The organism is Ruegeria sp. AL11 (assembly GCF_056540865.1).
On the sequence record NZ_JBQFXO010000015.1, the window covers coordinates 1 to 52,443 of the forward strand.

Here is a 52,443-nt window from a genome sequence, read left to right on the forward strand (position 1 = left end):
TCCGCTCGGGTGGATTCGCGGTGAAGGCCGTGCCGCTGAGCTGTTCGCCATAGAGGCCATAGTTGCAGCGCTGCGGGCTGTTCATGCCCTGAGGCAACGCGCCAGGCAGCGCCTCGGTCTCAAAGTCATTGCCGAAGCCAGGCATATAGCCGGGATGCGTTCCTACAGGTGTGACAGCCTGCGTCAGACTATGCGGTTCAGCCTTGTTGGACATCGTGAACTCCTCGGTTTTCTGCTTGTGAATTATTAGTTGTTTTTGTAACTAACAAGCATGTCCCAAGAAAAAGATGATTTTGATCTGCAGAATTTTTTGCCGTTCCTGTTGAATCAGGCAGCTGAAGCAGCCTCATTGGAGTTTCAGCGCCTCTACAAAGAACGCTATGGCATGCTGCGCAGCGAATGGCGGGTGCTGTTCCATCTGGGTGTCTTCGGCACTCTGACCGCGAAAGAGATTGGCAAGCGCGCGAAACTGCACAAAACCAAGATCAGCCGCGCGGTTCATAGGCTGGAACAAAGCCGCTACCTCAAGCGCACAAGGGATGAGGACGACCGAAGGGTTGAATGGCTGACACTGACACCTGCCGGTCAGACCGTCTATCGTGAACTGAGCGGTATAGCTGAGCGCTATGACGCGAAACTGGCGGGCGCATTCTCGGAAGAAGAGGCCGCCATGCTGAGGAAAATGCTGCGGCGACTAGCAGGGATGGCATAAGGTCTAGTAATTTCCATGACGCGGCCCACATTCAGGGCAGTACTTTGGCGGACAATTCCATGACCTCTTCTGATCCCATCTTTGATCTAATCGACTGGCTTGTTTCGAAAGGGCTTGAAGGGGCTGGTCAGGAAGAATTGCTAGACGGCTTTTGCAACCGCCTGATTGATCTGGGCCTTCCGCTGATGCGATTCCACGCGGCGCAGTCGACGCTGCATCCGCTTTATGGCGGCACTGGCTATAGCTGGTATCGGGATTCCGGCGGGGAATCCGAGCGGTTCGCAAACACCGACACCCCAAGCGAAGTCTGGCAACGCAGCCCTCTCTATGCGCTTTTGCATGAGGACATGGATGACCTTCGCGTTCGACTGGTTGATCAGAACGAACCCAGCCGTTTCCCCTTGTTGAATGACCTGCGAGAGATCGGAGCGACGGATTACTACGCAACGGGCGTGTCGTTTGAACGCTCCGAACAGGTGCGTCCGGCGGGTGAGAAAAAGATCGGTGACGGAGTGCTGATGTCCTGGACCAGCGACGCTCCCACCGGTTTTGATGACAGCGATCTGGGGAAAATCCATGTAGCTCTGCCGCATCTTGGGCTTGCGTTGAAATCCGCCAAGAACCAGACCATGGCCAAGGATCTGATGCGCGTCTACCTTGGACGCGATGCGGGGCGGCGTGTCCTATCTGGCGAAATCCGTCGCGGTTCGTTGCAACAGATTGATGCGGTAATCTGGAATTTCGACCTCGAAGGCTTCACCACCCTGTCCGAGGATATGCCGGGTCACGAGATCATCGACATGCTGAACGACTATCTGGCCGTTGCCGTGGGCGTGGTACACGACAATGGTGGCAACATCCTAAAATTCATGGGTGACGGGCTGATGGCCATGTTCGACGTGGGAGAGAGCGATGCCGATGCCCGCGCGGCTCTCGCCGCCGTCGCCATGCTGCAAAGCCGGATGGAAGAGCTGAACGCGCAAAGACAGGCGAATGGGCAGAGGGTGGCGAATTTCACTCTGGCGCTACATTCGGGTGAGATCCTCTATGGCAATATCGGATCAGAAACTCGGCTGGATTTCACGGTGATTGGTCCTGCGGTCAATCAGGCGGCCCGGATTGCCGGGATGCATCGGTCGTTGGGCCAGAGGATTCTCGTCTCCGACGACGTCGCCCGCGCCGCACAACCTTGCAGCCAGGAACTGATTTCGGTCGGGCGCTACATGTTGCGCGGTGTGAACGAACCGAAAGAGCTGTTTACGATCTACAGCCCCACGCAGGTCTCGGAAGAGACAGAGGTTAAGAACGCAACGTAACGGTGGCGTGGCTCGTGCCGTGGTGAAACCTTCTGGTCAAATGGGAAAAAAGGGGCGGGCCGTCTAGGCCCGAAAGGGGCGCATGTTCGGGAAGGTTCTAAAATACTCGGTTGGGACGTTGGCATTGGCTTTTGTCGCAGCAGGTGGTTACCTGTGGATGGCGCCACCGGATCTGTTGAAAGTGGGCACCAACTATTCCGCCAAGATCGTCTGTTCGAACGTGTTCCTGGCCAGGCGCGATGCAGAGACTGTGTTGCAAAGCGATGTTCAGGCGCCGGGACATCCCTTGCTGAAGCAGGTTTCGGTCAGCGTCGACGAACAGGGCCAAACGGTTGAGGCGCGAATGTTTGGCTTCTTTGCTCCGGCCAAATCCCAGTATCGCCCCGGTTTGGGATGCACGAATGTGCACGACGTAACGTTGGCGGATCACACCCTGCCCGAACCCGCGCCCGTACCCAACGGTCTTTGGCCGTATGGAAATGAGGTGGTTCTGTCCGAGAACCCCGCGCTGGCTGATGTATTGTCGGACCCGTCCTTGCTGGGCGAAGGCTACCGCGCCGTCGTTGTGGTCAAGGACGGGCGCATCATTGCCGAGGCCTATGCTGATGGCTTTGATTCCGAAACCCCCTTGCTGGGATGGTCCATGACCAAAACGATCACCGCAGGTTTGATTGGTACGCTGATCCAGTCGGGCGACATGGCGCTGGGCGATGATCTGACGGATGTCTTCCCCGATTTTGCCGGGGACTCGCGCCGCAACATCACGGTCGAGGACATGCTGGCCATGTCCAGCGGCTTGCAGTGGGATGAGGAATATGGCGACGTCTCGGACGTAACGCGGATGCTGTATCTCAAGGATGACATGGTCGATTTCGCCGCCGGACGCCCCGCCGCCTATCCCACCGCGACCGAGTTCAGCTATTCCTCGGGCACGTCCACAGTTCTGTCGCGGGTGTGGCAGGGCCAGCTTGAAGAGGGCGACCTTGGCTACCCGCGCACAGCACTATTCGACCCTCTGGGCATGCACTCAGCTGTGATGGAGACCGATGGGGCAGATACATTCGTGGGTTCAAGCTACATGTACGCCACCGCGCGCGACTGGGCGCGCTTTGGGCAGTTTCTGCTGCAGGGCGGTGTTTGGAAAGGGCAACAGATCTTGCCCGAAGGTTACACCGATTGGATGTTTGAACCCGTCGCAATCTCGGACGGAGCTTATGCCAAAGGGCATATGTGGCTGGACGGCCCACGTGGTGAGCCGCAATTCGAGGACACCGTCTGGCTGCAGGGCCATGACGGCCAATCCGTTGGCATTTTTCCTTCACAAGATATGGTCGTGGTGCGTTTGGGGCTGACGCCGTCACGGTTAGGATACTCGCCACTGCCTTTGGCCAAGGCTCTGATTGCGGCTGTGGGTGACGGCTGAGCTGCTGCAGCGTACAGACGGCGGTCGCAGGTTTTCCTCTTGCTCAGACCTGTTGCGTCGATCTCTGAAAAGCGATTCCAGAGCGGATTGGCAAAATCGGGTTCTATCCTGAAGAAGAACCACCTGCTCGCAGGCAAATCGGTCCATACGCACTCCTTCTAGCCTTCGATGCTGACCAATCCCGAAAACTCTTTTCTCGCGACACTGAGAATAATCTCCGAAAGGAAAGCGAACGTCTTATGGTGACCGCTAGATTTTCGCCAAACCAGACCGATGGACCTGTTCAACCGTCCCGGGCGATAGGGCACCAGAACCACATCTCCGCCGATCTCTGGGATTTCAGATGCAGCGTAAAGCGAGGGAAGAAAGGACACGCCGATATTCATAGCTGTCATCTGCCGAATTGCGTCTAGACTTGTGCCCTCGTAGTCGTAAAGGAGGTTGGCCCCTACAGTACTTGCGAGGTCTGCAACTTGGTTGTGAAGCGTGAAACGACGAGAGAGCGCCAGAATGCTCTCACCCTTCAGATCTTGGTCATTGGCCATTTCCTTGTGGGCAAGTCGGTGATTTCGGGCCACCGCAAGTTTCAGAGGTTCCCGAAGCAGGCGCAGGATCGTGACGTCTGACGAGTTCACGGGCAATTGCGTCAGAATGAAATCATGTACCCCGCTTAGAAGCTCCTGCATCAGTTCGGATGGCGCTCCGTCTCGCACTGTCAGTTTTAGGTTCGGGTGGTTTTCATGCAGGTGGTGAAAAACACGCGGCAAAAGGTACGGACCGAGGGTTGGTGATGATCCCAGTCGGAACGTGCCCGCAAGCTCGGATTTCATCCGGCCGGACGTCTCTTGTAGCGAAGCGACCTCTGACAAGATGCTTCGGGTTTTTTCCAGTACTTCGCGCCCCTCTGGTGTCAGCACTGCTCCGGCTCTGCCGCGCTCGACCAGTTTCAGTTCAAGCGCGGCTTCGAGATTGGCAATCTGCAGGCTGAGAGATGGCTGGCTGATGCCTATCCGCTCAGCGGCTTTTCTGTAGTGACCAGTTTCGGCCAGCGCTCGGAAGTAAGCCAGTTGTTTTAGTGTCAGCTGCAAGCTCATTGATAGGTTTTTCCAATCAAAGTTTCTTGCACAATAGGCTATTTTATTGAGCTGAAACAACCATCATTAGAGCGTGACCTGTTTTAGAGCGCTTGTTTTTGGTGCGTTTGCTCGGAGGATTTCATGAATATTCAAAACGAATTTGCCAAAACGGACGATGTCCGTGCGTTTCTAGCCTCAGTCCACTTGCCAACTTCGCGATCGCAGGGTGTCCTTTCACGGGACGAAATTGACTGGTGCAAGATGCGTGGCATCGAATTGGCATATGATCCTGTGCAAATCGGATGGGTACCTCTGCTCTGTGAGGATGACATATCTGAAGCCTCCAACCGGCCTCAATCTCAGCAAATTCGGTTGCGTCCCTGGCAGGCGCAGGATGCAGCTGACTATGCTGCCATGCTCTCGTCAGAACGATTGTGGCAATATTTGCCCGATCGATACCCGGGTGCAATCAGCGAGGATGACGCGCGACAGTTGATCGAATTGACGGGTGAAGACCATCACGAAGTCTTGGCCGCCACGGTAGACGACATTGTCATCGGGCAAGCCAGAATGCTGAGGGTGGGACAAGACAGCGCCGAAATTAGCTATTGGATCGGCGAGCAGCATTGGGGCAAAGGGTATGCCAGCTCCATCGTAGCGCAATTCTGCACACAGTGCTTGCGTCTAAACCCTGAGATTAGTCGGCTTTTTGCGGTTGTGCACGAGAGCAATATTGCGTCCCAATCGATCCTCAAGAAGTGCCGCTTTGCCGAGATCTCTCGTGACACTGTCTGGATAACATTCGAGCGCTACCGCCGCGCGTCTTAGGCTGTAGTGCCCGATTGGGGTTGCCAGGTCTGGCGAGTAAGCGGTTCAAATAGCGCTTAGAAGTCGATCTCGACGCCGGGCAAGTTCAACTCGCGCATCATGTCGCGCAGCTCCTGACGCGCGGCGATGTTCGAGATGTTCAGCTGTTTGACGCCGATATCTTTGAGGTCCAGCAAAGTCAGGCCACGGGGAAAGAGCTCGCGGAAGATGACCCGCTCGGAAAAGCCCGAAGCGACGCGGAACCCGATGCGTTGCGACAGCATCTCAATCGCGCGTTGCATCTTTTCCTTGTTGACCATGCGCTGAGTACCCACGCGGTTGCGTACGACGACCCAGTCAATCGGTTTCAAGCCAGCCTGCGCTCGCAATTGCCGCGCATTCCACACCATTTCGGAATAGACCGAAGGGCCAAGAATCTTTTCACCCTTGGAATCAATCCGGGCCAACAGGTCGAAATCAATGAAACTATCGTTCAACGGTGTGATCAGCGTATCGGCCAGCGAATGCGCCACTTGGCTGAGGCGGGTGTGTGAGCCAGGGCAGTCGATCAGGATAAAATCGCTGTCGTTCTCAAGCTGCGAAACAGCCGCCGACAGACGATGGTCATAGATGTTCTCGCCTGGTTTCAGGGTGCTGGCATCGATCTCAGGCAGGTCGTGGTGGCGCGGGCTGGGCAGGCTTGCCTCAGCGTTTTTCAGAAAGTTCGCCCGGTTCTCGAAATAGCGTCCCAAGCTTCGCTGCCGCAGGTCCAGATCCAGCGTGCTGACCTTGCGGCCCAGACGCGCCAGAGCGGTGGCCACATGCATGGAAACGGTCGATTTGCCTGCGCCGCCCTTTTCGTTCCCCACTACAATGATATGTGCCATGCCGTCGTTCCCAAGCCCTGCCGTGTTTGTCCACACGTTGTTAGGAGCCACTATATGTTGTGTCAGCGGGGATGAAAAGAACCTCGGAGCGTTGTTTCGACCAATAACAGGCTCTAATTTGGAAAACCCAATCGCTTTGGCAGTTTAGAACGCCATGCTTGCCAAAACCGGGTCCGTGATTCACTGTTCAATCGGGGATCGGACAGGAGGATACCGGTTGGAGCAACTGTTCCTGAGCGTTCTGAACGTGGTTTTACCGGTCCTGATTTGCGTGGGCATCGGGTATGGGCTGGCTCTTACCAAGTCTCCGTTTGACAATAAGGTGGTCGGAGGGATCGTCTCGCGGGTCGGCTATCCGACCCTGATCCTATCGCATCTGGCAGGCACCAAGCTGAATGTGGGCACGTTTCTGGATATGATGAGCGCCGCCGCGCTGGCGGTGGCCAGCTTTGGCGTACTGGGTTTTGTGGCGCTGCGGTTTCTGCGCCTGCCCGTAAGGGCGTTTCTGACGCCTCTGATGCATGGGAATGTGGGCAATATTGGCCTACCGATCACTCTGCTGGCGCTGGGTGATGCGGGGATGGCCTATACAATGGCCTTTGTCGTCGTTGTCCTGATCAGCATCTTTACCGTTGGCATGTGGATCCCGGCGGGAGTGTTCTCGGTCAGAAAGCTGGTCACATCACCGATCATCTATGCCGTGGCCCTGTCGCTGATCCTGATGGCCACAGGGACCAGCCTGCCGCAACCGATTGCCAAGTCCTTCGATATCCTCGGCGGGTTGTCGATCCCTCTGATGTTGCTAACACTGGGCCACTCGCTGGCGACGCTAAGGATTGCCAGTCTGGGGCGTGCCGTCTTGCTGACCGGACTGCATCTGGTCATGGCTGTGGGCATCGCCATGGGTCTGGTCTGGCTCTTCGGCTTCACAGGTGCCGAGCGTGGCGCCCTGATCCTGTGCTGCCTGATGCCATCCTCGGTAGCGACATACCTGTTCATCGACCAGCACGTACCGGAATACGGCCCGGATGTCGCCGGGTTCATCCTTGTGTCTACCCTGACCACCATACTCGTTCTACCGCTGGCACTGACCTACTGGATTTGACGTAAGCCCTATGCGTAGCTGCAAAAATCGCTAGTCTACTGATAAATTGCGGTAAAGAGCTACAAGCTCAGGGTGACACGATGAACGGAAAGACGCCGACAGACGTAACCCCACAAGCCCGCGCCCGCGTGGTGCTGGCGATGACGGCAATCTGCATGATGGTTGTGGGGTTTAACACCACCGCCGTTGCGACGATCCTGCCCAACCTGAAAGCCGAATTCGACCTGACACCGTCTGGCCTGCAATGGGTAATGGCGATCTATACCGTCGCCAGCGCCTCTCTTGTTACCATCGTTAGTCGTCTGGGCGATATCACTGGCAAGATGGGGGTTTTCTTCTTTGGTATGGTCGTCTTTGCCTTCGGATCTGGCTCGGTCCTGTTTGCGCAAGACGCAACGATGCTGTTAATCGGGCGCGGTGCGCAAGGCGCGGGGGCAGCGGCGTTGTTCGGAACCTCTCTTTCCCTGCTGACAGCGGCGACACCTGAGGAACAGAGAGCCGGTGTCACCGGTTTCTGGGGCGCTATCGTCGGGCTGGCTATCGGCGTTGGTCCCATCGTAGGCGGTGCCTTTGGGCATTACATTAGCTGGCGCGCGGTGTTTGCCGCAGATCTAGTTCTACTGGTCGTGGCCTTCACAATTGGGTTGCATGTCAGCAAACGGAAGTACGTGCCTGACACACGCCTTGCCGGGGCACGTTTCGACTATCCCGGAGCAGTTGCCATTCTGTTGTTTCTCGGGCCGCTGTCCTTTGCGCTTAGCAATGGGGAAAGCGGCGGGTGGAGCACGCCACTGACGCTAATACCGCTGGCTGTGGCGGCTCTGGCGACCGTCCTGCTGGTCATTGTCTCGCGTCGCAGTGATGACCCGTTGATCGAGCTGCGGTATTTCCGCCATCCGCGTTATTTCATGGCCGCCGCGGGAATGTTCTTTACCGGTTTCACGCTTTTCTGTTTCTTTGTCTATTTCAACACGTTTGTGCAATCGCCGGATGCCTTTGGCTATACCTCCATTGGCGCGGGATTGGCGATCATGCCGCTAAGCCTCAGCATGTTCGTCATATCTGTCACCGCGCCCAGGTTTCTGGCACCCTACAGTTTCCAGTGGCCGGTTGCGATCGGACTGGGGGCAATGGGATGTGGGTTCCTGTTGCTGACGACAGTTTCGAATACCACGCAATATTCCGAGATCTGGTGGAAGCTGCTGATCGTCGGGATCGGGTTGGGCATCTGTTTCTCGCTTCTGCCGCGCCTTGGCCTGCGCCTGCTGCCCGAAGAGCATGTTGGGCAGGGCTCAGGCGTGATTAACGCCTGTCTCTATTTCGGAGCCACCTTGGGGGCAGTGGTCGGTGGGTTGGCAGAGTCCATTACCACACGCCGGGGCCTGTCCGAAGTGATTGACGCACTGCCCTCCGGATCAACGCAGCGTGCTGATCTGGCACATGCGCTGACCCACGGCAAACCTGGCGAGGTCCAGCAGTTACTCACCAGCCTAGAACCGACGGCAGGAACAGCTCTGGCTGAGGCTCTAAGGGACTTGCAGGACAACGCCTTTGACAGCGCGATGGTGGTCGCCGCGATTGCCGCTCTGATCGGGATGGTTTTGGCGCTGCTGCTTCTGCGCGGACCAGTGCCGCCGCTGCACAGTGCAGTGGAACTGACGAAGTAAGACAGTTATCGATCCGATTTCATTTTGGAAACAAGTCAGCGTGGCGTGCATCATGCATTTAGTCGGAAACAAAAAAGGCCGCCCCCAAGGGACGGCCTTTCGAAACCGAACGCGATAAGGCTTAGAAGCCCAGACCTTCGTATTTCTTTTTGAACTTCGACACGCGGCCGCCGGCGTCCATCAGGCGCGACGAGCCACCGGTCCATGCGGGGTGCACGGAGGGGTCGATTTCCAGAGCCAGCTGATCGCCTTCGCTGCCCCAGGTGGATTTCATCTGAACAACGGTGCCATCGGTCATTTTGACGTCGATGACGTGATAATCGGGATGGATGTCTTTTTTCATCTTTCCGTTCCTTACGCTTCGGCGCCAGCTTTGGGCTTGTAGTTGGTGACCTCTGCGATACGTGCGGATTTACCACGACGGGTGCGCAGGTAGTACAGTTTGGCGCGACGGACGCGGCCACGGCGAACAACAGTGATGCTGTCGATATTGGTCGAATGCAGCGGGAATACACGCTCCACGCCTTCGCCGAACGAAATTTTGCGAACGGTGAACGAACCGGCAATGCCGTTGCCACCTTTACGCGCGATGCAGACACCTTCGTAGTTCTGCACACGGGTACGCGACCCTTCGGTCACTTTAAAGCCGACACGAACGGTGTCACCGGCTTTGAAATCGGGGATGTCTTTCCCCAGGGCGGCAATCTGTTCCGCCTCAAGCTGTGCGATCAGGTCCATCGCATTCACTCCTATCTGCTCGTGGTTGGTCCACGAAGTTTGGGCACGGCCTGAGAGCTCTTGGTCTTCACCGGGTCCTGCGTACAGCCCGCCAGAGGTCAGATCGAATGTTCCTTTGGTCCGGTCTGCCCTGACACGCGTTGGCCGAAGAAAGCTAAGCGGTGCGCCATGAAACAAACCAAAACACCGGAGTCGCATCGCGCGGCACCGGATTGCGCTGCTTTAGGGGGTTTGCGGACAGGGATCAAGCCCAAATCGCAGGCACTGGCGGTGGGATTTTGCCAATTCCTGAATGCGCCGTTGCTTTGTGCGTTGGATCAGGCATTCTGAGGTCAATTACAAGAGCAGTTATTTCAGGCTGAAACAATGACCCGATTTGCAATCATGCTGGCCCTGGCAGCCGCTGTTTTGGTGTCCTGCGGACGCAGAGGACCTCCGCCGCAGGTCGTAGAGGCCACACCGGGCGTGGACCGGACCGCGCCCGCCGTGATCTACCCCGATTTTGGCGATGCCGACCCCCATGACTGGGACGGGCGACATCCCGGCCTGTATCCGGTTCACGGGTTGGATGTCTCGCGTTGGCAGGGGCCGATTGACTGGCGTCAGGCCAAGGCCTCGGGCGTCAGCTTTGTGTTCATGAAGGCGACCGAGGGGGGTGATTTTACCGACCCGATGTTCGACGAACATCGCCGCGGCGCGCAGGCGGCGGGTGTGCCGTGGGGAGCGTATCACTATTACTATTTCTGCCGACCGGCCCGCGAACAGGCGCAGTGGTTCATTCAGAACGTCCCGAAAGGTGCAGACCTGCCGCATGTGCTGGACATGGAATGGACGCCGCATTCGAAAACCTGCACCCTGCGCCCTGATGGCAAAATCGTCCGGGCCGAGGCGCAAAAGTTTCTCGATATCCTCGAACGGCACTATGGTCGCCGACCCATCGTCTACACGACTGTGGATTTCTACCAGGATACCGACATCGGACGGCTGTCAAAGACCGAGTTCTGGTTGCGCTCGGTCGCGGGACATCCTCGCCAGGTCTATCCCGGCGCGGTCTGGAGGTTCTGGCAATACACTGGCACCGGGCTGGTGCCGGGGGTTCAGGGTAAGGTCGACATAAACGTCTTCAGCGGCCCGCCCGAGATTTGGGCGCAGTGGAAAGGATAGACGCCTTAGGATTGAGGTGCCGCGTAGCTTTCCACGGTGCCGCCCGCGACAAGGTGATCTAGCCTGCGCACGCGTTCCTCACCGTAGGCATTGCGCAGCCAGAACGCTTCTCCTTGGGTCAGCACGCGGCGGTCAAAGCCACGCTCGCTAAGGCATCGGTCTACCTGATCCATCTCGCCTTGCGCCCTGAGTTCGTATCGGCTGCCATATGCAAGCACAGAACCGACCAAAGGTGACGACATCAGGATGAAGGCGGGATAGGCTCCGATCACTGCGGCATTCCCGCCGATGTCAGCTTCGTTCGAGCAAGACAATACCGCGTTTCGAGCGGATGCCATATTGTGTCCGGCCTGAGTTGGCACGGAGTCTTCCAAAGCACTGGTTGCACATGCCGAGACAAGTACGCAGCCCAAAAGTATTAGCTTTTTCATGAATTCCCGTTCTTTCAAATGTGCGAATTTTTTGAGTCCATCGCAAAACTCAGGGATGAGTATCCCGCGATTTCCTCAACTGCAATTAGCATCAGCTTTAACTGTGGACCTGCGGTTTGCGGGCCACAGTCGCCTGTGTCATTTGAAAGATTTCTGCTTGGTACGAAGGTAGTCGTCCCACACATCAGGCCGCCTTTCCCGCGTTATGTCCTCGGCCATTTGTTGGCGCCATTCGGCGATGCGGCCGTGGTGGCCGGACATCAGGACCTCAGGGATCGGGCGGCCGTGCCATTCTGCGGGGCGGGTGTATTGTGGGTGTTCCAGAAGGCCTGAGGAAAAGCTCTCTTCCTCGGTCGAGTCCTGATTGCCGAGCACGCCGGGGATCAGCCGCACGGTGGCGTCGATCAGAGCCTGCGCTGCGATCTCACCGCCAGTCATGACGAAATCGCCGAGGCTGACCTCTTGCACGCCGTAATGCTCCAACACGCGTTCGTCCACGCCTTCAAAACGGCCGCAGAGCAAGGTCATCCCGTCGCAGCGCGCCAGATTCTGCATCATCCGCTGGTCCATGCGCTTGCCGCGCGGGCTGAGGTAGATCAGCGGCCAGTTGCCCCGGATACCGGCCATGGTCTGTTCGATGGCAGGCCCCAATACGTCGGCCCGCAACACCATGCCCGCGCCGCCGCCTGCGGGTGTGTCATCCACATTGCGGTGTTTGCCGATCCCGAACTGCCGCAGATCAACAGTTTCCAGCTGCCAAAGCCCTTCCTGAAGAGCCTTACCTGTCAGGCTTTCGCCCAGAACGCCGGGAAAAGCGCTGGGAAACAAGGTGATGATCTTGGCTTTCCATACGCCGTGCAGATCCGGCGTTGGAGTCATCAACTCGCGCGGTTGCAGAGTGGGTCGGATGGCCTTGCGACCGTGGGATTTGCTTGGTGTATCTGTCATGACTGGGCAACCAGATCGTCCTTGGCGCGTTTGATGAGGGCCTTCTTTTGCGCCATCAAAGCCGCATCGTCCAGCGCGGAACGGTTCAACTCCAGCAATTCTAGCAGAACATCATCAGTCGGGCGGGCCTTGTGCGGCTCCGGCGCGACCAGTTTTAACATCTTTTCGCGTGGTAGATTCAGAAATGCCGCAAACGGAGCGCCTGGACCAAAGCGCCGCTTGCGCAGGTCCTCCATCCACTCGGTCTGGACCTTGACCAGCGGCAGCCGGTCCTGAAGCATATCGGCTGTCTCTTTCGGGGAGGGGAGGTCGTTCAGCGCGTCTCGGAAGCCGTCATAGTCCTGCACCAGCCGTGTCCGCCGCAGATCATGTGCCCAGAGGCTGCGCATCCAATCCTCACGCTGTCGCAAGGACAGATAGATCGTGAGGTCGACCGGCCCCAGCCGTTCTGTCACCCGCTCAACCAGCGTCGTCGCCAATTCCGGGGTCGCCCCGTAGCCTTCGGCGCCGTTGCGACTGGGGCGCAGTCCAGCAAAGTTTTCCTCGCTGAGGATCAGGCCGCGACTGGTGCCGAAGTCGATAGGATCCAGAAGTGCGTGTACACCTGTTTCGAACTCGGCCAGGGTACTGTTCATGCGATAGACCGAATGCCGCGTGGCGATGTCTGCAAGTCCGGTTTTACGGGTTTTGTAGGGCAGGATCAGTGAAAAATGCGGCCAGATCAGTTGACGGTTCTTGTAGAGAAACGACTGCGCAACGGTGGTGCCTGTCTTATGCAACCCCAGATGCAGCAGAACGCGCCGCATCAGATTAGGCCTTCTGGCGGATCAGCGACGATGCGACCAGCCTCCAGATCAACTGTAGGAACCGCGTCCAGAGTAAAGGGCAGCAGGACAGTCGATTTCAGACCCGGCCCGTGCAATTCCAACAAATCCGCCGCGCCGTGGTTCTGGACCGATTTGACCCGGCCCAGCAGGGTGCCGCCGGTGTCGTAGACCTCAAGCCCGATCAGGTCGGTGTGATAGAACTCGTCATCCGGCAGCGAAGGCAGTTGATCCCGCCGAGCATACAGGCGCAGGCCGTTCAGGGCGTCCGCCTCTTCCTTGGTTTCGACCCCGCCCAGACGCGCCGCAAATCCGTTTTTGATCGCGCGGGTGAGTACTACGGGAAATCGCTCTTTGCCGTCTTCGTCGGTCAGTGGCGAATAAGCTTCGATGTCTTCTGGCACGGCGCAAAAGCTTTTCAGCCGCACCTCGCCGCGCACACCGTATGAGCCCGCAATGCTGCCAACGCAGATCAGATCACTCATTTGAGCCTTCCGTTATACATAGTCCGTTCCGCCATTGCCCGATCACTTCGCAGGCTTCACGCTGGTTATTGCGTTCAAAGAACACGCCGACAATAAATGCGATCAGCAACAGGATGGGAAGCCGTATCAATCCGAACATAGGCCTATCGCACCTCGATTGGCAGAGTCTCGTCTCGGTCTTCCCAACCCGCCCGTTCCAGCTCGGGCGTGTCGGATTCTTCTTCCGGCCAGCCAACGCAGAAATAGCCGATCAGCCGCCAGTTGTCTGGGACGTTCAGATCGGTGTTCATTTGGTCGGGGTCCAGGATCGAAACCCAGCCCAGCCCCAGCCCCTGCGCGCGCAGGGCCAGCCAGAACAGGGTGATAGCCGAGACAACCGAATAGCGTCGCATCTCGGGCATGGTGCCTGCGCCCAGACCCTGACCTTTGCTGGTGGTGTCATCGCAGAACACGGCCAATTGCACCGGCGCTTCCTGCATGCCCGAAAGCTTGAGGCCGCTATACAGCTGTGCCTTCTCACCGGAATACCCGGCCAGAGCGTCCGCATTGGCGGTTTGGAAATTCTTGAGCGCCGCGTCGCGCGCGGCTTCGCTTTCGACGCGGATCACGCGCCAGGGTTCGCTGAGCCCCACCGAAGGGGCCAGCAGAAATGCGTCGAGGCAGCGCGTCAGCACTGCCTCGTCCACAGGGTCGGTGCGGAACCGACGCACATCGCGCCGGAGCCGCATCAACAGATCGAACTGCGTGCGAAAATCGTCGGTGAAAGCCTGATCCTGCACGCGTCGGCCTGCTTATTCTTCTGCTGCAGCTTCTTCAGCCGGTGCAGCAGCAGCTTCGGCCGCTTCAGCAGCCTTTGCAGCTTTCTCTTCTGCGCGCTCTTGGGCTTTCTTGCCCGGAGTACCCTTGTTGGGGTTGCTACGCTCGGCTTTGTCACGAGTGCCAGCAGCTTCCAACATGCGTGCGATACGGTCGGTAGGCTGAGCGCCCTGATCCAGCCAGTACTGGATGCGCTCCATGTTCATTTTCACGCGCTCTTCGCTGTCTTTCGGCAGCAGCGGGTTGTAGGTACCGAGTTTCTCGATGAAACGGCCGTCACGGGGCATGCGGCTATCAGCAGCAACGATGCGGTAGAAAGGACGTTTTTTCGAGCCGCCGCGGGCGAGACGAATTTTCATTGCCATTGTGGTATCTCCTTAAGATGGCGTTCGCCGGGGTCTTGTCCGGCTATTCTTGGTATTCTTGGAAAAGGGGTTATTCCTGATGTTTCCGGTGGTGTCGGATGACTTCCTGAATGATGAAATTCAGAAAAGCCTTGGCGAAGTCGGGGTCCAGATCGGCCTCTTTCGCCAGGTCTTCTAGCCGTTCGATCTGAGCGGCTTCGCGCGTGGGATCGGACGGGGGAAGGTCGTGTTCGGCCTTGAGTTTGCCAACGGCCTGCGTGTGCTTGAACCGCTCGCCCAGCGTATAGACAAGGATCGCGTCCAGCCGATCGATGCTTTCGCGATGCTCTTTCAGCAGCGTCGCAGCCTGTGTCACGGGGTTGGTCATTGGCCGATCCTTTCGGAGGTCAAAGCAGTGTTAGAAACGGTGATAAGCGGGTGACGCCACATCTGGGCTTTCTTGCCCAGCAACTCGGCTTCGCGTTCATACGTGGCTCCAAGACGCTCGGCCAAAGCACGCGAGCGGTCATTTGCATGGGCAATGTACGACATCACGCCGTTCAGGCCTTGATGCTGGGCTGCGTAGCGGCGCGCGGCTTGTGCGGCCTCGAAGCCCAGACCTTTGCCTTCGGCCTGCTCCATCAGGGTCCAGCCCAATTCCGGCTCATCCCAGCCCGGAGCAAAGATCATACCCGCCCAACCAACGAACGCGCCGCTCGTTTTTCCGGTCAGATGCCACAGGCCGAAGCCATTGAGCGCCCAATGACCCAGCCGTTTGGCCAGCGAGTCCCAGCTGCCCAATTCATCCTTCGGACCTCCGACCATATAGCTACGTTCTGTTTTGAAGAACGCGGTCATCGCGGGCAGGTCGTCCTGATGCGGTGCGCGCAGGATTAGACGTTCGGTTTCGACAGTGGGGATAGTGAAAGAGGTCATGCGTAGGCCTCCATTCCACCGTTCACCAGATCCGCCGGGGCAGGGTGCCGCCAGATTTCCGAGGTCCCATACTTGGGATGCTCGTAGATGTATTCGAACTGTGCGCCCAGACGTTTGGCAACGGCGATGCTGGCATGGTTTTCAGGGTCGATCAGCGAGATCGCAGTGTCCCAACCCAGAACATCGTATGCGTAGCTGCGCGCTGCAAACCCAGCCTCAGTCGCGTATCCTTTGCCAGTGGCGTGGTTCAGGAGCGTCCAGCCAACCTCGGGTTCAGGCCAGCCTTCGGGGCACCATAGACCGACACGACCAAGATATTTGCCGGTGTCTTTTTCATCGACGCTCCAGTATCCGTAGCCGCGCAGCGACCAGTGGCCCAGCAGAGACGCGATTACACGCCACACCTCATCCTTGCGCATCTGACCGCCGACAAACTTCGCAGCTTCGCTGGCGAAGAACGCGGTGTCTGCGTCAAGATCAGCCTCGGACGGCGCGCGCAGGATCAGGCGCTCGGTCTCAAGCTGGGGGATATGAAGCGTGAGGGCAGTCATTACTTCTTCTTGCCAAACCCGCTGAGGCCTTGGGGCAGACCCATGCCACCGCCCAGTCCAGGCAGGCCACCGGGCATCTTGCCGCCCATGGCCTTGGCCGCCTGTTCCAGTGCCTTGGGGTCCATACCTGCGGCCATTTCTTCGGGCGAGGGGCCGCCTTTGCCAAACATGCCCTTCATGGCCTGTTTCAACATCTTGCCTTTGCCCATCTTGCCCATCTTCTTCATCATGTCCGACATCTGCCGGTGCATCTTGAGCAGCTTGTTGAGGTCGCTGACTTCCATTCCCGAACCCGCTGCAATCCGTTTCTTGCGGCTGGCCTGCAACAGCTGCGGGTTGGCGCGCTCGCGTTTGGTCATCGACTGGATCATGGCGATCTGCTGACGCAGGATTTTGTCGTCGAGACCCGCCTGATCCATCTGCTTGGCCATTTTGCCCATGCCCGGCATCATTCCCATCATGCCTTGCATGCCGCCCATCTGGATCATCTGTTCCAGCTGCATTTTTAGGTCGTTCATGTTGAACTGACCTTTGACCATGCGCTTCATCATGCGCTCGGTCTGTTCCATCTCCATCGTTTCCTGGGCCTTTTCGACCAGAGCAACGATGTCGCCCATGCCCAGAATACGACCAGCGATCCGGTCCGGCTCGAAGGTTTCGAGCGCGTCCATCTTCTCGCCCAGACCAACAAAACGGATCGGCTTGCCGGTGACAGCGCGCATCGACAGCGCCGCACCGCCGCGCCCGTCACCGTCCATCCGGGTCAGGACCACGCCGGAAATGCCGACCTTGGCGTCGAACTCCTCGGCGACTTCAACTGCGACCTGGCCGGTCAGGCCGTCGACGACCAGCAGGGTTTCGCGTGGGTCAACCACATTGCGGACCTGCTCGACCTCGTCCATCAGCACTTCGTCAATGTGCAGACGGCCCGCGGTGTCGAGCATATAGACGTCATAGCCGCCCAGTGTCGCCTGCTGCTTGGCCCGTTTGGCGATATCAACCGGTGACTGGCCGGGAACGATCGGCAGCGTATCGACGCCGACCTGAGTCCCCAGCACCGCCAGCTGGTCCATCGCCGCCGGGCGATAGACATCAAGCGAGGCCATCAGGACCTTTTTACCCTCTTTCTCTTTCAGGCGTTTGGCGAGTTTACCGGTGGTGGTCGTCTTACCCGAGCCCTGCAGACCGACCATTAGGATCGGCGCGGGCGGGTTGTCGATCTTCAGCTTGCCGGGGTCTTCTTCGCCACGCAGAGTTTCGACCAGCGCGTCATGCACGATCTTGACGACCTGCTGGCCGGGCGTGATCGACTTGGTCACCGCCTGGCCGGTCGCCTGCTCCTGAACCTTCTTGACGAAAGCGCGCGCCACCGGCAGCGAGACGTCGGCCTCAAGCAGGGCAACTCGCACCTCGCGCAGGGCGGTTTTGACGTCTTCCTCGGACAGCGCACCTTGTTTCGTCAGCCGGTCAAAGACGCCAGAGAGGCGTTCGGATAGATTTTCAAACATGCCTTCGGCCTCCTATGCCGGTTATCTGATGGCGTGCCCTACATAGGATGCGCCGGTTAAATGCACAAACGCCCCCACGGGCGAAACTCGCTGGTGGGGGGCGATCCCTGAACGACTCAAGGGACCGGAAGGTCATACGCTTCCGGATGTTTGGATGGGGCTTTAGGCGGATTGGGTGTCAGAGTCAACCTTGCGCGCCGGAAGCCAGACATTGACCGCATCGACCATCCGCTGTGCGCCGCCTCCGCTGACATAGGCTTCGACAATCGGGTGACGGCCAGCACTCATGCCCTTTTCCAGAATCAAAACGGGGCGATGCATCTTGGACGAGGTTCCTTTGCGGCTCGAGGTGGTGGTCTCCACCTCGGCATGGGAGAGGTTCGACAGATCATGTTCCACCGTGTCATAACCAAAGATCGATTGGCGATGGATCACGATGCTGTTTGTGCGACGGTCGAGTATGACCTGCACGCGTCGCACAAAGACGCAGAAGGCGCCAAAGCCCAAACCTCCACCGACCAGGGCAAAGAAAATGCCAAAAAAGATACCCTCACCCCCTTCGGTGGCCATGAAGAGGCCTGCGCCGACGAAACAGAGGATGAAGACAACCAGCATGATGCCCATCAGCCAGGGTGTATTGGACAGTATCAATTGGTCCGGGGTGTTGCGCGTGACTTTCATGGCGGCACGCTAGCATCGAATTCTAGGGCTGTCGTGGCTTGAATTCGCCCGCATGTTGCGCGATTAGCGCGTCAAACAGGAGGCTTTCATGGACGCATCATCCGCTTTTCAGGACACATTGCCGCTCAGTTCCGATGCGTTGTTGGCGCAGTTGGATGATTGGGGGTTGGCGTATCGGCTGCATTCTCATGTGCCACTGCGCACAGTTGAGGATGCGAAGGCAGTTGAGGGCCAGTTCATGGTGCCGGGCGAGAATGCGTTGCGGTTGAAGAACCTGTATCTGCGCGACAAGAAAAAGCGCAACTATCTGGTGACGCTGGAGCAGAGCCGCGAGATTGATCTCAAAGCGCTAGGCGCTGAATTGGGGATCGGCAACCTGTCTTTTGGCTCGGCAGATCGGTTGTTGCAGAACCTTGGCATCCGTCCGGGTGCAGTCAGCCCGCTGGCGATGATCAACGGGGTGCAGTATAACGTGCGGTTCTTCATGGACGCAGCGGCGCAGCAGGCCGACGTGATCTACATGCACCCGCTGGTCAATGACCGAACCGTCGCGATGGAGCGCGCGAATTTGTTGGCGTTCTTCGATCAGATAGGTTGCGATGTGACCTGGCTGGCTTAGTCAGTCCTCCAACGCCTGTTTCAGTGCAGCAGCGACATGAGCCGCCGACGGGTTGATGAACAAATGCCCGTCGGCTTCGAACACAGGGTCGTCCAGATGGTTGGGGAAAGCCAGCGGCAGTTCTGTACAAGCCAGCAGGATGGCCGTGCCCGGTTCTGCATGCTTGTTACAAAAGGCCAGCAGCCGGTCATGAGCGGATTCTGACGCACCGCCGTAAAACTCGCTGTCGATCATGGCCTGCATCTCGGCGATTTCGGCTTCGGGCAGGCGATCAGTCGCGGCGATGCCGTCTTTGGCCAACCTGTCGGCGTAGTTGGTCGCCTGCATGGTCACGGCCGTGCCCAAAACCAGCGCCCGTGACGCGCCTGTTGACGCGGTGACCTCGGCCGTCGCGTCGAAGATGCTAAGAATGGGCATCGACACGCCCTGCCGGATCGCATGAAGACGTGCGTGTGGAGTGTTTGAGGCGATGATCCCAAAATCACATCCCGCATTCTCCAAGGTCAGAAGCGCCTCGCGAAACACCGCGTCGAATGCGGCCCAACTGGCCTCATCGCCGGCCACACCGCGCAAGGTCCGTGTTTTGGCTTGCGTGACGGATTCGATTGTCATCGGTGGAATGGGTAGGGGGGACCCGTGTCCACGCGCGGCGAAGTGGCGGCTCGCCCCTTCGGAAATCGCGCGGTAGTAATCCACCGTCGAGGCCCAGCCGACGCCCCCAAGAATTCCGATCTTTTTCATGACAAACGCCCAATCCGCAGAAAGCTACTGCTGTGCAGATTGGACGTTTCGCTTTGCTTTGGCCAGAGCCTGATCAGGCTGCCAGTTCACCAATGGCTTTGTGGGCATTTTTGACCGACGAGTCGGCATCAATGGCCAATTGATCTGCAGCTACGACGTCGACGTCAGTGATGCCAATGAAGCCTAGAACATGCTTGGCGTAGTCGGTTGCAAAGTCGATTTCAGACCCGACTGCTGTGCCACCTGATGCGATTGCCAGAACGGCGCGTTTGCCTTCCAGCAGGCCTTTGGGGCCGTTCTCGGAATAAGAGAATGTCAGACCGGCTCGGGCAACCAGATCAATCCATGCCTTGAACGCCGCCGGGACCGAAAAGTTGTAGATGGGCAGGCCGATCACGATGGTATCGGCGCGTTGCAGTTCGTTCACCAGCTCGTCGGAAAGGGCCAATTGATCGCGCTGAACGGCATCGCGTTGGTCTGCCGGGGTGAAGTTTGCGGCGATCCAGTCCTCGGTCAGCAGGGGTAGGGGGCTGGCCAGGTCGCGGCGGATGATGCGTTCCGCGCCAAGATGCTGGACGACGCGATGCGACAGGTCGCGGGTTGCTGATCCGGTGCGGCGGGCCGAGGCGTCCATATGCAGGATTGTTTTGGTCATGATGTCCTCATTGGGGAAATTTCGCTCTGCTCCCAATATGAGCGTTGCGCTAGCGAACAAAACTCGGCTAAGTCAACATTGAGTGTTTGAAATTGCACACTATGAGGTCGTGATGGACAATTGGGACGAAGTCAGAACCGCGTATCAGGTGGCCCGTATGGGAACGGTCAGCGGCGCGGCCGAGGTTCTGGGCGTGCATCATGCGACAGTCATTCGCCATATCGACGCCATCGAGGCGCGCCTTGGAGTGAAGCTGTTCCAGCGTCATGCGCGGGGGTACACTCCGACAGAGGCGGGTGAGGACCTGTTGCGCGTGGCCCAAGCGACCGAAGATCAGTTCAACCAGCTGGTCGGTCGCATGAAGGGGCGCGGCGATGATGTCTCGGGTGAGCTGGTCGTGACCTCTCTGGCGTCGCTGGCACCTCTGGTCGTGCCGACATTGACCGAGTTTCAGAAGTCACATCCGGGCCTGATCGTGCGCTATCTGACCGGGGATCGTCTGTTTCGACTGGAATATGGTGAGGCACATGTGGCCATTCGTGCCGGTGCCGCACCCGATCAACCAGACAACGTGGTACAGCCCTTTGTCGCGCAGGAAGTCGGGCTCTACGCTAGCAAGGATTATATCGCGCGGCGCGGCAAACCTTCGGGCGTCGAGGATTTTGGCAACCACGCCTTTGTTGGAAATGACGACGAAAACAGCCGTGCGCCATTTTCGCGCTGGCTGCGGGCAAATGCACCGGTTGAGGCGATGACTTTCCTGTGTTCCAACAACTTCACCTGTGGCGAAGCGGTTCTGGCTGGGGCAGGGATAGGCTTCATGGCCCGGTGGGAGGCCGTGCGCCATCCTGAACTCGAAGAGGTCATGGAGCCACTGCCGGAATGGTCCGGCAAGCTGTGGCTGGTGACCCATGTAGACCTGCATCGTACGACCAAGGTGCAGTCTTTCCTGCAATTCCTGAAGGACCAGTCCAAGGGCTGGCTGCCATGAGCCCACAAGCGCGTGGCCATCTGGCCATGCTGGTCTTCTCGGCCCTGGTCGCAGGCAGTTTCTCGTTGGGGTCGATCATCGCCAATGAGATCGCTCCGGCGGCGCTGAATGCGGTGAGGTTCGGGATAGCAGCAGGTGTGATCGGCCTTGCCGCATTGGCCACCACAGGTTTGCCACGCAGTGCAGCGCAGGCGCCTTGGCGGTATCTTGTGCTGGGCGGGCTGTTCGCCACCTATTTCGTGCTGATGTTCTACGGGCTGCAAACCGCCCCCCCGGTCAGCGCGGCTGCGGTATTTACCCTTACGCCAGTCATCGCCGCCTTCGCTGGGTGGGCGCTGTTGCGTCAGGTCACAACGCCCCGGATGGCTCTGGCCTTGGTGGTCGGCGCGGCAGGTGCGCTTTGGGTGATCTTTCGCGCTGATTGGCAGGCGTTCCGGGCGTTCTCGATCGGAGGAGGTGAGATCATCTATTTCTGGGGCTGTGTCGCCCATGCGATCTACACCCCGATGGTGCGCAAATTGAACCGGGGCGAGCCGGCCGTGGTGTTCACCTTCGGCACGCTCGTCGCAGGGTGCCTGTTACTGACCGGCTTTGGCTGGCGCGACATCCTTGCAACCGACTGGGCCAACCTTCCGGGTATCGTTTGGCTGGGCCTGTTCTACCTGTCCTTCTTTGCAACAGCTGTCAGTTTCGTGCTGGTGCAGTTCGCAGCTTTGCGCCTGCCCTCGGCCAAAGTGATGGCGTATACTTATCTCGTCCCAAGCTGGGTGATCCTGTGGGAGATCGCGCTGGGCAACGGCATCCCGACAGGCCTTATTCTTGGTGGGGTCGGGCTGACCATCCTCGCGCTTCTCATGCTCTTGAAAGACGAAGCGCCCGCTCCGCAAACAGCGCCGGAGTGACTCTTGTGCTTGATCATAGCTGTGGCAGAATTCGACCATTGCACGAAAGGAATGAAAAAATGACCCGAGTTTTCGTGATTGGAACGGCCCTTTTCCTCTGTGCCTGTGCCCCGAGCGGCTCTGACAAGAAGGGATCAGATCTGCAGGCCAGTTGCGAGGCGCTGGTATCGGCGGAAACGGGTGTGGCATCTGGCGATGTTCAGGCGACCTCAACCCAGTCAGAGGCAACGGGAACGGTCGTGAGCGTCTCTGTGACGGGTGCTGAAGCACCCTGGATTTGTCGGGCGGATGTGACCGGTGTGATCACCGACGTAGAATACAGTCAGGAGGGGTAAACTGGCCCTTTTGAAGGGGTTGAGCCAGATCAAGGCCCTAAATTGCGGTGTCCTCTAATCTCAAAACTGGAGAGAGGAGGAATTCATGTACAATCACATCATGATCCCTGTCGACTTGCACATGCCGCCTGAGGTCCAGAAGGCAACTGCAGTCGCGACTGAAATCGCCAAATGGCAGAGCGCCAAGGTTACCCTCGTCAGCGTGACGGGTATGCAGCCTGGTGAGGCCTTGCAAACGGATGAGGCGATTGCCGAAAGCCTATCGGCGCTGGCAGACGAGATCGGCAAACTAAGTGGCACCGAGGTTGAGACGCGCAATATCCACTCTGTCGATGTCGCCGCCGAGGTAGACGGGGATCTTGCGAAAGCCGCCGAAGAGATTGGCGCGGATCTGATCGTTGTTGGCACACACGCCCCGCGGATCACCGACTACATCTTCACGAGCCACGCTGGGAAACTGGCGCAGCATTCAAAAATGTCGGTCTTCTTGGTCAGATGACTTAGGGGTCGTCTCCCGAAGGGAGCTCGACTTCCAAAAACCGTTCGAACGCGTCCAGATTGACGGGTTCGAACTGTCCGAAGCCCTGCATCCAGACCGAGGCTACGCGCAGGGCGTCCGGCTCCAGCTTGCACCATTTCACCCGCCCGCGTTTTTCCTGGCTGATCAGCCCGGCCCGGGTCAGAATGACCAGATGTTTCGAGATCGCGGCCAATGACATCTCGAACGGTTCGGCCACATCGGTGACAGCCATGTCATCCTCCAGCAGCATCGCAAGGATGGTGCGGCGGGTCGGATCAGCCAAAGCGGCAAAAACAGTATCGAGATCGCTAGACATGTCACGTTCCTAATACGCAGGAACTTGTTTGACAATTTGCAGCCCATTGCGATGCTGCGCTGTGACTTGCAAATGGGTGTCTCAATGCCGCTGAAGTACTGGCTGGTGATCTGTATCCTCGGCATCGGCTGGGGCCTGTCTTTCATGTTCAACGCCATTTTGCTGCGCGAACTCGGGCCGCTCTCCGTGTCCATGGGACGGGTCGGATTCGGAGCACTGGGGTGCTGGATTTACGTTTTTGGCGCCCGTCTGAACGTACGCTTGTCAGTCAACCGCGCGATTGCCTTACTGGGGTTTGGTGCGCTCAGCTATGCCGCGCCATTCGCGTTTTACGCGCTGGGCCAGCAGCATATTGGTGCCGGCGTGGCGGGTATCGTGAATGCAACGACGCCTGCCTTCGCGGTCATCGTGTCGCATTTCTGGCCGGGGGGTGAGCGGGCAACTCTTTTGAAGTCTCTGGGCGTGGTCTGTGGGTTCGCGGGCATTGTCGTGCTGTCGCTGCCGGTTCTGCATACCGGGGCCGATTCCCAGTTCTGGGCCATTTTGCTGATCCTGCTGGCTCCGGTCTGCTATGCCTTCTCGGTCAACTTCGCGCGCGCGTTCCGGGATATGCAGCCCGTAGTTCTTGTTGCCTTGGCCCTGACCGGAGCAACACTGGCGATCACTCCGCTTGCCCTCTGGCAAGAGGGGGTGCCCCATGTCACCCGAGTTGAGACCTGGGCGTCTCTGCTGATGATCGGATTTGTCCTGACCTCGGCGGCGTTCATCGTGTTTTATTGGCTGTTGCCCAAAGTGGGTCCGACGAACATTTCAACCGTCACCCTCATCGCGCCGGTCTCGGCGTTGTTGCTGGGAACGTGGGTGTTGCAAGAGGCCCTGCGTCCCGAGCATTTGCTTGGTATGGCAGCGATCCTTGTTGGGCTTTTGCTGATCGATGGGCGCATTGTTCGGCGGTTGCACCAAGGCGCGGGAGTCAAAGATCAACCAAAGGGTTGAATATGGCATTTTAGGCGGATTGCCCGATTTTGGCCTTTGCCTATGCAGTTGACCGATCTTGCTTGGATGGTTTAATGATTTTAAATCAATGCTTTAACCTGCGTCAATTCGGGTGCGCAAGCCCGTTGACTCTGCGCCCCTTGCCCCTTAGCACCTAGCCTCAAGACTGTACGAGGGAAACGCCCGTGACCGATGACGACCAAAAGCAGCGTATGGCGCAGCTTGAGGCCAAGATCGACGCGGCGAAAAAGGCAAAACAGCCCAAACCCCGTGCAGATGCTGACGTATCCGGAGGCGAGCTTGCCTGGAGGATGGTCATCGAAATGGTATCCGGTCTGGGGATCGGATTTGGCATCGGATACGGGCTGGACAGCCTGCTCGGGACAATCCCGATCTTTCTGGTGCTGTTCACATTGCTGGGTCTTGTCGCGGGCGTGAAGGTTATGCTCCGCAGCGCGAAAGAGGCCCAAGAGAAACAAATGGCGGCGACGGCTGCCGAGAAGGACGAGAGGGACTGAACGTGGCAACTGAGACCACCGCAGCAGAAGGCAGCAGCCTGGTATTCCACCCAATGGATCAGTTCATCGTCAAACCGCTGTTTGGCGACGGCGCGGTTGGCATGTTCACCATCACCAACGTGACCCTGTGGCTGTTCTTTGCGATCGTCGCGGTTGTTCTGCTGCTGGTTCTGCCCACATCAAAGCGCGCGATTGTTCCGACACGTATGCAGTCGATTGCAGAGCTGACCTACGGTTTCGTCTACAAGATGCTGGAAGACATCTGCGGCAAGGAAGGCGTTAAGTTCTTTCCATACGTCATGACCCTCTTCATGTTCATTGTCTGCGCGAACTTCCTGGGCCTAATCCCGACTTCGTTCACTACAACCTCGCATTTCGCGGTCACCATTCCGCTGGCGCTGGCTGTGTTCCTGACCGTGACCGTTCTGGGCTTCGTCAAAAACGGTGCCGCGTTCCTGGGTCTGTTCTGGGTTTCCAGCGCGCCTCTGGCACTGCGCCCGATCCTGGCGATCATCGAGCTGATCTCGTACTTCGTACGCCCCGTCAGCCACTCCATTCGTCTTGCCGGTAACGTCATGGCTGGCCACGCGGTTATCAAGGTTTTCGCAGGCTTCGCTGCGGTTGCCGTGATCTCGCCCGTGTCCGTTTTGGCGATCACCGCAATGTATGGTCTCGAGGTCCTGGTGGCCTTCATCCAGGCCTACGTTTTCACCATTCTGACCTGTGTTTATCTGAAAGATGCGCTGCATCCGTCGCACTAAGGTCCGAACACCCAACATCGAAACTTCCAATTCGTAAGGAGATACATCATGGAAGGCGATCTCGCACACATCGGCGCAGGCCTGGCAGCAATCGGTTCCGGCGCAGCCGCAATCGGGGTAGGCAACGTTGCAGGCAACTTCCTGGCCGGCGCTCTGCGCAACCCTTCGGCGGCTGCTTCGCAGACCGCAACCCTCTTCATCGGTATCGCGTTCGCAGAAGCCCTGGGGATCTTTGCATTCCTGGTCTCGCTGCTGCTGATGTTCGCCGTATAATCTGCGGAACCTGATCCTTACGCGCAGGTGGGTCCAAGCCATAGCGGCCCACCTGTTGTAAAGACAAGTTTCCGACGGAGGATATCATGGCGACTGAACCCCTTACAGAAGAGGTAGCTGGCTCGTGCGTCGACTCCTATGGCTCTGCCATCGGGATGCCGCAGCTCTGCTTCGATTGGTTCCCCAACCAGATTTTCTGGCTGGTCATTACGCTGGTCGTCATCTTTCTGGTCCTGTCCCGCGTGGCTCTGCCCCGCATCGCGGCAATCCTGGCTGAACGCCAGGGGACCATTACAAATGACCTGGCTGCGGCCGAAGATCTGAAGGCCAAGGCGGTCGAGGCCGAAGAGGCCTATAACAAGGCGCTGGCCGATGCCCGTTCTGAGGCTCAGCGTATCGCAGCGGAAGCCCGCGCCGAAATCCAGTCTGGTCTGGATGACGCGATTGCCAAAGCGGATGCGGAAATCGCTGCAAAGGCGGCTGAGTCGGAAAAGGCAATTGCCGAAATCCGTGCCGGTGCGTTGGAAAGCATTCAAGTGGTTGCCAAGGATACGGCGGCTGAACTGGTAACTGCACTGGGCGGCGAGGCAGATGCCAAAGCCATCGACAATGCCGTTGACGCGCAGATGAAAGGATAAGTGACATGCGGAACACTCTTGCCCTTATCCTGACCTTCGGCGCTGGCAGCCCCGCATTGGCGGCCAAAGGCCCGTTCTTCTCGCTTGGCAACACCGACTTTGTCGTTCTTCTGGGCTTCATCGTCTTCATCGCGGTTCTGTTCTACTTCAAGGTCCCCGGCATGATCGGCGGTGCTCTGGACAACCGTGCCGAAGGCATCAAGTCCGAACTCGACGAAGCCCGCGCCCTGCATGAAGAAGCGCGCAGCCTGCTGGCCTCGTATGAGCGCAAGCAGCGGGAAGTGCAGACGCAGGCAGATGCCATCGTAGCTGCGGCCAAGGACGATGCGTCTCTGGCAGCGGAACAGGCCAAGGTCGATCTGGAAAAATCCATCGCACGCCGTTTGGCGGCCGCGCAGGATCAGATCGCTTCGGCTGAGGCTTCGGCCGTGAAGGAAGTTCGCGATCAGGCGATCTCGGTTGCGGTATCTGCTGCAAACGCCGTTCTGGCGAAACAGATGACTGCGACGCAGGCGAACAAGCTGATCGACGCGGCCATTGCTGATGTCGGTGAAAAGCTGCACTGATCCGGCTAGACATTGCACCAAGTAAGACTCTGCGCCCGAAAGCCATTGGCTTTCGGGTTTCCTTTATTGATAGTCTGAATATAGGCAGTTTTGCCATGAAATACCCGAAACAAAACCCGGCGGAGAATCGCTGTGACTGACGCAAAGCCTGCGATTTCCGATCCGGCCCCGATCTGCCTGTTCGCTTTTAATCGACCAGATCATACAGCGCGGACACTACGGGCGCTTGCGGCGTCACCATTGGCGGAGCGCACTGTGCTGACCGCGTATTTGGACGGTGCCCGCACGCAAGACGAAGAGCAACAGGTTGCAGAAACGCGCAAAGTGATCGAGGCGCAAACCGGTTTTGCGTCGGTGACTTTAAACGCGCGGGAAGAAAACGCCGGGTTGGCGCGGTCTATTCAGGACGGCGTAACAGCCACCATGCAAGCCTATGGCAAGGCCATTGTGGTTGAGGATGACGTTGTGACCTCTCCGGCTTTTCTGAGTTACATGAACCGTGCCCTTGACCGTTATAAGGATGAGCCACGGGTCTGGCACATCGCCGGCTATAACGAGGATATCGCGGAAAACCGGAATTTAAGAGGGGCAGCGTTGTGGCGTTTCATGAGTTGTTGGGGCTGGGGAAGTTGGGCTGATCGCTGGAGTAATTTCAGGCGTGATCCAGCGGTACTGATCGACCAGTTCTCGGATGAGGATATACGTCGTTTCAATCTAGACGGCGCCCATGATTTCTGGTCGCAGGTCCTTGGCAACGAACGTGGCGAACTAAAAACATGGGCTGTGTTCTGGTATGCCACGATTTTTCAGAACGAAGGTCTGTGCTTGTCTCCGCATTTTTCTTATGCGAAGAACATCGGATTTGACGGGTCTGGTAGCCATGGTGTGGTTAACGATTCATATCTTCGCGAAAGTCTGAACCTCGATCCGGAGCCACCGTTTCCCGACATCATTGTCGAGGACGCAGACGCCCTGGCGAGGCTCAAGGCCTATTACACCCGACGTCCAGGGTTGACGGAGAAACTGGCTCGGGAATGGCACAGGTTGCTCAGGAGAGTTTCAAAATGATCAAGTCGATTGTTCAAAAATTCAATCGTCGCAAGTATCGCAAGCATCGATTGCAATCGGTAAAGACGGCTCCCGGACTGAACCTCGTAACAATTGGCTCAGACTACGGGGCTTGGACGTTTCATGATGACGGGCAACTGCAGGGATCGACCATCGTCAGCGCCGGTCTGGGAGAAGATGCTTCCTTTGATGTGGAGTTCGCGCGCAAGTTTGGCGCTCGCGTCATTATTGCCGACCCAACGCCGCGTGCAGTTGCGCATTTCGAGGAGCTTAAAGAGCGCCTCGGAATGTCGCGCGAGCAGGGATATGCCGAAGGTGGATGCCAGCCAGTCGAAGCCTACGATTTGGAGGACGTCAAAGAGGGCCAATTGCATTTAGAACCCGTCGCGCTTTGGATCGAACACACGAACTTGCGGTTCTATCAACCAGCAAGCCCCGAGCATGTCTCTCACTCCATCGTCAACTTCCAGAATGACTATCGGACGGACACTGATTTCATCACGGTCGAAGCCTGCACTATGCGTGAGTTGCTCGAGCAGAACAAACTCGATCCAAACGATGTAGCGCTACTGAAAATGGATATCGAAGGGGCTGAAGTTGAAGTTCTTCAACAGCTTTTGGCTGACGGGTTGAGACCCCGGCAGATTTGTGTGGAATATGACGAACTCAACGTTCCGTGTAAGATAGCCTTTGAGCGAGTGGACAAGGCAGATGCTGCCCTTTGCGCGGCAGGTTATCGTTGCGTTTACGGCAATGGGACCACGGACTACCTTTACTTGTTGTCTTAGTCGAGCAGCCGTTGCCAGTGCGTTCGTCAGGGATTTTTGATCTGAATTCAGGATCGAAGGTACTGCCCAGTTGGCCCACCGCTTAACAAAGATTTTACGTCGTCGTTTATTGCAATTGTTCAGAGATTGAAGATTGAAAACAATCAACCACATCAGTTTCAGTAGCAGCGAAGGCGGGGCTGCAATTGCGGCGCGGCGGCTGCATTTTGCTTGCCTTCAAGCCGGGTTGCAGTCGCAGATGACGGTTGCCAGTGGGGCGCCCGGGGTGGAAATTCATCGTTTTTCCGGGCGAAAGACTCTGCGTAGGGTGCTTCAACGCGAAATTGCGCGTCACCTGCGGCGCAAACAACAGGATCAAGTCGATGGGCTGGCGTCGCTTGGTGCGGTGGCTTCGGGGGTCGGTAAACATCTGAACGCACAGCCGCGTCAGATATTGAACCTCCACTGGATCAATTCGGATTTGATGTCGATTAGAGAGGTCGGGGCGTTGGTCCATCCGGTTGTCTGGACAATGCACGATATGTGGCCGTTCTGCGGAGCTGAACACTACACCGAAGGCCAGCGATGGCAGGACGGCTACGCCTCGGGTGACCGGGGATTCGATCTGAACCGCTGGGTGTGGCAACGCAAAAAGCGCAATTGGCGGAGGCCCTTTCATGTTGTGACGCCAAGTCGCTGGTTGGGGGAATGCGTCTCGTCCAGTGCGCTGATGGAGGACTGGCCGGTACATGTTATCCCAAATGCCATCGATATCGATGTCTGGAAGCCGATGCACCGCAGTGAAGCCCGGCGTAAACTTGGTTTGCCAGACGATGCGCCGATCGTCGCGTTCGGAGCCATGGGCGGGGACAGCGATCCACGTAAAGGGTTCTCGCATCTGCGCGACTCATTGCTGGCTTTGCATGACTCGGGTAAATTTGTGCGCGTACTGGTGTTCGGGGCCGACACACACAGTGTTGATCTGCCTTTTCCTGTTCACTTCACCGGCTCTTTGACAGAACCTGCTGAACTGCGTCAAGTTTACGCCAGCTCCGACGTGTTTGCCTTGCCTTCTCGCCAGGACAACCTGCCGAATACGGGCGTAGAAGCGTTGTCCTGCGGTGTTCCCGTTGTCGGGTTCAACATTGGCGGCTTACCTGATCTGGTTCCAACCGAATCCTGCGGTCATCTCGCAACTCCGTTTGAAGCGGCGGAATTTGCGCTAGGATTGGCAAAAGTAATCGACCATCAGGCCGAGCACGAGGAACAGAAGATCAGCCCAATGGGGGCCGCAGCGCGCGCGCATGCTGAGGTGACGTATGCCGCCTCGGTGGTCGCGAGCCAATACGGGGCTCTCTACGATCGAATCTGGGAATCCAAAACCTGACGGACGATCTGGTGTAGCTCGCTATCTAGAGAAATTATTGTGTTCAAGCCGTTGCCGAGCGATCTTATCATTTCGTTCTGCCTTTTGCTGATCCTTCATACAGCGCTCGACGAAATCCAAATGCAGTTCCACCGCCAAACGCGCTTCGGCAGGGTTGCGCGCTTGTAACGCGGCGTTAATCGTCCGGTGTTGGTCGAGGATGGCTTCGCGGGTTGCGCGTTGCTGGAACATCATCTGGCGGTTGTAGAACACGCCCTGACGTAGAAGGTCATACATCGACCGCATCATGTGGAGCATGATCACATTGTGGCTGGCCTCGATGATTGCCATGTGGAAGTCCGCGTCCAGTTGCGCCTCATCTTGGGTGGCGTTGCGGTCATGGGCGGCCTCCATCCGGTCAAAGATCGCCTGAACGACCTTCAGATCACTGGTCGATCCCAGACGCGCGGCACGCTCGGCGGCCAGCCCCTCGAGGTCGCGGCGGAAAGAGAGGTAGTCGAACACTGCCTCTTCATGGCTGCCAAACAACTGGATCAGCGCTGGCGAAAAGGCAGATCCCAGCACCTCGGCTACGTAGATTCCTGAACCGGCTTTTGCGGTCAGCAAGCCTTGCTCCTGCAATTCGGCGATGGCGTCGCGTAGGGACGGGCGAGAGACACCCATCCGTTCGGCCAGTTCTCGCTCCGACGGCAATCTCTCGCCGGGGCGTAGGATGCCACGCAGGATCAGCAGCTCGATCTGCCGGACTACTGCAATCGATAGCTTCTCGGTCTGGATTTTCTGAAAAGGCATAGGGTCGTCCGAAATTGGTCAAAACATATGACCACAGGGCGCGTGCGGGTTCAAGAACAGGGCTTCACATCGTATGCAACATTGGGTCAGTATTGTTGACTTTATTTAGTGTCCGCATAGGCTGCGCGCATTGAGATCGGAGGAGCCCAATGACTACACATCCGCTATTCGCCACTCGGACACAGAACATGAAGGCATCCGAGATCAGGGAGCTGCTGAAACTCCTGGATCAGCCGGATATCATCTCATTCGCCGGAGGTATCCCCGATCCTGCCCTGTTTCCGGCGGACGCGTTTGCGCAGGCCTTTCAGACGGCCCTTGGTCCAGGCCGGCAGGCACAAGCGCTGCAATATTCGGTGAGCGAAGGATATGCTCCGCTGCGCGAATGGTTGGTCGACCATATGGCATCAATCGGGGTCACGTGTGATATGGACAACATCCTGATCACTTCAGGCTCGCAGCAGGCGCTGGATTATTTGGGCAAGCTGTTCTTGTCTCCAGGCGATACCGCCTTGGTCGGCTGGCCGACCTATCTGGGTGCAATCTCCGCGTTCAATGCCTACGAGCCGCGTTTCGATCGGCTCAGCATTCCCGGCAACCAAGGGGCCGAGGAATACCAAAAAGCCGCAGGCGCGGGACGGGTCAAATTCGCGTATCTCTCGCCGGACTTTTCCAATCCCACAGGTGAAACCGTCGATCTGCGCGGGCGCGAAGCGCTGATGGATCTGGCCGAGGATCTGGACTGTGCGGTCATCGAAGACGGGGCCTATCAGGCGCTGCGCTATGATGGTGCGCCGATCCCTCCGATTCTGGCGTTGGAGCAAGCGCGGAAGGGGTCGATTGAGGCCTGTCGGACGATCTATTGCGGTAGTTTCTCGAAGACTCTGTCGCCGGGGTTGCGGGTTGGTTGGGTTGTGGCGGCCAAACCTATCATCTCGCAGCTGGTTCTGATGAAGCAGGCGGCGGATCTGCATTCAGCCACGATCAACCAGATGGCTGTGCATCAGGTGGCGCAGGCCTGTTTCGAAAGCCATATCCCGAAGGTCCGGCAGACCTATCGCGCGCGCCGCGATGCCATGCTGACGGCATTGCAAGCGCATATGCCCGAGGGTGTCTCCTGGACCAAACCTGAGGGGGGGATGTTCGTGTGGCTGACGCTGCCCGCCGGGACCAGCGGTGCTGCGCTTTTGGCCCGGGCTCTGGATACGGTCAAAGTGGCCTTTGTGCCCGGTCAGGCGTTTTTCCCGGATGGCAGTGGTGAAAATACCCTTCGGCTGAGTTTCTCAAACTCCGACGAGGACACCATCCGCGAGGGCATTCGGCGCCTTGGGCAGGTGCTGCGTGCTGGCGATCAGTAAGGCTTCGTTAACCATATCAATGTTAGAACGGCAGCATGATGCGCTTGCTTCCTGTTCTGTTGCTGGCTGCCTGTTCGGGTGGCTCGCCTCATTTCCGCGATATGCCTGCAACGCGGATCGCGGTGAATGGCAGTGTCTTTGACGTGCGTGTGCGCGGCCCATTGGCCGAGGCGGTGCGGGTGAACTCTCAATACGCGCCGCGGCTGGGGCCGGTTCGTGACCGGGCGGCGCTGGCTATGGCGCAGGTCTCGGGCTGCCCGCTTCTCGATGTGCTGGGGGATGCGGCGGTGGCGGTGGGCGTGTTGGGATGTGATCAGGAGCTGGGGGAAAAGCTGATCTTTGGCGCGCTGCTTTTGCGGCCCTATGAATGCGTTAACTATGGTTATTCCGGGGAATCCGGCTATCAGGTTTTTGAGTGTACGCCCTACTAGCACGCGTCGCATTGCGCGTGAAACTGCCAAGATGTTGTGGATAACTCGGGTCCATCGCCCATATCCTGCGCATATCCGTTGACTCGGCCCCAATCCGTTGCGCAGACTTCCTTGTATTAGGAATCATGGGACAGGCCGCCTTTGCGCTTTAGCAAACTCAAACTGACCGGCTTCAAAAGCTTTGTTGATCCGACCGATCTGATCATTGCGGACGGGTTGACCGGTGTGGTGGGTCCCAACGGCTGCGGCAAATCCAACCTTCTTGAGGCTCTGCGCTGGGTGATGGGCGAAAACCGCCCTAAATCCATGCGGGGCGGCGCGATGGAGGATGTGATCTTCGCTGGGGCGGCTACGCGACCCGCGCGCAACTTTGCCGAGGTAGTCCTAACCATGGACAACTCGGAACGTCTGGCGCCTTCGGGCTTCAATGACAGCGATCAGTTGGAGATCATCCGCCGCATCACCCGCGATGTCGGCAGCGCCTACAAGACCAATGGCAAGGACGTGCGCGCCCGCGATGTACAAATGCTGTTCGCGGATGCTTCGACCGGGGCGCACTCGCCAGCGCTGGTCGGGCAGAACCGTATCGCCGAGCTGATCAACGCCAAACCCCGTGCCCGCCGTCGCATTCTGGAAGAGGCTGCCGGGATCTCGGGCCTCTATCAGCGACGGCATGAGGCCGAGTTGAAGCTGAAAGGCACCGAGGCCAACCTGACCCGTGTAGATGACGTGCTGGAACAGTTGGGCGGCCAACTTGCGCAATTGGCGCGTCAGGCACGTCAGGCCGCACGCTACCGCGAGATCGGGGAACAGCTACGGCAGGCCGAGGGGATGCTGCTCTATCGTCGCTGGAAAGAGGCCGATATCGCCCGCCAGGTTGCCGAAGACAAGCTGCGCGATCGGATCACCGAAGCTTCACGCGCTGAAGCTGCCGCCCGCGAAGCCGCTGCCAAACGCGCCGAGATCGAAGAAACCTTACCGCCCCTGCGCGAGGAAGAGGCCATCGCCGCCGCCGTCCTGCAACGCCAGCAAGTGCAGCGCGATCAGCTCTCGGATCAGGAAACTCGCGCGCGCCAGACCATTGAAACGCTGACCAACCGCATTCAGCAACTCGGCAACGATATCGAACGTGAAACGGGTCTGAACCGCGATGCGGGCGAAATGATCGAGCGCCTGCAATGGGAAGCCCGCGAGTTGATCAAGGCTGCGGAAGGTCACGATGAAAAGGTCGCCGGAGCCGCCGAGGTGGCGCGCGAAGCGGCCTCCATCCTGCAGGAACGCGAAGACCACCTGTCTCAACAGACCGAGGATATGGCCCGCCTGGTCGCGCGCCACCAGTCGGCGCAGCGCTTGGTTGAAGACAGCCGCAAGACCCTAGCCCGGTCTGAGGGCGAAGAGGAGAAAGCGCGGCTGGCGGTGGACGAAGCCAAGTCTGCCCTGACGCGCGCGGATGAAGCTTTTGAAGCGGCGCAAGAAGGTGAAGAAGAGGCCCGGGAAGCCGCGGAAGCAGCCGAGGAAGCGCTGGCTGCCGCAGATGAGATGCGGACCGAGACGCAGGCGCGCGAGGCTGAGGCACGGGCCCAACGGTCCGAGGCCGAGGGTGAGTTGGGGGCCATCCGAGCCGAAACCACCGCGCTGGCCAAGCTGGTCGAACGAGACACCGCCGAAGGCGGGCAGGTGCTGGACCTGCTGCGCGTCGCGTCGGGCTTCGAAAAGGCGCTGGGTGCGGCTTTGGCCGACGATCTACGCGCGCCGTTGGTTGAGGGCGATGGGCCATCGGGTTGGGTTAAGGTCGCGGGCTACGACGCGGATCAGCCTCTGCCAGAAGGGGCCGAACCTTTGGCGCTGCATGTGTCAGGGCCGGATCGCCTCAGCCGCCGGATCGCGCAGATCGGCTTGGTGGATGCAGAGCTAGGCGCGCGGTTGCAGGCGTCATTGAAACCGGGGCAACGGCTGGTGTCGCGTTCGGGTGATCTGTGGCGCTGGGACGGATTCCGCGCCTGGGCCGAAGATGCCCCCAGCGCTGCCGCCCTGCGATTGGAGCAGCTGAACAAGCTGGAAGCCTTGAAACAGGAACTCGCCCGCACCGAGGCGCAGGCCGAAGGCGCCCGCGCCGCGCATGAGGCCCTGTCGCAGCAATTGGCCGATGTCACCGAAGCTGACCGTCGCGCGCGTGAGGCGCGCCGCGGGGCCGATCAGCGGATGGCCGAAACCGCCCGTGCCTTGTCGCGCGCCGAGGCAGATCGCAATCTGGCGCAGGGCAAGCTGGAAACTCTGACCCTGTCTGTGGACCGCCACAAGGACGACGCCATGTCCGCCCGTGCGCAACTGCGTGAGGCCGAAGCCGCGCTGGCCGAACTGGGCGACCTCGACAGTGCCCGCGCGCAGGTCGAAGACATCAAACAAACGGTCGAAGCCGCTCGGATCACCATGCTGACCCATCGCTCGACCCATGATGAGTTGCGCCGCGAAGGTGAGGCTCGGACACGTCGCAGCCAGGAGGTGACGAAAGACCTCAGCGGGTGGAAGCACCGGTTGGAGACCGCCGAAAAGCGGGTTTCCGAACTGGCCGACCGCAAGGAGGGGTCCGAGGAGGAACTCTCCGAGGCCATGGCCGCCCCCGCAGAAATCGCCGAAGCGCGGGAAGAGCTGAACGAGTTGATCGAAGCCGCCGAAGCCCGCCGGGCCGAGGCCGCCGACAAGCTGGCTCAGGCGGAAACCCAGCAGCGAGAAGTGGTTCTGGCCGAGCGCGAAGCCGAACGTCTGGCCTCGGAGGCGCGCGAAACCCGTGCGGCGGCCGAGGCGCGCTGTGATGCGGCTAAGGAAAGCGTAACCGCGGCGGCGGAACGGATTGCCGAGGATCAGCAGCTGACCCCGAACCAGCTACTGAACCAGTTGGACGTGAACCCGGATCAGATGCCCGCCGCCGACGCGCTTGAGGCAGAGGTCAACCGCCACAAACGTCAACGTGACGCGATGGGCGCGGTCAACCTGCGGGCAGAAGAAGACAGCAAGGAAGTACAGGAAGAGTTCGATACTCTGAACGGTGAAAAGGCCGATCTGGAAGAGGCGATCAAGGCTCTGCGTAGCGGCATCGCCAGTCTCAACCGTGAAGGGCGTGAGCGACTGCTGACCGCGTTTGAACAGGTGAATTCGAACTTCGCCATGCTGTTCAAGCACCTGTTTGGCGGCGGCGAGGCCAATCTGGTCATGGTGGAAAGCGATGACCCGCTGGATGCCGGGCTTGAGATCATGTGCCAGCCGCCGGGCAAGAAGCTCTCGACCCTCAGCCTATTGTCGGGCGGTGAGCAGACTCTGACCGCGACCGCGCTGATCTTTGGCGTCTTCCTCGCAAATCCGGCCCCCATCTGCGTGCTGGATGAGGTCGATGCGCCGCTGGACGACGCCAACGTCACCCGGTTCTGCGACCTGCTGGACGAGATGTGCCGCCAGACCGACACACGGTTCCTGATTATCACCCACCACGCGGTGACCATGGCTCGGATGGATCGGCTGTTCGGCGTCACGATGCAGGAACAGGGCGTCAGCCAACTGGTCTCGGTCGATTTGAAAAAAGCCGAGCAGATGGTCGCCTGACCCCCTCACTGCAACGTTATACCTGTTTCACGCCGCTTCGGGCTAGGGTGGCCGCATGATACGTTTTCTATTGCTCGCCCTGCTATCCGCCAGCCCGCTTTCTGCCGCCGAATGGGCCTTAAAGCCCGGAGACGTGCCTTTGACCTTTGAAGAGCTGAACGGCTTGGCTGGCCGGACTTTGACCTTTTTTGACGACGGTCAGTCCAAATACTCGGCCGGAGGGGCCTATTCCTACACCTACGCCAGCGGAGAATCCGCCTTTGGCACCTATTCCATTGCCGAGGATGGCAGCGTTTGTATCGCCTATCGCAACGGGTTCAGCCGGTGCGATCTTTATGTGCGCAGTGGTGAGCGGCTGATTCTGATTGATCAAAAGGGTGATCGGTATCCAGTTAGACCCGAAGCGCAATAGCCGTCTGCCGTTACTCACGCGCGATCAGACAATCGGAATCCTCAACTCCTGACCGGGGAATATTACATTCGGGTCGCTGATAAAATGCGCGTTTGCCCGTTGGATCACCGACACCTGTCCGGCATTGCCGTATTGCGATACAGAGATCGCCGTCAGCGTATCTCCGGGCGCGACGGTGTAGTTCCGATGCCCGACATATCCCGGCAGAATGCGCGGACCGTAAAAGATCGGAACATGGACGGTCGGAATCCCGCCCTCACCACCGGCGCTGTCATCCTTTACCGTCAGGATAAGACGGTCGAGTTGGAAATTCGGATTGTCAGGGACTTCCAGCGTGGCCTGAAACTGGCGAAGCGCAATTGCCCCAGCCGTTGCGGCTCCATTGAATTCCACATGACCTTCGGTGACCGAGATCGAAAGATGGCCTTCAAAGCCAACGGCGTTGCCTGCGATCATGATTGTCTGGCCGACGATGTCGAAGGGTTGGGGCTGAAGTATTTCAATATTCATCAATGAACTCCTTCGCAATGGATAGGGAATCATACCCCGAACAGGCTTTGGTACAAAATCGGACCGGTGGAAAATGGCCCATCATGCGCCCCGGCTGACGTTCTGGTCAACCGACAGGGAGAGCTTGTCCTAAAGTCTGTTCAGTAGGTCAGCCGTAGGCCACGCGTCTGCAGGCAGGCCCAAACGCGCCTGTTCCGCCTGTACTGCGGCCCGAGTGCCCGCGCCCAGAATGCCGTCGATCTTGCCCACGTCATAGCCGCGCGCTTGCAGCTTGCTCTGCAATTGCTTCATCTGCGTGCCGTTCAGGCCCGGCTCGGGATTGCCTGCATTGTAAATCTGCGCGCCTTCCAGCCGTGTTCCGAAATAGGCGGCAGTCAGGACGTAGACAAAGCTCTGGTTCCATTCGAAATAGACGTCGAAATTGGGATAGGCCAGAAAGGCCGGGCCGTTGCGGCCCTGCGGCAGGATTAGCGAGGCGGGCAGGTCGGTCAGCGAGCCTGAACGCGCCTGAACACCCATTGCTTGCCATTCGGCGACGGAACGCGGCTTGCGGGGGCCGGACAACGACCAATCCATCTGCGCGGGCACGGTGACTTCCTGCAACCAGGGCTGGCCCGGTTGCCAACCCAAATGGGACAGCATCTTGCCGCCAGACATCAGCGCATCCGGGGCCGAGGTTTTTAGCGAGACTTTGCCATTGCCATCCCCATCGACGCCGTTTTCCAGAATGTCGCGGGGTAGCATCTGGACCATGCCAATCTCTCCGGCCCAGGCGCCAGTTGTGCGGGCGGGGTCGAAATTGCCCTGACTGTACAGCTCGATGGCAGCGAAGATCTGGGGCCGGAACAGCTCGGGGCGGCGGCAGTCATGGGCCAGTGTGACCAGCGCGTTGCGCGTGTTGAAGTCGCCCTGAAACGCGCCGTAGTCGGTCTCGAACGCCCAGAAGGCCAGCAGGACCCCGCGTGAGATGCCATATTCGCGCTCGATCCGGTCGAAAATCGCGTCGTATTTCTGCGACATGGCCTTGCCCCGGTCGATCCGGTTCTGCGAGATCAGGTGGCGCGAAAAGTCGATGAAGGGTTTCTGGAAAACGCCCTGCGCGCGGTCGGCTTTCAGAACGGCGTTGTCTTGTTGGACGCCCTTGAAGAAGGCGTTGACGGTCGCTTTATCGAACCCTTGCTGAACGGCCTCTGCCTTCAGCCCTTTGACGAAGGAATTGAACCCTCCGCCACATTGCGCAAAGGCGGGTGAGGCGAACAGGGCGGCGGCGAATAGGCCGGACAAAAAGCGCATGTGGCGTCCTTTAGAAGATCACGTTGATCCCAACCCACACTGAGACGAGGCCAAGCGCAAGCCCCCAGACACGCCAGAGCATGTCGCATGCGCGGAAAACCTCTGCCGCGCCGATCTGACGGCGCGCATCGCCATTGACCCAGGCCAAATCGCGCAACTGTCCGTCATAGCTGCGCGGCCCGGCCAGTGCGACGTCCAGCGCGCGCGCCATGGCGGCCTCGGGCCAGCCTGCATTGGGCGAGATATGGCGACGCGCATCCTGCAGGATATCCCACCAGCGCGCCCATTGGCCTGACAGCGCCACGATCATCAGGCAGGTCAGGCGCGCCGGGATCAGGTTCAGCAGGTCGTCGAACCGGGCCGAGGCCCAGCCAAAATCGCGATGTTTCTCGGTGCGGTAGCCGATCATGCTGTCAGCGGTATTCACGGCCTTGTAGACCAGCAACCCTGGCAGACCCGCCACCAGAAACCAGAAAGCGGGCGCGATAACGCCGTCGCTGAGGTTCTCTGCCGCGCTTTCGATCGCGGACCGGGCGACCTGCTCCTCGGTCATGTCGCTTGTGTCGCGTGAGACGATCATGGCCACCTGCGCCCGCCCGTCAGCAAGCGAGGCGTGTAGCCCTTCGCCGACGGCGCGGACATGGGTCACAAGCGATTTCTGCGCCAACAGGATCGCACAGACCAGAATCTCCGCAACTCCGCCAAGCTGCGCCAGCACCCAGCCGACACCATAGGCCGCAATGACCAGTAGGAGCAGTGTGCAAACGCCCTTGGCACGCCGCGCTGCGCCGTGGTTCAGCCGCTTGTCCAGCCATCCAATGGCATTGCCGATCACCACCGCAGGGTGCCGGATGCGGGACCAGAGCCAGTCCGGCTCGCCCAACGCCGCGTCCAGGCACATGGCGCAGACCAACAGAAAGGGGATGCTCACAGCGCGGCCTCCAGCCGATCCCACCCGTGTGCAGGAGGGAGGCCAAGGCGCAGATAGCCTTGGGAGTAGGGGAAGATGCGGCTCCAGATATGCGCCTGCGCCAACCGGTCTTGCCAGAGGCCCGCATCGTCGACCTCGTAGAGGCGGAACAGGCTTGTGCCTCCGACCAGCCGCGCGCGTTTATCAATAACCATGGCGTCCAGCCGGGTGGCCTCGTCCTCCAGACGCACGCGGGTCTCGTTGGCCCAATCCCTGTCCAGGAGTGCTCGTGTTCCGACCCGCAAAGCAGGACCCGAGACAGCCCACGGGCCGGTCAGGTCGTTCAGTCTGGCAATCAGGTCCGGCGCGCCGATGGCAAAGCCCAGACGCATCCCGGCCAGTCCCCAGAACTTGCCAAAGCTTTTCAGAACGATCACGCCGGGCCGCCCGGCCAGATGGATTAGCGAGGCACCGGCCATCACGTCGCAAAAGCTTTCGTCGATGATCGTCAAAGGCGCGGTGGCGTCGCTGGCCTGCCACACCCGGCCATCCGGATTGTTCGGGTGTACAATCACCCGCGCATCAGCAGGACCGCTTTCCTGCACCGACCAGCCTTGAGCACGAAAGGCAGCGGCATGCTCATTATAGGTGGGCATCGTGATCTGTAACCGGCCTTGCGCCGCCAGTGCGGGAATGCGCGCGATCAGAGCCGAAGCTCCGGGCGCGGGCAGGATTGCCGCCTCCGCCGGGACATTCCAGAATTGCCGGGCGGCAGCGCTGAGCCGCTCGAACGCGCCATGATCGGGCAGTTCGGTCCAATCCGAGGGGTGCAGCCCTGCAATCGGGTAGGGATGCGGGTTGATGCCGGTGGACAGGTCGATCCAATCGCTGCGCGCGCCGCCATATTGCGCGATGGCCCCATCCAGACCGCCACCATGGTCACGTTTCGCACGAGGATTCAATTCGGTATCGTTCATCCCACCGCATGTCCCAAATGACGTATTCGCCCCGCTTCAAGCGGATTTTCGCCGTTTTGACAAGCAAATCCGGGTGATCAGGGCCGTCAGTAGGCAGAGTTAACACTTTGTTAAGGAAATGACGTGATCACGGGACTTGGGGGTCGGCACCACTCACCACACCAAGTGCCGAGGTTGTAGTATGAAAGTTTTGATTGTTGAGAGTAACCCCGATCTGGGTCGGGTCTGGAAAAGGCATCTTGAACGACAAGGTGCCGAGGTGACGCTTGTGGCCGGGCAAGAGGCCGCGATACTGGCGCTCTATGGCTCGGAGTTCGAGATCATCGTGCTGGATCTGGTTCTGGAAACCGGCAGCGCTTTGGCCGTGGCTGATTTCGCCAGCTACCGTCGTCCTGATGCACGGGTAATTTTTGTCACCAACACCACCTTCTTCTCGGACGGGTCAATCTTTGCACACAGTCCCAATGCCTGCGCCTATGTGCAAAGCGGCACCCCGCCCGAGGATCTGGCGGCGATGGTGGAACACTACGCAGCGGGGCGCTGATCCCGTCCGTGCGGTTCAAGATAGTCAAGCGTCGGGTTAACCGGGATGATCCGGTGCGGATTGATGCTGTCGTGACTGTAGTGATAGTGCCGCACGATATGGTTCATGTTCACGGTCTGCGCGACGCCCGGCCATTGATATAGCTCACGCGTATAGGCCCAGAGGTTGGGGTAGTCGATCAGCCGGCGTTTGTTGCACTTGAAGTGCAGGTGATAGACCGGATCGAACCGGATCAGCGTGGTGAACAGCCGCCAGTCGGCCTCGGTCACGCGGTCGCCCATCAGATAGCGGTCCCGGGCTAGCCGGTCCTCGAGCCAGTCTAACGTGTCGAACAGTGGGTGGACGGCGGCATCATATGCCTCTTGCGAGGTGGCAAAGCCGGATTTGTAGACACCATTGTTGACGTCCGAATAGATCCGCGCGTTGATCTCTTCGATCTCGTTCCGCATTGCCTCGGGCCAGTAGTCATCGCAGTTGCCCGTGATCTCGTTGAAGGCCGAGTTGAACATGCGGATGATTTCCGAGCTTTCGTTCGAGACGATCGTCTCCTGCTGTTTGTCCCACAGGATCGGCACCGTAACCCGACCGGAATAGGCAGGGTCGGCCTTGGTGTAGACCTGATGGGCGTAGTCCAGGCCGTAAAGATCATCTCCGGTCGCGCCGTGATCATCGGTTTCAAAACTCCAGCCCTTGTCCAGCATGTCCGGATGCACCACCGAAACCGAGATCAGATCGGTCAACCCTTTGAGCTCCCGAAAGATCAGCGTCCGATGGGCCCAAGGACAGGCGTGACTGACATAGAGGTGATAGCGCCCCGGTTCGGCCTTGAAGCTACCTTTGCCGGACGCGCCAGCGCTGCCATCGGCCGTCAGCCAATTGCGGAATTGAGCGGCGCTGCGCTTGAATGCGCCGCCGGTGGATTTGGTGTCATACCAGGTGTCGTGCCAGGTTCCGTCGACCAACAGGCCCATGTTGCGTCCTCCGTATCTGAATTTCGGCAAAGATAGGGCGCAGAACCCGGCCTTCCTATGGCAGCCCGCGCGCATCCAGCCTGCACCTGCGCACATCACCGGCTTGAGATGTGGGCGCAACATCTGCGTGCGCTGTGATGTTATGTGGTCGGCTTCACTGGATTTTTACAGTTTTGCCTCCACAATAAGAGATATCGAAGGGGGGAAATTTGATGAGTACCTATGTTTCCAAGGAAATGAGCGCTGAGTTGGAGGCCGCGCGAATCGCCACTTTGAAAAAGACCAGCCGTTTGCGGGTGGAAATGGGCGACAATTACTTCAAAATTCTTAGATTGTGGAAGAATGGCTTTACAGTCGAGGCCGAGACCACGCCGCGTTTGCGCGGGTTAGTCGATATCCATGACGGCGCGAACCATTTATATCAATGCCTGATCGTCGCGGACGAGGAAGAGGCAGGCGAAATGCGTTATGAGTTCAAGCGCAACACCGCTGCTTCCGACAAGGCGCCGCTGGATTTCTACCGAGCGCCAGATGCTCCGATTGCCTTGCTGGGGCACGAGGACTAAAGCGTTTTGCATTTTGCCTGAGGCTAGACCATCGAAATGCGTGTGCGACCGTCGGGAATGTCCGCGTGTTTCGATTCAAACCAAACGCAAAGCGACCTAGGGTCGAATTTCAACGGTCGTTCCGGTCGGAGTCAGGCTCCAAAGCTGGGCCATCTCGTCATTGGACAAAGCGATGCAGCCCAGCGTCCAGTCTCCGGGCAGGGTGAGGCCGACAACGCCATTTGGTTGCCCGTGAATGAAGATATCTCCGCCGGGGTCTATGCCCTGTTGCTGGGCGCGGGCGATGTCATCGGGTTGAGGGTAGTCGATCCCAAGTGAAAGGTGGAACGCACTGTTCGGATTGCGGCGGTCGATGGTGAAAACTCCAACAGGCGTCTTACCGTCGCCTTCCTGCTCCTTATCTCCTTCCGGCGCGAAGCCCAGTGCGATCTCGCTCTGCAGTACGATGGCGCCGTCCAACGTTGCGGTCAGGCGACGGGCAGATTTTTCGATTAGGATGTGGTCAATCTGAGCGGCGTCAGGCGCCATTGCAGGCGCGGGAGGGCGCGGCCCGTATCTCTGCCAACCGATCCAGCCAAGGGCCGCGATCAGAAAGACCAGAGTGATCCGGGCCAGCAGGCGCATCCGCTACTGCAGATCCCCGAACGCCTGTTTCAGCCGCGCGCAGGCCTCTTCGACGCGGGCGTGTTGGGTGGCAAGGTTGAAGCGTTCGAAAGTCTCGCCGCCCGCGCCAAATCCGGGGCCTGATGAGGTCGCGATCCGCGCGTCCTGACGCAGACGTCGAACAAACTCATCATGGCTCATCCCAGTGCCTGAGAAATCGACCCAGGCCAGATAGGTTGCCTGTAGGGGCATCGACCAAAGGCCCGGAATCTCGGCGATCATGGCGTCAAACAACTGGCGGTTTCCATCCAGATGCGCGACCTGAGCATCCACCCATTCCGCCCCTTCGGGCGTGTAGGCGGCGGTGATCATGGCCACGCCCAGGGCGCTTGGTTCATAGTCCAGCGTATCCAGCCGGTAGCGCATCGCTGCACGCAGCTTAGGGTCGGGGATAATCATGTTGCCGGTGCGCTGTCCCGCAATATTGAAGGTCTTCGACGCTGCCGTAAGTGTCACGGTCCAAGGCCGTGCCTCAGGTGCTGCGACATCCATCGGGACGAACTTCGCCCCGGGGTAAACCAGATCATGATGGATCTCATCCGAGACCAGAATCAGCCCGTTGCGCCCGGCGAATTCAGCCACCGAGCGCAGCTCCTCAGTCGTCCATACCCGGCCCGACGGGTTTTGCGGCGAACACCACAGCAGCAGCTTTTCCGACCCGTCCAAGCGCGATTGCGCGTCGTCCAGATCAATCGCGTAGCTGTCGCCCTCGCGCACCAGCGGGCATTCGACCACGCGGCGTCCGGATTTGTTCACTTTATGGGCAAACTCATGGTAAACGGGCGTGAAGATCACAGCGCCATCGCCCGGTTCGCTCCAGACATCCAGACAGAGGGCGATTGCATTGCCCAAACCTTGCGAGGTCAGCACCCAATCGGTGTCGATTTGCCAGTCATGGCGGGTTTGCATCCACCACTGAACCGAAGCTAGATATTCAGGGTGTTTCCACGAATAGCCGAAGACCCCATGCTCAGCTGCACGGCGCACCGCATCAATCACGCAAGGCGCGGTCTGATAGTCGGAATCAGCCGTCCACATCGCCAGCCCATCATCGGGCGACACGCCGTAGAGTTGCTCCATCTTGTCCCATTTTGAGCTGTGGGTGCCGCGGCGGTCGGTTGGGGTATTGAAAGTCATGTCTGCTCCATCTATCGAGGCGAAAGCTAACTACAAATCAGGCGGGTGCAAGGGGGGCGTTGCGGCGACGGGCGGGATGCCCTAAATCAGCCTCATGAAACGCACTATTTTGATCCATCCCGATCCTCGCCTGAAAAAACTCTGCGCCCCGGTTGCCGATCTGACAGATGATCTGCGCAAGCTGGCCGATGACATGCTGAAGACCATGTACGATGCGCCCGGCATTGGTCTGGCCGCGCCACAGATCGGAGTGCTGGATCGCCTGATCGTTCTCGATTGCGTCAAGGAAGAGGGCGAGGCTCCTCGTCCGCTGGTCATGTTCAACCCCGAAATCATCGCCTCGTCTGATGAGACCAATGTCTATGAGGAAGGTTGCCTGTCGATCCCGGATCAATATGCCGAGGTCACGCGCCCGAAGGTCGTCGACGTGGCGTGGATGGACCAGAACGGTAACGCGCAGCGGGAAAGTTTTGATGGGCTCTGGGCCACCTGCGTGCAGCACGAGATCGACCACTTGGATGGCAAGCTTTTCATCGACTACCTCAAGCCGCTAAAACGGCAGATGATCACGCGCAAGATGCAAAAGCTCAAGCGCGAGAAGGCACGCACATGACCGTCCGCACCTGCCTGCCATGGCCGGACAAACGCTTGCGGACCAAGGCGGAGGATGTATCTGAGATCACCGATGAGATCCGCGCCATCTGGGACGATATGATCGACACGATGGAGGCGATGCCTGGTGTAGGCTTGGCCGCGCCTCAGATCGGGGTGATGCTGCGTCTGGCCGTTGTCGATGGCTCGGCCGAGCGCGGTCGGGTGATAAGACTGGCGAACCCGGAAATCCTGCATAGCTCGATCGAGTTGCGCGAACATGATGAGGCCAGCCCGAATCTGCCGGGCGTGTCGGCCAAGGTAAAGCGCCCTCGGGCCGTGACCGTCAAATTCCTGAACGAACAGGGCATCATTGACCGCCGCGATTTTGTGGGAATCGAGGCCACCAGCGTGCAGCACCAGATCGACCATCTGAACGGCCGGATGTATTTCGACCGCCTCAGCAAGGTCAAACGAGACATGCTGCTGCGCAAAGCCAAAAAACAGGGGTAGGTCGGGCTTCAGACCGGCACCCGGAAATCGTACCGGAGCGGAAGATGCGACTAATTTTCATGGGCACGCCCGATTTTTCGGTCCCGGTATTGGACGCTCTGGTCGATGCGGGGCATGAGATCGCCGCCGTCTATTGCCAGCCCCCGCGCCCTGCTGGCCGGGGCAAGAAAGACCGCCCGACGCCTGTCCATGCGCGGGCCGAGGCGTTGGGGCTAGTGGTCCGCCACCCAGTCTCGCTGAAATCGCCTGAGGAACAGGACGCGTTTGCCGCTTTGAACGCGGATGTGGCGGTGGTCGTCGCCTATGGCCTGCTTCTGCCACAAGCCATTCTGGATGCACCCACGCAGGGTTGCCTTAACATCCATGCGAGCCTGTTGCCGCGCTGGCGCGGAGCCGCGCCGATCCATCGCGCGATCATGTCGGGCGACGTGGAAACCGGCATCTGCATCATGCAGTTGGAGGCCGGTCTGGACACCGGCCCCGTTCTGATGCGTGAAGCCACGCCGATCGAGGCCGAGGAAACCACCGCGCAGCTACACGACCGGCTCTCGACAATGGGGGCTGCGTTGATCACCAAAGCCTTGACCCAGCTGCCGGACCTCACCCCCCAGCCACAACCCGAAGAGGGCGTCACCTACGCCTCAAAGGTCGACAAATCCGAGGCGCGTATCGACTGGTCCCGACCCGCAGTTGAGGTCGACCGCCAGATCCGGGGCCTGTCGCCCTTTCCTGGCGCGTGGACCGAGATGGAGGGCGCCCGCCTAAAGCTGCTGGCTTCACGCGTGGCCGAGGGGCAGGGCACTCCGGGAGAGGTCCTGACACCCGAATTGCATGTCGCCTGCGGGCAGGGCGCGGTTGAACTGTTGCGCTTGCAACGGGCAGGCAAAGGCGCGCAGGATAGGGAAACCTTTCTGCGGGGCTGGCCCATTCCGGTCGGCACCCGCTTGACGTCGGAGTAGAGACAGATGTTCATGGTCCTGATGGGCACCGTCGTGATTGCCGGGATAGTCGGCTATCTGTCCGAAAAGACAGAATTCACCCATAACGGTTACCTTCAATCCATCATCATCTGCGTCGGCGGCGCGTTCCTCTTCTACTTCGTCCGCATCATGTTTGGCATCAGCTTTGGCCCGCCTGGGCTGGACGCGGTTCTATCCTCAATCGGTGCGCTGATCATCGTGCCGACCCATTGGAGGCGATGACATGCCTGTCGTCGCCCTGATCGTGATCGGAGCCGCTGCAGGGTTCCTTGCCACCCGCCTGATGCGGATCGAGGCCGATATTCCCACCACCATGCTGATCGGTATTGTTGGCGCTCTGGTCGGCGGGTTCCTGTTGCGTATGCTGATCACAGTTTCCGGTTGGTTGTCCGGTTTTGTGGGGGCCGTGCTGGGCGCGTTGCTGGTGATCTGGATCTGGCAGAGTTTAAAGCGTCGTTAAGGCTTGACCTTTCCCTAGGGTCGCCACCAGATCAAGCCGAGTTTTAAAGCAGGTGACCCATGTCTTATGATCTGAACGCTGGTGATGTTGCCCTGATGGGCGTTCCACTGGATTTGCATTCCTCATTTCTGCAGGGTCCGGCCTTCGCGCCCGGTCGCATTCGCGAGGCGTTGCATTCCGGTGCGGCCAACTTGACGGCCGAGGATGGTACCGATCTGGGTGCCACGGACCGGTTCAAGGATACCGGCGATCTGGATGTGTTCGAGATGCGCGGGCAAGAGCCGATCGACCGGATCGAGGCCGGTGCTGCCGCACGGATCGAAACTGGCGCGCGGCTGTTGTCTCTGGGCGGTGATCACTCGGTCGCCTTCCCGCTGATCAAGGTCCATGCCGAGCTGTATGAGGGGCTGAACATTCTGCATATCGACTCGCATCCCGACCTTTATGACACGCAGGATATCGGCCCTCTGGGTCATGGCTGCCCTTTCGCGCGTGTGATGGAGACCGGTAAGGTCAAACGTCTGGTGCAGGTCGGTATCCGTACCATGAACAAGCACCAACAGGAGCAGGCGGACAAGTTCGGGGTCGAGGTGATCGACATGCGCAATTGGCGTCCCGATCTGGAGATTAGCTTTGACGGACCGGTCTACCTGTCACTGGATTTGGACGCGCTGGACCCGGCCTTTGCACCGGGTGTGTCACATCACGAACCCGGCGGACTCAGCACGCGTGAGGTGATTGACCTGATCCATCGGTTCGAGGGGCAGTTGGTCGGTGCGGATATTGTCGAACTGAACCCCCATCGCGACCCCTATGGTATGACCGCAATGGTGGCCGCGAAATTCGTCAAAGAGATAGGCGCGCGGCTGTTGTCGCGCTGAAGTCATCGCGCGTCGCAAGTCGCAGTTGACCCCAGAAGCGCCACGCGAGTGGTGGCCATGTCGTAGCTGTTGGCCTCGGCGGCTGTCATCCAGTGCATTTCGTCCTCCGAGGCGACTTCTAGCGTGTACCAATAGAAATCCTCGGACACGCCGATATCGTCATAGTAGTCCAGATATCGGTCGTGTTCGGGGTCGTCCTCGGGCAGTTCGGTAGCGATGATGCCCCCTCCGCCCCAGCTATGAACGCCGACGCAGGCGCCGGGCTGCAAGGTACGCCTGTTGCCCGCCAGAAACAGATCCGTCCCGCCCGAAGCGACCATGCCATCAGACGGCACCACCGTGTCAAAACCCCGGTTGCGCACCTCGCGCGAGAAGATCACGTTGGCATCGTCATCCACCGACCCTTCGATGCTTTGCAAAACAAGCGTTTTGATCTGCGGGTTGTCGGCGGCCACCGCACGAAAGGCACCAAGGGTGGTGTGATCGATGGCTCCGGTGACGACGATCTGATCGCCCTGGGCCACGAATTGCGTCGGGCTGTAGGGTTCCGCGCAAGAGGCGAGGCAAAGCGCACTGGCGGCGAGCAAATACAGGGCAGGTTTCACAAGCAGGCCTTCGTTTTGTTTCGGGCGGCGCACGCCCTATTGGCGCGGCGGGCGGGCTTTGTAGACAGGAAGCCTCCAACCAAAGATAAGCGATCCGGCGCGCAAGGCCCAGCAGATCGCGGCACATAGCGCCAACGCGGGCAGGCCCTCGAGACCAAGTCGTGTCGCGACTACCGCCGTCAACGCACCTGCAAACGCGCATGAGACGTAAAGCTCTCCCTGTTTCAGGACCAGAGGGACCTCATTGCAGACCACATCGCGCATCAATCCGCCCAGACATCCGGTGGTGACGCCCATCAGCACCACGATGATGCCGGATTGATCCAGCGAAAGTGCTGCTCCGGTTCCCGCAGCAACGGCAATGGACAAAGCGAAACTGTCCAGCCAGATCAACCAGCTATAGCGGCTTTCGACCAGATGCGCGGTGAAGAACACAAGAACGGCGGCCCCGACCGCGATCAGGATGTAGTCCGGCTGGCCAACCCAAAAGACCGGATGGCGATCCAGCAGCAGGTCCCGCACGGTGCCGCCTCCGACCGCAGTCAGGCAGGCGATAAAGGCAAACCCGACCAGATCAAGCTGCGCCCGGCTGGCCACCAGCGCCCCGGTCAGCGCGAAGACCAGAACCGAGGCGTAATCCAGCAGGGCAAGCGCGCTCACTCCTGCGCCTTTGCGGGTTTGAAGGGAGCCATGCCCGCGCGGGCCAGCTCATCTGCTTTTTCGTTTTCGGGATGGCCTGCATGGCCTTTGACCCATTCCCATGTCACGTCATGACGACCCTGCGCCTCGTCCAACCGCTGCCAAAGGTCGACATTTTTGACGGGTTTCTTGTTCGAGGTTTTCCAACCGTTCCGTTTCCACCCGAAAATCCATCCCGTCACGCCGTTCTTCACATAGGCGCTGTCGGTCACAACGGTGATCTTGGACGCGCGCTCCAGCGCCTCCAGCGCGCTGATCGCGGCCAGCAGTTCCATCCGGTTGTTGGTGGTCTCAGCCTCACCGCCCTTAAGTTCCCGTTCTTTCAGGACCGAGTCCCCCTGCATCGCGCGCAGCAGCACGCCCCAGCCACCGGGGCCGGGATTGCCGGAACAGGCGCCGTCGGTATAGGCAAATAGCTCAGGCATGGGCGGCAAGCCCAATCCAGTCCGAGACTGAGCCATCCAGCCCGGTGCCGCTGCCAAGTCGTCGTGCGGTGACGGTAAAGCCCGCCTTTTGCAGATAAGTTTTCAAGTCTTCCTCGGAATAATAGCTGTAGAACCGCCCCAAACGATCCGGCCCTTCACCCTGTCCCAGCTTCATGGCGATATAGAAGACGCCCTTGGGTTTCAACGCCCGGTGAATGGCGGCCAGATGGTTCGGGAAATCCGCGCGTTTGGCGTGTAGAAGGCTGAAATTGGCCCAGATGCCGTCGTAGACATCCTCGTCCTTCAGGTCCGAGAACGCCGCCTGGCGGGCGGAAACGCCAGGGTGAGCCGAGGCCAGCCGGACCATCTCGGCCGAGGCATCCATGGCCTCAACCTGTAGCCCCGACTTCGCCATGATCACTGATGAGGCACCGGGACCGCAGCCCAGATCCAACACCTTTCCGCCCGTTGGTACCGCCTGAATGAAACGGGTCAGTTGTGGGTCCTCGGTGTTCGCTTCATCAGTCAGATCGGCATAGCGCGCGGCCTGTTCGTCATAGACTGAGATCGTCTCACGATCGCTCATAGATACACTCCGACGGCCAGGCACAGCAGGACGATGGCCGTCAGCAGGATACGCAATCGCATCCACCAGCGCGGCGCGAGGCCCCAATACCAGAACAGGGCGTCTAGAACCAAAAGCCCGGCAAAGCCGATCATCAGATTGGTGCCGGCGCTGATCGGCCCACCGCCTGTCATGAAGAAAGCCCAAAGGGCGGGCAGCACCGAAAGGGTATAGCCCACGGTCGCCTTGCTGCCCGAGGTCTTGGTGGCGAAGCCCCACAACACACCGGACATGAAACTCAGGATAACCGAGCCATAGAAAAGCTGGATGTAAGGCCCTACGAAGCGAGAGCCCAGCTCGCGCGTACCCAGATCGTGCAGGTCCGAGTTCAGATAAGTCAGTGCCCCCCAAATGAACGGGATCAGCCCCGCCAACCCCAGATAGAGCGCGGATTTGGGGACGCCGTTCATGCTGGTTGCCTCAGCACGCGGGGGACTTTGAACTCGACGTTTTCGACGGCGGTTTCAACAAGGTCGACGGTGACGTCGTAGTGATCGCTGAACGCCTCGATGACCTCATTGACCAACACTTCGGGGGCTGAAGCCCCGGCAGTGATGGCAATGCTCGAAATCCCGTCAAGCGCGCGCCAGTCGATATCGGTGGCGCGTTGAACCAACTGCGCATAGTTGCATCCGGCGCGCGAGGCGACTTCGACCAATCGCCGCGAGTTGGACGAGTTCGGCGCGCCCACCACCAGCAGCGCATCCGCTTTCGGCGCGACGGCTTTCACGGCCTCTTGCCGGTTGGTTGTGGCGTAGCAGATGTCTTCCTTGTGCGGGCCGACGATCTTGGGGAAACGCTCTTCAAGCGCTGCGATGATATCCTTGGTGTCATCGACCGACAGGGTGGTCTGGGTGACAAAGGCCAGCTGATCGGGATTGCGGACCTGAACCGTGCCAACATCTTCGACGGTTTCGACCAGCAGCACCTCACCTTCGGGCAGTTGTCCCATGGTGCCGATGGTCTCGGGGTGGCCTTTGTGGCCGATCATGATCATCTGCAGGCCGTTGTCCGAGTGGCGCTGCGCCTCAACATGGACCTTCGATACCAGAGGGCAGGTGGCATCGACATAGATCATCTCACGCCGGGCAGCGGTGGCAGGTACGGATTTGGGGACCCCATGAGCCGAGAAGATCACCGGCCGGTCATCTGGGCATTCATCCAGTTCCTCGACAAACACGGCCCCCTTGGCGCGCAGCCCGTCGACCACGAATTTGTTGTGGACGATCTCGTGCCGGACATAGACCGGCGCGCCCCATTTCTGCAGCGCCATCTCGACGATCTTTATGGCGCGGTCCACGCCCGCGCAGAACCCGCGCGGCGCGGCCAGGTACAAAGTCAATGGCGGCTTGGTCATGTCGCTGTCTCCTTGCGCCACAGGTAGGTCTTTTCACGGCCTTGGTCCAGACAGGGCGGCGTCATTGATCTGACATGAATCACTGATAGCCGTTAGGTGTTTCAGTACCAAACCTTAGTTAAAGAAGCGCGGCCAGGGTTTCATACCCTGACCGCGCTAATCTCATCCCCAATCGTGACGCCGAGGGCTAGTGCCCGCCGGCGGCTGCTACACTACGTGGTTCGGTCGGCATTTCCCGAGGCGGGCGGCCGATCACGTCGCGCAGGTCTTCCAGTTCGATGAAGTTGTCAGCCTGGCGGCGCAGCTCGTCCGAGATCATCGGAGGCTGGCTGCGGATGGTCGACACGACCGAAACCCGCACGCCTTGGCGTTGCAGGCTGGCAATTAGCGGGCGGAAATCCCCATCGCCCGAGAATAGCACGATATGATCAACGCGTGGTGCCAGTTCCATGGCATCGACGGTGAGTTCGATATCCATGTTACCCTTTACCTTCCGACGCCCCATACTGTCGGTGTATTCCTTGGCCGGTTTGGTCACCATGGTGAAGCCATTGTAGTGCAGCCAGTCAACCAGTGGTCGGATCGGAGAGTACTCGTCATTCTCCAGCAGCGCCGTGTAGTAGAAAGCACGCAGAAGCTTACCACGGCGCATGAATTCCTGCCGCAGAAGCTTG

At 59.1% G+C, this 52,443-nt stretch carries 67 protein-coding genes (1 of these 67 only partly in view); 33 read left to right on the forward strand and 34 right to left on the reverse strand.

Features of this window, described 5'->3' with window-relative positions:
- A partial coding sequence (locus tag ACR0IP_RS20960; RefSeq protein ID WP_480527760.1) for a homogentisate 1,2-dioxygenase occupies nucleotides 1–214 on the reverse strand: 214 nt, incomplete at its 3' end.
- A gap of 57 nt (nucleotides 215–271) precedes the next feature.
- Here ACR0IP_RS20960 and ACR0IP_RS20965 point away from each other — a divergent pair.
- The 3 genes from ACR0IP_RS20965 (at nucleotide 272) to ACR0IP_RS20975 (ending at nucleotide 3,451) form a co-directional block, all read left to right on the forward strand.
- Entirely contained in the window at nucleotides 272–712 is a 441-nt protein-coding gene (locus ACR0IP_RS20965; RefSeq protein ID WP_170474298.1) for a MarR family transcriptional regulator, read from the forward strand.
- A gap of 59 nt (nucleotides 713–771) precedes the next feature.
- Entirely contained in the window at nucleotides 772–2,028 is a 1,257-nt protein-coding gene (locus tag ACR0IP_RS20970; RefSeq protein ID WP_480527762.1) for an adenylate/guanylate cyclase domain-containing protein, read from the forward strand.
- Nucleotides 2,029–2,110: 82 nt separating this feature from the next.
- Entirely contained in the window at nucleotides 2,111–3,451 is a 1,341-nt protein-coding gene (locus tag ACR0IP_RS20975) for a serine hydrolase domain-containing protein (protein ID WP_480527764.1), read from the forward strand.
- 158 nt (nucleotides 3,452–3,609) lie between these two features.
- Here the strand turns inward: ACR0IP_RS20975 and ACR0IP_RS20980 are convergent, their stop codons facing one another.
- The gene (locus ACR0IP_RS20980) at nucleotides 3,610–4,545 is read right to left on the reverse strand and encodes a hydrogen peroxide-inducible genes activator (protein WP_170692936.1); all 936 of its coding nucleotides are present in this window, start codon (nucleotides 4,543–4,545) and stop codon (nucleotides 3,610–3,612) included.
- Between the two features lie 123 nt (nucleotides 4,546–4,668).
- On the opposite strand from ACR0IP_RS20980, the gene ACR0IP_RS20985 reads away from it, so the two are divergent.
- Nucleotides 4,669–5,355 (forward strand): GNAT family N-acetyltransferase, encoded by a 687-nt coding sequence (locus tag ACR0IP_RS20985; RefSeq protein WP_480527767.1) that lies wholly within the window; start codon nucleotides 4,669–4,671, stop codon nucleotides 5,353–5,355.
- 56 nt (nucleotides 5,356–5,411) lie between these two features.
- On the opposite strand, the gene ACR0IP_RS20990 is transcribed toward ACR0IP_RS20985, so the two are convergent.
- Complete coding sequence (locus ACR0IP_RS20990; protein ID WP_170380504.1) at nucleotides 5,412–6,221, reverse strand: division plane positioning ATPase MipZ; 810 nt, start codon at nucleotides 6,219–6,221, stop codon at nucleotides 5,412–5,414.
- 217 nt (nucleotides 6,222–6,438) lie between these two features.
- Between ACR0IP_RS20990 and ACR0IP_RS20995 the strand changes: the two genes are divergently transcribed.
- Entirely contained in the window at nucleotides 6,439–7,326 is an 888-nt protein-coding gene (locus tag ACR0IP_RS20995; protein ID WP_480527769.1) for an AEC family transporter, read from the forward strand.
- 80 nt (nucleotides 7,327–7,406) lie between these two features.
- On the forward strand, nucleotides 7,407–8,993 hold the full coding sequence (locus ACR0IP_RS21000) for an MFS transporter (RefSeq protein WP_480527771.1): 1,587 nt from the start codon (nucleotides 7,407–7,409) through the stop codon (nucleotides 8,991–8,993).
- Nucleotides 8,994–9,114: 121 nt separating this feature from the next.
- On the opposite strand, the gene rpmE is transcribed toward ACR0IP_RS21000, so the two are convergent.
- Together rpmE and rplS are read right to left on the reverse strand one after the other, a co-directional pair.
- Nucleotides 9,115–9,336 carry a 50S ribosomal protein L31 gene (rpmE, locus tag ACR0IP_RS21005; protein ID WP_170380502.1) on the reverse strand — a complete coding sequence of 74 codons (222 nt, stop codon included), beginning with the start codon at nucleotides 9,334–9,336 and terminating at the stop codon, nucleotides 9,115–9,117.
- Nucleotides 9,337–9,347: 11 nt separating this feature from the next.
- On the reverse strand, nucleotides 9,348–9,731 hold the full coding sequence (rplS, locus tag ACR0IP_RS21010) for a 50S ribosomal protein L19 (RefSeq protein WP_170380501.1): 384 nt from the start codon (nucleotides 9,729–9,731) through the stop codon (nucleotides 9,348–9,350).
- A gap of 366 nt (nucleotides 9,732–10,097) precedes the next feature.
- Here rplS and ACR0IP_RS21015 point away from each other — a divergent pair, with 366 nt between their 5' ends.
- The gene (locus tag ACR0IP_RS21015) at nucleotides 10,098–10,895 is read left to right on the forward strand and encodes a glycoside hydrolase family 25 protein (protein ID WP_170380500.1); all 798 of its coding nucleotides are present in this window, start codon (nucleotides 10,098–10,100) and stop codon (nucleotides 10,893–10,895) included.
- A gap of 5 nt (nucleotides 10,896–10,900) precedes the next feature.
- Here the strand turns inward: ACR0IP_RS21015 and ACR0IP_RS21020 are convergent, their stop codons facing one another.
- The 11 genes from ACR0IP_RS21020 to ACR0IP_RS21070 form a co-directional block, all read right to left on the reverse strand.
- On the reverse strand, nucleotides 10,901–11,326 hold the full coding sequence (locus ACR0IP_RS21020) for a hypothetical protein (protein WP_480527774.1): 426 nt from the start codon (nucleotides 11,324–11,326) through the stop codon (nucleotides 10,901–10,903).
- A 138-nt stretch (nucleotides 11,327–11,464) separates the two neighbouring features.
- Entirely contained in the window at nucleotides 11,465–12,274 is an 810-nt protein-coding gene (gene trmD, locus ACR0IP_RS21025; RefSeq protein ID WP_170380498.1) for a tRNA (guanosine(37)-N1)-methyltransferase TrmD, read from the reverse strand.
- Nucleotides 12,271–13,080 carry a hypothetical protein gene (locus tag ACR0IP_RS21030; RefSeq protein WP_480527776.1) on the reverse strand — a complete coding sequence of 270 codons (810 nt, stop codon included), beginning with the start codon at nucleotides 13,078–13,080 and terminating at the stop codon, nucleotides 12,271–12,273. The genes trmD and ACR0IP_RS21030 overlap by 4 nt, the downstream gene beginning before the upstream one ends.
- The gene (rimM, locus tag ACR0IP_RS21035; RefSeq protein WP_170681331.1) at nucleotides 13,080–13,583 is read right to left on the reverse strand and encodes a ribosome maturation factor RimM; all 504 of its coding nucleotides are present in this window, start codon (nucleotides 13,581–13,583) and stop codon (nucleotides 13,080–13,082) included. The genes ACR0IP_RS21030 and rimM overlap by 1 nt, the downstream gene beginning before the upstream one ends.
- 143 nt (nucleotides 13,584–13,726) lie before the next feature.
- Nucleotides 13,727–14,362: a 5,6-dimethylbenzimidazole synthase gene (gene bluB / locus ACR0IP_RS21040; RefSeq protein ID WP_170681329.1), complete on the reverse strand. Its 636-nt coding sequence runs from the start codon at nucleotides 14,360–14,362 to the stop codon at nucleotides 13,727–13,729.
- A 12-nt stretch (nucleotides 14,363–14,374) separates the two neighbouring features.
- Nucleotides 14,375–14,764, reverse strand: a complete 390-nt coding sequence (gene rpsP, locus ACR0IP_RS21045; RefSeq protein WP_480527779.1) for a 30S ribosomal protein S16 — start codon at nucleotides 14,762–14,764, stop codon at nucleotides 14,375–14,377.
- 70 nt (nucleotides 14,765–14,834) lie between these two features.
- Nucleotides 14,835–15,131 carry a chorismate mutase gene (locus tag ACR0IP_RS21050; RefSeq protein ID WP_480527781.1) on the reverse strand — a complete coding sequence of 99 codons (297 nt, stop codon included), beginning with the start codon at nucleotides 15,129–15,131 and terminating at the stop codon, nucleotides 14,835–14,837.
- Nucleotides 15,128–15,679, reverse strand: coding sequence for a GNAT family N-acetyltransferase (locus ACR0IP_RS21055; protein WP_480527783.1), 552 nt, complete (start codon nucleotides 15,677–15,679; stop codon nucleotides 15,128–15,130). The genes ACR0IP_RS21050 and ACR0IP_RS21055 overlap by 4 nt, the downstream gene beginning before the upstream one ends.
- The gene (locus ACR0IP_RS21060) at nucleotides 15,676–16,230 is read right to left on the reverse strand and encodes a GNAT family N-acetyltransferase (RefSeq protein WP_480527784.1); all 555 of its coding nucleotides are present in this window, start codon (nucleotides 16,228–16,230) and stop codon (nucleotides 15,676–15,678) included. The genes ACR0IP_RS21055 and ACR0IP_RS21060 overlap by 4 nt, the downstream gene beginning before the upstream one ends.
- Nucleotides 16,230–17,738 (reverse strand): signal recognition particle protein, encoded by a 1,509-nt coding sequence (gene ffh, locus ACR0IP_RS21065; RefSeq protein WP_170641482.1) that lies wholly within the window; start codon nucleotides 17,736–17,738, stop codon nucleotides 16,230–16,232. Before ffh ends, ACR0IP_RS21060 begins: the two co-directional genes overlap by 1 nt.
- Before the next feature lie 162 nt (nucleotides 17,739–17,900).
- Complete coding sequence (locus tag ACR0IP_RS21070; protein ID WP_480527787.1) at nucleotides 17,901–18,419, reverse strand: hypothetical protein; 519 nt, start codon at nucleotides 18,417–18,419, stop codon at nucleotides 17,901–17,903.
- Between the two features lie 88 nt (nucleotides 18,420–18,507).
- Here ACR0IP_RS21070 and ACR0IP_RS21075 point away from each other — a divergent pair, with 88 nt between their 5' ends.
- On the forward strand, nucleotides 18,508–19,038 hold the full coding sequence (locus ACR0IP_RS21075; protein WP_480527789.1) for a prolyl-tRNA synthetase associated domain-containing protein: 531 nt from the start codon (nucleotides 18,508–18,510) through the stop codon (nucleotides 19,036–19,038).
- Here ACR0IP_RS21075 and ACR0IP_RS21080 read toward each other — a convergent pair whose 3' ends face one another.
- Nucleotides 19,039–19,779: an aspartate/glutamate racemase family protein gene (locus tag ACR0IP_RS21080; RefSeq protein ID WP_170380488.1), complete on the reverse strand. Its 741-nt coding sequence runs from the start codon at nucleotides 19,777–19,779 to the stop codon at nucleotides 19,039–19,041.
- A 73-nt stretch (nucleotides 19,780–19,852) separates the two neighbouring features.
- A complete protein-coding gene (locus ACR0IP_RS21085) occupies nucleotides 19,853–20,434 on the reverse strand; it encodes an NAD(P)H-dependent oxidoreductase (protein WP_170380487.1) in 582 nt (193 codons plus the stop codon).
- A gap of 112 nt (nucleotides 20,435–20,546) precedes the next feature.
- On the opposite strand from ACR0IP_RS21085, the gene ACR0IP_RS21090 reads away from it, so the two are divergent.
- From ACR0IP_RS21090 to ACR0IP_RS21105, 4 genes are all read left to right on the forward strand, one after another.
- Nucleotides 20,547–21,425 (forward strand): LysR family transcriptional regulator, encoded by an 879-nt coding sequence (locus ACR0IP_RS21090; RefSeq protein ID WP_170380518.1) that lies wholly within the window; start codon nucleotides 20,547–20,549, stop codon nucleotides 21,423–21,425.
- Entirely contained in the window at nucleotides 21,422–22,327 is a 906-nt protein-coding gene (locus tag ACR0IP_RS21095) for a DMT family transporter (RefSeq protein WP_170692899.1), read from the forward strand. Before ACR0IP_RS21090 ends, ACR0IP_RS21095 begins: the two co-directional genes overlap by 4 nt.
- Nucleotides 22,328–22,386: 59 nt before the next feature.
- On the forward strand, nucleotides 22,387–22,662 hold the full coding sequence (locus ACR0IP_RS21100; protein ID WP_480527791.1) for a hypothetical protein: 276 nt from the start codon (nucleotides 22,387–22,389) through the stop codon (nucleotides 22,660–22,662).
- Nucleotides 22,663–22,747: 85 nt separating this feature from the next.
- Nucleotides 22,748–23,161, forward strand: a complete 414-nt coding sequence (locus ACR0IP_RS21105; RefSeq protein WP_480527793.1) for a universal stress protein — start codon at nucleotides 22,748–22,750, stop codon at nucleotides 23,159–23,161.
- A 1-nt stretch (nucleotide 23,162) separates the two neighbouring features.
- Here ACR0IP_RS21105 and ACR0IP_RS21110 read toward each other — a convergent pair whose 3' ends face one another.
- A complete protein-coding gene (locus ACR0IP_RS21110; protein ID WP_480527795.1) occupies nucleotides 23,163–23,498 on the reverse strand; it encodes an ArsR/SmtB family transcription factor in 336 nt (111 codons plus the stop codon).
- An 84-nt stretch (nucleotides 23,499–23,582) separates the two neighbouring features.
- Here ACR0IP_RS21110 and ACR0IP_RS21115 point away from each other — a divergent pair, with 84 nt between their 5' ends.
- From ACR0IP_RS21115 to ACR0IP_RS21155, 9 genes are all read left to right on the forward strand, one after another.
- Nucleotides 23,583–24,494, forward strand: coding sequence for a DMT family transporter (locus ACR0IP_RS21115; protein ID WP_480527873.1), 912 nt, complete (start codon nucleotides 23,583–23,585; stop codon nucleotides 24,492–24,494).
- A gap of 185 nt (nucleotides 24,495–24,679) precedes the next feature.
- Entirely contained in the window at nucleotides 24,680–25,012 is a 333-nt protein-coding gene (locus ACR0IP_RS21120) for an AtpZ/AtpI family protein (RefSeq protein WP_170380482.1), read from the forward strand.
- A gap of 2 nt (nucleotides 25,013–25,014) precedes the next feature.
- Complete coding sequence (locus ACR0IP_RS21125; RefSeq protein ID WP_170380481.1) at nucleotides 25,015–25,773, forward strand: F0F1 ATP synthase subunit A; 759 nt, start codon at nucleotides 25,015–25,017, stop codon at nucleotides 25,771–25,773.
- A 48-nt stretch (nucleotides 25,774–25,821) separates the two neighbouring features.
- Nucleotides 25,822–26,046 (forward strand): F0F1 ATP synthase subunit C, encoded by a 225-nt coding sequence (locus ACR0IP_RS21130; RefSeq protein ID WP_005981269.1) that lies wholly within the window; start codon nucleotides 25,822–25,824, stop codon nucleotides 26,044–26,046.
- An 86-nt stretch (nucleotides 26,047–26,132) separates the two neighbouring features.
- Nucleotides 26,133–26,684 carry a F0F1 ATP synthase subunit B' gene (locus ACR0IP_RS21135; protein ID WP_480527798.1) on the forward strand — a complete coding sequence of 184 codons (552 nt, stop codon included), beginning with the start codon at nucleotides 26,133–26,135 and terminating at the stop codon, nucleotides 26,682–26,684.
- 5 nt (nucleotides 26,685–26,689) lie between these two features.
- Complete coding sequence (locus tag ACR0IP_RS21140; protein ID WP_480527799.1) at nucleotides 26,690–27,250, forward strand: F0F1 ATP synthase subunit B; 561 nt, start codon at nucleotides 26,690–26,692, stop codon at nucleotides 27,248–27,250.
- A gap of 132 nt (nucleotides 27,251–27,382) precedes the next feature.
- Entirely contained in the window at nucleotides 27,383–28,318 is a 936-nt protein-coding gene (locus ACR0IP_RS21145; protein ID WP_480527801.1) for a glycosyltransferase family protein, read from the forward strand.
- Nucleotides 28,315–29,106: an FkbM family methyltransferase gene (locus tag ACR0IP_RS21150; RefSeq protein ID WP_170380477.1), complete on the forward strand. Its 792-nt coding sequence runs from the start codon at nucleotides 28,315–28,317 to the stop codon at nucleotides 29,104–29,106. Before ACR0IP_RS21145 ends, ACR0IP_RS21150 begins: the two co-directional genes overlap by 4 nt.
- Nucleotides 29,107–29,413: 307 nt before the next feature.
- Complete coding sequence (locus ACR0IP_RS21155) at nucleotides 29,414–30,472, forward strand: glycosyltransferase (protein WP_480527804.1); 1,059 nt, start codon at nucleotides 29,414–29,416, stop codon at nucleotides 30,470–30,472.
- Between the two features lie 21 nt (nucleotides 30,473–30,493).
- Here ACR0IP_RS21155 and ACR0IP_RS21160 read toward each other — a convergent pair whose 3' ends face one another.
- Entirely contained in the window at nucleotides 30,494–31,264 is a 771-nt protein-coding gene (locus tag ACR0IP_RS21160; protein WP_170380476.1) for an FCD domain-containing protein, read from the reverse strand.
- Nucleotides 31,265–31,413: 149 nt separating this feature from the next.
- Here ACR0IP_RS21160 and ACR0IP_RS21165 point away from each other — a divergent pair, with 149 nt between their 5' ends.
- The 4 genes from ACR0IP_RS21165 (at nucleotide 31,414) to ACR0IP_RS21180 (ending at nucleotide 37,062) form a co-directional block, all read left to right on the forward strand.
- Nucleotides 31,414–32,622 carry an aminotransferase-like domain-containing protein gene (locus ACR0IP_RS21165; RefSeq protein WP_480527806.1) on the forward strand — a complete coding sequence of 403 codons (1,209 nt, stop codon included), beginning with the start codon at nucleotides 31,414–31,416 and terminating at the stop codon, nucleotides 32,620–32,622.
- A 35-nt stretch (nucleotides 32,623–32,657) separates the two neighbouring features.
- Entirely contained in the window at nucleotides 32,658–33,053 is a 396-nt protein-coding gene (locus ACR0IP_RS21170) for a hypothetical protein (RefSeq protein WP_170380474.1), read from the forward strand.
- Between the two features lie 141 nt (nucleotides 33,054–33,194).
- On the forward strand, nucleotides 33,195–36,650 hold the full coding sequence (locus ACR0IP_RS21175) for a chromosome segregation SMC family protein (protein WP_480527808.1): 3,456 nt from the start codon (nucleotides 33,195–33,197) through the stop codon (nucleotides 36,648–36,650).
- A gap of 55 nt (nucleotides 36,651–36,705) precedes the next feature.
- Nucleotides 36,706–37,062 (forward strand): hypothetical protein, encoded by a 357-nt coding sequence (locus tag ACR0IP_RS21180; RefSeq protein ID WP_480527810.1) that lies wholly within the window; start codon nucleotides 36,706–36,708, stop codon nucleotides 37,060–37,062.
- A gap of 24 nt (nucleotides 37,063–37,086) precedes the next feature.
- On the opposite strand, the gene ACR0IP_RS21185 is transcribed toward ACR0IP_RS21180, so the two are convergent.
- From ACR0IP_RS21185 to ACR0IP_RS21200, 4 genes are all read right to left on the reverse strand, one after another.
- Nucleotides 37,087–37,572: a LysM peptidoglycan-binding domain-containing protein gene (locus ACR0IP_RS21185; RefSeq protein WP_480527812.1), complete on the reverse strand. Its 486-nt coding sequence runs from the start codon at nucleotides 37,570–37,572 to the stop codon at nucleotides 37,087–37,089.
- A 129-nt stretch (nucleotides 37,573–37,701) separates the two neighbouring features.
- Nucleotides 37,702–38,865 (reverse strand): lytic murein transglycosylase, encoded by a 1,164-nt coding sequence (locus ACR0IP_RS21190; RefSeq protein WP_480527814.1) that lies wholly within the window; start codon nucleotides 38,863–38,865, stop codon nucleotides 37,702–37,704.
- Between the two features lie 10 nt (nucleotides 38,866–38,875).
- Nucleotides 38,876–39,796 (reverse strand): adenosylcobinamide-phosphate synthase CbiB, encoded by a 921-nt coding sequence (gene cbiB / locus ACR0IP_RS21195; RefSeq protein ID WP_480527815.1) that lies wholly within the window; start codon nucleotides 39,794–39,796, stop codon nucleotides 38,876–38,878.
- Nucleotides 39,793–40,752 carry a threonine-phosphate decarboxylase gene (locus tag ACR0IP_RS21200; RefSeq protein WP_480527817.1) on the reverse strand — a complete coding sequence of 320 codons (960 nt, stop codon included), beginning with the start codon at nucleotides 40,750–40,752 and terminating at the stop codon, nucleotides 39,793–39,795. Before ACR0IP_RS21200 ends, cbiB begins: the two co-directional genes overlap by 4 nt.
- 181 nt (nucleotides 40,753–40,933) lie before the next feature.
- On the opposite strand from ACR0IP_RS21200, the gene ACR0IP_RS21205 reads away from it, so the two are divergent.
- On the forward strand, nucleotides 40,934–41,296 hold the full coding sequence (locus ACR0IP_RS21205) for a hypothetical protein (protein WP_170380467.1): 363 nt from the start codon (nucleotides 40,934–40,936) through the stop codon (nucleotides 41,294–41,296).
- Here the strand turns inward: ACR0IP_RS21205 and ACR0IP_RS21210 are convergent.
- A complete protein-coding gene (locus tag ACR0IP_RS21210; protein WP_480527819.1) occupies nucleotides 41,278–42,267 on the reverse strand; it encodes a glutathione S-transferase family protein in 990 nt (329 codons plus the stop codon). The genes ACR0IP_RS21205 and ACR0IP_RS21210 overlap by 19 nt on opposite strands.
- 212 nt (nucleotides 42,268–42,479) lie before the next feature.
- On the opposite strand from ACR0IP_RS21210, the gene ACR0IP_RS21215 reads away from it, so the two are divergent.
- On the forward strand, nucleotides 42,480–42,833 hold the full coding sequence (locus ACR0IP_RS21215) for a hypothetical protein (protein ID WP_170380466.1): 354 nt from the start codon (nucleotides 42,480–42,482) through the stop codon (nucleotides 42,831–42,833).
- Between the two features lie 96 nt (nucleotides 42,834–42,929).
- Here ACR0IP_RS21215 and ACR0IP_RS21220 read toward each other — a convergent pair whose 3' ends face one another.
- Nucleotides 42,930–43,457, reverse strand: a complete 528-nt coding sequence (locus tag ACR0IP_RS21220; protein WP_170380465.1) for a L,D-transpeptidase family protein — start codon at nucleotides 43,455–43,457, stop codon at nucleotides 42,930–42,932.
- Nucleotides 43,458–43,460: 3 nt separating this feature from the next.
- Nucleotides 43,461–44,633, reverse strand: coding sequence for a MalY/PatB family protein (locus tag ACR0IP_RS21225; RefSeq protein ID WP_480527822.1), 1,173 nt, complete (start codon nucleotides 44,631–44,633; stop codon nucleotides 43,461–43,463).
- 94 nt (nucleotides 44,634–44,727) lie between these two features.
- On the opposite strand from ACR0IP_RS21225, the gene def (ACR0IP_RS21230) reads away from it, so the two are divergent.
- The 6 genes from def (ACR0IP_RS21230) to speB are packed head-to-tail and all read left to right on the forward strand — an operon-like array spanning nucleotide 44,728 to nucleotide 48,058.
- A complete protein-coding gene (def, locus tag ACR0IP_RS21230) occupies nucleotides 44,728–45,246 on the forward strand; it encodes a peptide deformylase (protein ID WP_480527823.1) in 519 nt (172 codons plus the stop codon).
- Nucleotides 45,243–45,737 carry a peptide deformylase gene (gene def / locus ACR0IP_RS21235; protein WP_480527825.1) on the forward strand — a complete coding sequence of 165 codons (495 nt, stop codon included), beginning with the start codon at nucleotides 45,243–45,245 and terminating at the stop codon, nucleotides 45,735–45,737. Before def (ACR0IP_RS21230) ends, def (ACR0IP_RS21235) begins: the two co-directional genes overlap by 4 nt.
- Nucleotides 45,738–45,781: 44 nt before the next feature.
- Complete coding sequence (fmt, locus tag ACR0IP_RS21240) at nucleotides 45,782–46,696, forward strand: methionyl-tRNA formyltransferase (RefSeq protein ID WP_480527827.1); 915 nt, start codon at nucleotides 45,782–45,784, stop codon at nucleotides 46,694–46,696.
- 6 nt (nucleotides 46,697–46,702) lie between these two features.
- The gene (locus ACR0IP_RS21245) at nucleotides 46,703–46,939 is read left to right on the forward strand and encodes a hypothetical protein (protein ID WP_170380460.1); all 237 of its coding nucleotides are present in this window, start codon (nucleotides 46,703–46,705) and stop codon (nucleotides 46,937–46,939) included.
- A gap of 1 nt (nucleotide 46,940) precedes the next feature.
- Nucleotides 46,941–47,177, forward strand: coding sequence for a GlsB/YeaQ/YmgE family stress response membrane protein (locus ACR0IP_RS21250; protein WP_170474162.1), 237 nt, complete (start codon nucleotides 46,941–46,943; stop codon nucleotides 47,175–47,177).
- A 59-nt stretch (nucleotides 47,178–47,236) separates the two neighbouring features.
- On the forward strand, nucleotides 47,237–48,058 hold the full coding sequence (gene speB / locus ACR0IP_RS21255) for an agmatinase (RefSeq protein WP_480527829.1): 822 nt from the start codon (nucleotides 47,237–47,239) through the stop codon (nucleotides 48,056–48,058).
- 2 nt (nucleotides 48,059–48,060) lie between these two features.
- On the opposite strand, the gene ACR0IP_RS21260 is transcribed toward speB, so the two are convergent.
- The 7 genes from ACR0IP_RS21260 to ACR0IP_RS21290 all read right to left on the reverse strand — a co-directional run.
- On the reverse strand, nucleotides 48,061–48,663 hold the full coding sequence (locus ACR0IP_RS21260) for a COG3904 family protein (protein WP_480527831.1): 603 nt from the start codon (nucleotides 48,661–48,663) through the stop codon (nucleotides 48,061–48,063).
- A 36-nt stretch (nucleotides 48,664–48,699) separates the two neighbouring features.
- Nucleotides 48,700–49,323, reverse strand: coding sequence for a trimeric intracellular cation channel family protein (locus ACR0IP_RS21265; protein ID WP_170494095.1), 624 nt, complete (start codon nucleotides 49,321–49,323; stop codon nucleotides 48,700–48,702).
- A complete protein-coding gene (gene rnhA / locus ACR0IP_RS21270) occupies nucleotides 49,320–49,787 on the reverse strand; it encodes a ribonuclease HI (protein ID WP_170380455.1) in 468 nt (155 codons plus the stop codon). Before rnhA ends, ACR0IP_RS21265 begins: the two co-directional genes overlap by 4 nt.
- Nucleotides 49,780–50,373, reverse strand: a complete 594-nt coding sequence (locus tag ACR0IP_RS21275) for a class I SAM-dependent DNA methyltransferase (protein ID WP_480527834.1) — start codon at nucleotides 50,371–50,373, stop codon at nucleotides 49,780–49,782. The genes rnhA and ACR0IP_RS21275 overlap by 8 nt, the downstream gene beginning before the upstream one ends.
- Nucleotides 50,370–50,822, reverse strand: coding sequence for a DUF3429 domain-containing protein (locus ACR0IP_RS21280; RefSeq protein ID WP_170474146.1), 453 nt, complete (start codon nucleotides 50,820–50,822; stop codon nucleotides 50,370–50,372). Before ACR0IP_RS21280 ends, ACR0IP_RS21275 begins: the two co-directional genes overlap by 4 nt.
- Nucleotides 50,819–51,769, reverse strand: a complete 951-nt coding sequence (gene ispH / locus ACR0IP_RS21285) for a 4-hydroxy-3-methylbut-2-enyl diphosphate reductase (protein WP_480527836.1) — start codon at nucleotides 51,767–51,769, stop codon at nucleotides 50,819–50,821. Before ispH ends, ACR0IP_RS21280 begins: the two co-directional genes overlap by 4 nt.
- Before the next feature lie 187 nt (nucleotides 51,770–51,956).
- A protein-coding gene (locus ACR0IP_RS21290) for a LabA-like NYN domain-containing protein (RefSeq protein ID WP_039541714.1) crosses the window boundary here: on the reverse strand, nucleotides 51,957–52,443 show its 3' portion. Its footprint extends 89 nt past the window's final position; 487 of the gene's 576 nt are visible here — the last part of the coding sequence; its start codon lies off the right edge, out of view; its stop codon occupies nucleotides 51,957–51,959.

Excerpts from the sequence above, each read along its gene's own strand:
- ACR0IP_RS20965 (WP_170474298.1), top strand. The coding sequence starts at position 272 with ATGTCCCAAGAAAAAGATGATTTTGATCTGCAGAATTTTTTGCCGTTC.
- ACR0IP_RS20970 (WP_480527762.1), top strand. The coding sequence starts at position 772 with ATGACCTCTTCTGATCCCATCTTTGATCTAATCGACTGGCTTGTTTCG.
- ACR0IP_RS20975 (WP_480527764.1), top strand. The coding sequence starts at position 2,111 with ATGTTCGGGAAGGTTCTAAAATACTCGGTTGGGACGTTGGCATTGGCT.
- ACR0IP_RS20980 (WP_170692936.1), bottom strand. The coding sequence starts at position 4,545 with ATGAGCTTGCAGCTGACACTAAAACAACTGGCTTACTTCCGAGCGCTG.
- ACR0IP_RS20985 (WP_480527767.1), top strand. The coding sequence starts at position 4,669 with ATGAATATTCAAAACGAATTTGCCAAAACGGACGATGTCCGTGCGTTT.
- ACR0IP_RS20990 (WP_170380504.1), bottom strand. The coding sequence starts at position 6,221 with ATGGCACATATCATTGTAGTGGGGAACGAAAAGGGCGGCGCAGGCAAA.
- ACR0IP_RS21000 (WP_480527771.1), top strand. The coding sequence starts at position 7,407 with ATGAACGGAAAGACGCCGACAGACGTAACCCCACAAGCCCGCGCCCGC.
- rpmE (WP_170380502.1), bottom strand. The coding sequence starts at position 9,336 with ATGAAAAAAGACATCCATCCCGATTATCACGTCATCGACGTCAAAATG.
- rplS (WP_170380501.1), bottom strand. The coding sequence starts at position 9,731 with ATGGACCTGATCGCACAGCTTGAGGCGGAACAGATTGCCGCCCTGGGG.
- ACR0IP_RS21015 (WP_170380500.1), top strand. The coding sequence starts at position 10,098 with ATGACCCGATTTGCAATCATGCTGGCCCTGGCAGCCGCTGTTTTGGTG.
- ACR0IP_RS21020 (WP_480527774.1), bottom strand. The coding sequence starts at position 11,326 with ATGAAAAAGCTAATACTTTTGGGCTGCGTACTTGTCTCGGCATGTGCA.
- trmD (WP_170380498.1), bottom strand. The coding sequence starts at position 12,274 with ATGACAGATACACCAAGCAAATCCCACGGTCGCAAGGCCATCCGACCC.
- ACR0IP_RS21030 (WP_480527776.1), bottom strand. The coding sequence starts at position 13,080 with ATGCGGCGCGTTCTGCTGCATCTGGGGTTGCATAAGACAGGCACCACC.
- rimM (WP_170681331.1), bottom strand. The coding sequence starts at position 13,583 with ATGAGTGATCTGATCTGCGTTGGCAGCATTGCGGGCTCATACGGTGTG.
- rpsP (WP_480527779.1), bottom strand. The coding sequence starts at position 14,764 with ATGGCAATGAAAATTCGTCTCGCCCGCGGCGGCTCGAAAAAACGTCCT.
- ACR0IP_RS21050 (WP_480527781.1), bottom strand. The coding sequence starts at position 15,131 with ATGACCAACCCCGTGACACAGGCTGCGACGCTGCTGAAAGAGCATCGC.
- ACR0IP_RS21055 (WP_480527783.1), bottom strand. The coding sequence starts at position 15,679 with ATGACCTCTTTCACTATCCCCACTGTCGAAACCGAACGTCTAATCCTG.
- ACR0IP_RS21060 (WP_480527784.1), bottom strand. The coding sequence starts at position 16,230 with ATGACTGCCCTCACGCTTCATATCCCCCAGCTTGAGACCGAGCGCCTG.
- ffh (WP_170641482.1), bottom strand. The coding sequence starts at position 17,738 with ATGTTTGAAAATCTATCCGAACGCCTCTCTGGCGTCTTTGACCGGCTG.
- ACR0IP_RS21070 (WP_480527787.1), bottom strand. The coding sequence starts at position 18,419 with ATGAAAGTCACGCGCAACACCCCGGACCAATTGATACTGTCCAATACA.
- ACR0IP_RS21075 (WP_480527789.1), top strand. The coding sequence starts at position 18,508 with ATGGACGCATCATCCGCTTTTCAGGACACATTGCCGCTCAGTTCCGAT.
- ACR0IP_RS21080 (WP_170380488.1), bottom strand. The coding sequence starts at position 19,779 with ATGAAAAAGATCGGAATTCTTGGGGGCGTCGGCTGGGCCTCGACGGTG.
- ACR0IP_RS21085 (WP_170380487.1), bottom strand. The coding sequence starts at position 20,434 with ATGACCAAAACAATCCTGCATATGGACGCCTCGGCCCGCCGCACCGGA.
- ACR0IP_RS21090 (WP_170380518.1), top strand. The coding sequence starts at position 20,547 with ATGGACAATTGGGACGAAGTCAGAACCGCGTATCAGGTGGCCCGTATG.
- ACR0IP_RS21095 (WP_170692899.1), top strand. The coding sequence starts at position 21,422 with ATGAGCCCACAAGCGCGTGGCCATCTGGCCATGCTGGTCTTCTCGGCC.
- ACR0IP_RS21100 (WP_480527791.1), top strand. The coding sequence starts at position 22,387 with ATGACCCGAGTTTTCGTGATTGGAACGGCCCTTTTCCTCTGTGCCTGT.
- ACR0IP_RS21105 (WP_480527793.1), top strand. The coding sequence starts at position 22,748 with ATGTACAATCACATCATGATCCCTGTCGACTTGCACATGCCGCCTGAG.
- ACR0IP_RS21110 (WP_480527795.1), bottom strand. The coding sequence starts at position 23,498 with ATGTCTAGCGATCTCGATACTGTTTTTGCCGCTTTGGCTGATCCGACC.
- ACR0IP_RS21115 (WP_480527873.1), top strand. The coding sequence starts at position 23,583 with ATGCCGCTGAAGTACTGGCTGGTGATCTGTATCCTCGGCATCGGCTGG.
- ACR0IP_RS21130 (WP_005981269.1), top strand. The coding sequence starts at position 25,822 with ATGGAAGGCGATCTCGCACACATCGGCGCAGGCCTGGCAGCAATCGGT.
- ACR0IP_RS21135 (WP_480527798.1), top strand. The coding sequence starts at position 26,133 with ATGGCGACTGAACCCCTTACAGAAGAGGTAGCTGGCTCGTGCGTCGAC.
- ACR0IP_RS21140 (WP_480527799.1), top strand. The coding sequence starts at position 26,690 with ATGCGGAACACTCTTGCCCTTATCCTGACCTTCGGCGCTGGCAGCCCC.
- ACR0IP_RS21150 (WP_170380477.1), top strand. The coding sequence starts at position 28,315 with ATGATCAAGTCGATTGTTCAAAAATTCAATCGTCGCAAGTATCGCAAG.
- ACR0IP_RS21160 (WP_170380476.1), bottom strand. The coding sequence starts at position 31,264 with ATGCCTTTTCAGAAAATCCAGACCGAGAAGCTATCGATTGCAGTAGTC.
- ACR0IP_RS21165 (WP_480527806.1), top strand. The coding sequence starts at position 31,414 with ATGACTACACATCCGCTATTCGCCACTCGGACACAGAACATGAAGGCA.
- ACR0IP_RS21170 (WP_170380474.1), top strand. The coding sequence starts at position 32,658 with ATGATGCGCTTGCTTCCTGTTCTGTTGCTGGCTGCCTGTTCGGGTGGC.
- ACR0IP_RS21180 (WP_480527810.1), top strand. The coding sequence starts at position 36,706 with ATGATACGTTTTCTATTGCTCGCCCTGCTATCCGCCAGCCCGCTTTCT.
- ACR0IP_RS21185 (WP_480527812.1), bottom strand. The coding sequence starts at position 37,572 with ATGAATATTGAAATACTTCAGCCCCAACCCTTCGACATCGTCGGCCAG.
- ACR0IP_RS21190 (WP_480527814.1), bottom strand. The coding sequence starts at position 38,865 with ATGCGCTTTTTGTCCGGCCTATTCGCCGCCGCCCTGTTCGCCTCACCC.
- ACR0IP_RS21200 (WP_480527817.1), bottom strand. The coding sequence starts at position 40,752 with ATGAACGATACCGAATTGAATCCTCGTGCGAAACGTGACCATGGTGGC.
- ACR0IP_RS21205 (WP_170380467.1), top strand. The coding sequence starts at position 40,934 with ATGAAAGTTTTGATTGTTGAGAGTAACCCCGATCTGGGTCGGGTCTGG.
- ACR0IP_RS21210 (WP_480527819.1), bottom strand. The coding sequence starts at position 42,267 with ATGGGCCTGTTGGTCGACGGAACCTGGCACGACACCTGGTATGACACC.
- ACR0IP_RS21215 (WP_170380466.1), top strand. The coding sequence starts at position 42,480 with ATGAGTACCTATGTTTCCAAGGAAATGAGCGCTGAGTTGGAGGCCGCG.
- ACR0IP_RS21220 (WP_170380465.1), bottom strand. The coding sequence starts at position 43,457 with ATGCGCCTGCTGGCCCGGATCACTCTGGTCTTTCTGATCGCGGCCCTT.
- ACR0IP_RS21225 (WP_480527822.1), bottom strand. The coding sequence starts at position 44,633 with ATGACTTTCAATACCCCAACCGACCGCCGCGGCACCCACAGCTCAAAA.
- def (WP_480527823.1), top strand. The coding sequence starts at position 44,728 with ATGAAACGCACTATTTTGATCCATCCCGATCCTCGCCTGAAAAAACTC.
- def (WP_480527825.1), top strand. The coding sequence starts at position 45,243 with ATGACCGTCCGCACCTGCCTGCCATGGCCGGACAAACGCTTGCGGACC.
- fmt (WP_480527827.1), top strand. The coding sequence starts at position 45,782 with ATGCGACTAATTTTCATGGGCACGCCCGATTTTTCGGTCCCGGTATTG.
- ACR0IP_RS21245 (WP_170380460.1), top strand. The coding sequence starts at position 46,703 with ATGTTCATGGTCCTGATGGGCACCGTCGTGATTGCCGGGATAGTCGGC.
- ACR0IP_RS21250 (WP_170474162.1), top strand. The coding sequence starts at position 46,941 with ATGCCTGTCGTCGCCCTGATCGTGATCGGAGCCGCTGCAGGGTTCCTT.
- speB (WP_480527829.1), top strand. The coding sequence starts at position 47,237 with ATGTCTTATGATCTGAACGCTGGTGATGTTGCCCTGATGGGCGTTCCA.
- rnhA (WP_170380455.1), bottom strand. The coding sequence starts at position 49,787 with ATGCCTGAGCTATTTGCCTATACCGACGGCGCCTGTTCCGGCAATCCC.
- ACR0IP_RS21275 (WP_480527834.1), bottom strand. The coding sequence starts at position 50,373 with ATGAGCGATCGTGAGACGATCTCAGTCTATGACGAACAGGCCGCGCGC.
- ACR0IP_RS21280 (WP_170474146.1), bottom strand. The coding sequence starts at position 50,822 with ATGAACGGCGTCCCCAAATCCGCGCTCTATCTGGGGTTGGCGGGGCTG.
- ispH (WP_480527836.1), bottom strand. The coding sequence starts at position 51,769 with ATGACCAAGCCGCCATTGACTTTGTACCTGGCCGCGCCGCGCGGGTTC.